Origin of the sequence: Bacteroides faecis MAJ27 (assembly GCF_900106755.1) — a bacterium.
GTDB classification, from domain to species: Bacteria; Bacteroidota; Bacteroidia; order Bacteroidales; family Bacteroidaceae; genus Bacteroides; species Bacteroides faecis.
Map to the genome: position 1 here is coordinate 173,014 of NZ_FNNN01000005.1, position 57,671 is coordinate 230,684.

55 protein-coding genes and 2 pseudogenes (2 of these 57 only partly in view) are annotated in these 57,671 nt (G+C 42.3%); 41 read left to right on the forward strand and 16 right to left on the reverse strand.

Translation table 11 applies throughout. The features are described 5' to 3' along the window. The 5 genes in view from BLW31_RS06310 to BLW31_RS06330 are tightly spaced (at most 15 nt apart) and all read left to right on the forward strand, a layout consistent with a single transcriptional unit that may run on beyond the window. A protein-coding gene (locus tag BLW31_RS06310) for a TolC family protein (RefSeq protein WP_010538407.1) crosses the window boundary here: on the forward strand, nt 1-373 show its end. Its footprint begins 896 nt before the window's first position; only the last 373 of its 1,269 coding nucleotides appear in the window; its start codon lies off the left edge, out of view; the stop codon is at nt 371-373. A gap of 15 nt (nt 374-388) precedes the next feature. Further along, entirely contained in the window at nt 389-1,303 is a 915-nt protein-coding gene (locus BLW31_RS06315; RefSeq protein WP_022301887.1) for an HlyD family secretion protein, read from the forward strand. Continuing rightward, a complete protein-coding gene (locus BLW31_RS06320; protein ID WP_010538405.1) occupies nt 1,282-2,751 on the forward strand; it encodes an ATP-binding cassette domain-containing protein in 1,470 nt (489 codons plus the stop codon). The genes BLW31_RS06315 and BLW31_RS06320 overlap by 22 nt, the downstream gene beginning before the upstream one ends. A 2-nt stretch (nt 2,752-2,753) precedes the next feature. Then, nucleotides 2,754-3,857 (forward strand): ABC transporter permease, encoded by a 1,104-nt coding sequence (locus tag BLW31_RS06325; protein WP_010538404.1) that lies wholly within the window; start codon nt 2,754-2,756, stop codon nt 3,855-3,857. Nucleotides 3,858-3,868: 11 nt separating this feature from the next. Next, a complete protein-coding gene (locus BLW31_RS06330; protein WP_010538403.1) occupies nt 3,869-4,984 on the forward strand; it encodes an ABC transporter permease in 1,116 nt (371 codons plus the stop codon). Between the two features lie 105 nt (nt 4,985-5,089). On the opposite strand, the gene BLW31_RS06335 is transcribed toward BLW31_RS06330, so the two are convergent. From BLW31_RS06335 to BLW31_RS06350, 4 genes are all read right to left on the reverse strand, one after another. Continuing rightward, a complete protein-coding gene (locus BLW31_RS06335) occupies nt 5,090-5,518 on the reverse strand; it encodes an Hsp20/alpha crystallin family protein (protein ID WP_010538402.1) in 429 nt (142 codons plus the stop codon). Between the two features lie 266 nt (nt 5,519-5,784). Next, on the reverse strand, nt 5,785-6,261 hold the full coding sequence (locus tag BLW31_RS06340; protein WP_032837111.1) for an alanyl-tRNA editing protein: 477 nt from the start codon (nt 6,259-6,261) through the stop codon (nt 5,785-5,787). Nucleotides 6,262-6,315: 54 nt separating this feature from the next. Continuing rightward, nucleotides 6,316-6,702, reverse strand: coding sequence for a GxxExxY protein (locus tag BLW31_RS06345; RefSeq protein WP_010538400.1), 387 nt, complete (start codon nt 6,700-6,702; stop codon nt 6,316-6,318). 201 nt (nt 6,703-6,903) lie between these two features. Then, complete coding sequence (locus BLW31_RS06350; RefSeq protein WP_010538399.1) at nt 6,904-7,572, reverse strand: DUF4919 domain-containing protein; 669 nt, start codon at nt 7,570-7,572, stop codon at nt 6,904-6,906. A gap of 314 nt (nt 7,573-7,886) precedes the next feature. Between BLW31_RS06350 and BLW31_RS06360 the strand changes: the two genes are divergently transcribed. Continuing rightward, nucleotides 7,887-8,591, forward strand: a complete 705-nt coding sequence (locus BLW31_RS06360; RefSeq protein ID WP_010538398.1) for an SGNH/GDSL hydrolase family protein — start codon at nt 7,887-7,889, stop codon at nt 8,589-8,591. Between the two features lie 89 nt (nt 8,592-8,680). On the opposite strand, the pseudogene BLW31_RS06365 reads toward BLW31_RS06360, so the two are convergent. Together BLW31_RS06365 and uvrB are read right to left on the reverse strand one after the other, a co-directional pair. Next, nucleotides 8,681-8,875 (reverse strand): annotated as a pseudogene (locus BLW31_RS06365) (5' nucleotidase, NT5C type); the annotation flags it as partial. A gap of 384 nt (nt 8,876-9,259) precedes the next feature. Further along, nucleotides 9,260-11,293, reverse strand: a complete 2,034-nt coding sequence (gene uvrB / locus BLW31_RS06370) for an excinuclease ABC subunit UvrB (RefSeq protein ID WP_010538396.1) — start codon at nt 11,291-11,293, stop codon at nt 9,260-9,262. 135 nt (nt 11,294-11,428) lie between these two features. Between uvrB and BLW31_RS06375 the strand changes: the two genes are divergently transcribed. The 5 genes from BLW31_RS06375 to BLW31_RS06395 all read left to right on the forward strand — a co-directional run bounded on the left by BLW31_RS06375 (nt 11,429) and on the right by BLW31_RS06395 (nt 15,205). Then, nucleotides 11,429-12,727: a phenylacetate--CoA ligase family protein gene (locus BLW31_RS06375; RefSeq protein ID WP_010538395.1), complete on the forward strand. Its 1,299-nt coding sequence runs from the start codon at nt 11,429-11,431 to the stop codon at nt 12,725-12,727. Nucleotides 12,728-12,843: 116 nt separating this feature from the next. After that, nucleotides 12,844-13,269 carry an ACT domain-containing protein gene (locus tag BLW31_RS06380; RefSeq protein WP_010538394.1) on the forward strand — a complete coding sequence of 142 codons (426 nt, stop codon included), beginning with the start codon at nt 12,844-12,846 and terminating at the stop codon, nt 13,267-13,269. Between the two features lie 232 nt (nt 13,270-13,501). Beyond that, nucleotides 13,502-14,305, forward strand: a complete 804-nt coding sequence (locus tag BLW31_RS06385) for an outer membrane protein assembly factor BamD (protein WP_010538393.1) — start codon at nt 13,502-13,504, stop codon at nt 14,303-14,305. A gap of 14 nt (nt 14,306-14,319) precedes the next feature. Then, entirely contained in the window at nt 14,320-14,655 is a 336-nt protein-coding gene (locus tag BLW31_RS06390; RefSeq protein ID WP_004299989.1) for a DNA-directed RNA polymerase subunit omega, read from the forward strand. A gap of 106 nt (nt 14,656-14,761) precedes the next feature. After that, entirely contained in the window at nt 14,762-15,205 is a 444-nt protein-coding gene (locus tag BLW31_RS06395) for a DUF4293 domain-containing protein (protein WP_022301879.1), read from the forward strand. Nucleotides 15,206-15,299: 94 nt separating this feature from the next. Here the strand turns inward: BLW31_RS06395 and BLW31_RS06400 are convergent, their stop codons facing one another. Beyond that, nucleotides 15,300-16,022 (reverse strand): porin family protein, encoded by a 723-nt coding sequence (locus tag BLW31_RS06400; RefSeq protein ID WP_010538391.1) that lies wholly within the window; start codon nt 16,020-16,022, stop codon nt 15,300-15,302. 8 nt (nt 16,023-16,030) lie between these two features. Then, nucleotides 16,031-17,797 (reverse strand): LysM peptidoglycan-binding domain-containing protein, encoded by a 1,767-nt coding sequence (locus BLW31_RS06405; protein ID WP_022301877.1) that lies wholly within the window; start codon nt 17,795-17,797, stop codon nt 16,031-16,033. A gap of 157 nt (nt 17,798-17,954) precedes the next feature. Between BLW31_RS06405 and uvrA the strand changes: the two genes are divergently transcribed. The 3 genes from uvrA to BLW31_RS06420 all read left to right on the forward strand — a co-directional run bounded on the left by uvrA (nt 17,955) and on the right by BLW31_RS06420 (nt 22,957). Next, a complete protein-coding gene (gene uvrA / locus BLW31_RS06410; protein WP_029425595.1) occupies nt 17,955-20,780 on the forward strand; it encodes an excinuclease ABC subunit UvrA in 2,826 nt (941 codons plus the stop codon). A gap of 104 nt (nt 20,781-20,884) precedes the next feature. Next, entirely contained in the window at nt 20,885-21,364 is a 480-nt protein-coding gene (ybaK, locus tag BLW31_RS06415; RefSeq protein ID WP_010538388.1) for a Cys-tRNA(Pro) deacylase, read from the forward strand. Between the two features lie 75 nt (nt 21,365-21,439). Continuing rightward, the gene (locus BLW31_RS06420; protein WP_010538387.1) at nt 21,440-22,957 is read left to right on the forward strand and encodes a peptide MFS transporter; all 1,518 of its coding nucleotides are present in this window, start codon (nt 21,440-21,442) and stop codon (nt 22,955-22,957) included. Between the two features lie 91 nt (nt 22,958-23,048). Here the strand turns inward: BLW31_RS06420 and BLW31_RS06425 are convergent, their stop codons facing one another. Next, on the reverse strand, nt 23,049-23,546 hold the full coding sequence (locus BLW31_RS06425) for a GNAT family N-acetyltransferase (RefSeq protein WP_010538386.1): 498 nt from the start codon (nt 23,544-23,546) through the stop codon (nt 23,049-23,051). 168 nt (nt 23,547-23,714) lie between these two features. Between BLW31_RS06425 and BLW31_RS06430 the strand changes: the two genes are divergently transcribed. The 5 genes from BLW31_RS06430 (at nt 23,715) to BLW31_RS06450 (ending at nt 27,603) form a co-directional block, all read left to right on the forward strand. Next, nucleotides 23,715-24,041 (forward strand): PadR family transcriptional regulator, encoded by a 327-nt coding sequence (locus BLW31_RS06430; protein WP_010538385.1) that lies wholly within the window; start codon nt 23,715-23,717, stop codon nt 24,039-24,041. A 21-nt stretch (nt 24,042-24,062) separates the two neighbouring features. After that, nucleotides 24,063-25,157, forward strand: coding sequence for a PspC domain-containing protein (locus BLW31_RS06435; RefSeq protein ID WP_010538384.1), 1,095 nt, complete (start codon nt 24,063-24,065; stop codon nt 25,155-25,157). A gap of 153 nt (nt 25,158-25,310) precedes the next feature. Next, nucleotides 25,311-26,309, forward strand: a complete 999-nt coding sequence (locus BLW31_RS06440; protein WP_010538383.1) for an MBL fold metallo-hydrolase — start codon at nt 25,311-25,313, stop codon at nt 26,307-26,309. Nucleotides 26,310-26,329: 20 nt separating this feature from the next. Next, nucleotides 26,330-26,839 (forward strand): flavin reductase family protein, encoded by a 510-nt coding sequence (locus tag BLW31_RS06445; protein WP_010538382.1) that lies wholly within the window; start codon nt 26,330-26,332, stop codon nt 26,837-26,839. A 104-nt stretch (nt 26,840-26,943) separates the two neighbouring features. Next, nucleotides 26,944-27,603: a hypothetical protein gene (locus tag BLW31_RS06450; RefSeq protein WP_010538381.1), complete on the forward strand. Its 660-nt coding sequence runs from the start codon at nt 26,944-26,946 to the stop codon at nt 27,601-27,603. Nucleotides 27,604-27,707: 104 nt separating this feature from the next. On the opposite strand, the gene dpp5 is transcribed toward BLW31_RS06450, so the two are convergent. From dpp5 to pyrG, 4 genes are all read right to left on the reverse strand, one after another. Further along, complete coding sequence (dpp5, locus tag BLW31_RS06455; RefSeq protein WP_029425594.1) at nt 27,708-29,807, reverse strand: dipeptidyl-peptidase Dpp5; 2,100 nt, start codon at nt 29,805-29,807, stop codon at nt 27,708-27,710. Between the two features lie 46 nt (nt 29,808-29,853). Next, complete coding sequence (gene bexA, locus BLW31_RS06460; protein WP_010538379.1) at nt 29,854-31,185, reverse strand: multidrug efflux MATE transporter BexA; 1,332 nt, start codon at nt 31,183-31,185, stop codon at nt 29,854-29,856. Between the two features lie 85 nt (nt 31,186-31,270). Then, nucleotides 31,271-33,127, reverse strand: a complete 1,857-nt coding sequence (yidC, locus tag BLW31_RS06465) for a membrane protein insertase YidC (protein ID WP_010538378.1) — start codon at nt 33,125-33,127, stop codon at nt 31,271-31,273. Between the two features lie 62 nt (nt 33,128-33,189). Next, complete coding sequence (pyrG, locus tag BLW31_RS06470; protein ID WP_010538377.1) at nt 33,190-34,803, reverse strand: CTP synthase; 1,614 nt, start codon at nt 34,801-34,803, stop codon at nt 33,190-33,192. Nucleotides 34,804-34,988: 185 nt separating this feature from the next. Here pyrG and BLW31_RS06475 point away from each other — a divergent pair, with 185 nt between their 5' ends. Then, on the forward strand, nt 34,989-36,440 hold the full coding sequence (locus BLW31_RS06475; protein WP_050544932.1) for a DUF3078 domain-containing protein: 1,452 nt from the start codon (nt 34,989-34,991) through the stop codon (nt 36,438-36,440). A 98-nt stretch (nt 36,441-36,538) separates the two neighbouring features. Here the strand turns inward: BLW31_RS06475 and BLW31_RS06480 are convergent, their stop codons facing one another. The 3 genes from BLW31_RS06480 to BLW31_RS06490 all read right to left on the reverse strand — a co-directional run bounded on the left by BLW31_RS06480 (nt 36,539) and on the right by BLW31_RS06490 (nt 38,335). Then, nucleotides 36,539-37,315 carry a DUF4373 domain-containing protein gene (locus tag BLW31_RS06480; RefSeq protein WP_010538375.1) on the reverse strand — a complete coding sequence of 259 codons (777 nt, stop codon included), beginning with the start codon at nt 37,313-37,315 and terminating at the stop codon, nt 36,539-36,541. A 24-nt stretch (nt 37,316-37,339) separates the two neighbouring features. Next, the gene (locus BLW31_RS06485; protein ID WP_010538374.1) at nt 37,340-37,705 is read right to left on the reverse strand and encodes an SH3 beta-barrel fold-containing protein; all 366 of its coding nucleotides are present in this window, start codon (nt 37,703-37,705) and stop codon (nt 37,340-37,342) included. Between the two features lie 228 nt (nt 37,706-37,933). Next, nucleotides 37,934-38,335 carry a DUF4119 family protein gene (locus BLW31_RS06490; protein ID WP_010538373.1) on the reverse strand — a complete coding sequence of 134 codons (402 nt, stop codon included), beginning with the start codon at nt 38,333-38,335 and terminating at the stop codon, nt 37,934-37,936. A 96-nt stretch (nt 38,336-38,431) separates the two neighbouring features. Here BLW31_RS06490 and BLW31_RS06495 point away from each other — a divergent pair, with 96 nt between their 5' ends. From BLW31_RS06495 to BLW31_RS06600, 21 genes and pseudogenes are all read left to right on the forward strand, one after another. After that, a complete protein-coding gene (locus BLW31_RS06495; protein WP_032837109.1) occupies nt 38,432-39,379 on the forward strand; it encodes a tyrosine-type DNA invertase cluster 3b in 948 nt (315 codons plus the stop codon). A 350-nt stretch (nt 39,380-39,729) separates the two neighbouring features. Continuing rightward, entirely contained in the window at nt 39,730-40,308 is a 579-nt protein-coding gene (locus BLW31_RS06500) for a UpxY family transcription antiterminator (RefSeq protein ID WP_010538371.1), read from the forward strand. 7 nt (nt 40,309-40,315) lie between these two features. Next, the gene (locus BLW31_RS06505) at nt 40,316-40,669 is read left to right on the forward strand and encodes a UpxZ family transcription anti-terminator antagonist (RefSeq protein ID WP_008765101.1); all 354 of its coding nucleotides are present in this window, start codon (nt 40,316-40,318) and stop codon (nt 40,667-40,669) included. A 52-nt stretch (nt 40,670-40,721) separates the two neighbouring features. After that, nucleotides 40,722-42,647 (forward strand): polysaccharide biosynthesis protein, encoded by a 1,926-nt coding sequence (locus BLW31_RS06510; protein WP_010538370.1) that lies wholly within the window; start codon nt 40,722-40,724, stop codon nt 42,645-42,647. Between the two features lie 23 nt (nt 42,648-42,670). Then, a complete protein-coding gene (locus tag BLW31_RS06515; protein ID WP_010538369.1) occupies nt 42,671-42,799 on the forward strand; it encodes a UDP-glucose 6-dehydrogenase in 129 nt (42 codons plus the stop codon). An 81-nt stretch (nt 42,800-42,880) separates the two neighbouring features. Next, on the forward strand, nt 42,881-43,156 hold the full coding sequence (locus BLW31_RS06520; RefSeq protein WP_141565422.1) for a hypothetical protein: 276 nt from the start codon (nt 42,881-42,883) through the stop codon (nt 43,154-43,156). A 587-nt stretch (nt 43,157-43,743) separates the two neighbouring features. Further along, the gene (locus tag BLW31_RS06530) at nt 43,744-44,952 is read left to right on the forward strand and encodes a UDP-N-acetylglucosamine 4,6-dehydratase (RefSeq protein ID WP_010538366.1); all 1,209 of its coding nucleotides are present in this window, start codon (nt 43,744-43,746) and stop codon (nt 44,950-44,952) included. Between the two features lie 56 nt (nt 44,953-45,008). After that, a complete protein-coding gene (locus BLW31_RS06535) occupies nt 45,009-46,223 on the forward strand; it encodes a LegC family aminotransferase (protein ID WP_010538365.1) in 1,215 nt (404 codons plus the stop codon). Nucleotides 46,224-46,247: 24 nt separating this feature from the next. Beyond that, nucleotides 46,248-46,657 (forward strand): annotated as a pseudogene (mce, locus tag BLW31_RS06540) (methylmalonyl-CoA epimerase). 15 nt (nt 46,658-46,672) lie between these two features. After that, entirely contained in the window at nt 46,673-47,317 is a 645-nt protein-coding gene (locus tag BLW31_RS06545; RefSeq protein ID WP_157998592.1) for a PglD-related sugar-binding protein, read from the forward strand. Continuing rightward, complete coding sequence (locus BLW31_RS06550) at nt 47,317-48,327, forward strand: N-acetylneuraminate synthase family protein (RefSeq protein ID WP_010538362.1); 1,011 nt, start codon at nt 47,317-47,319, stop codon at nt 48,325-48,327. Before BLW31_RS06545 ends, BLW31_RS06550 begins: the two co-directional genes overlap by 1 nt. A 1-nt stretch (nt 48,328) precedes the next feature. Next, a complete protein-coding gene (neuC, locus tag BLW31_RS06555; RefSeq protein WP_032837077.1) occupies nt 48,329-49,426 on the forward strand; it encodes a UDP-N-acetylglucosamine 2-epimerase in 1,098 nt (365 codons plus the stop codon). A gap of 21 nt (nt 49,427-49,447) precedes the next feature. Continuing rightward, complete coding sequence (locus BLW31_RS06560; protein ID WP_010538360.1) at nt 49,448-50,155, forward strand: acylneuraminate cytidylyltransferase family protein; 708 nt, start codon at nt 49,448-49,450, stop codon at nt 50,153-50,155. A gap of 5 nt (nt 50,156-50,160) precedes the next feature. Continuing rightward, entirely contained in the window at nt 50,161-51,201 is a 1,041-nt protein-coding gene (locus BLW31_RS06565) for a nucleotidyltransferase family protein (RefSeq protein ID WP_010538359.1), read from the forward strand. A gap of 6 nt (nt 51,202-51,207) precedes the next feature. After that, entirely contained in the window at nt 51,208-51,741 is a 534-nt protein-coding gene (locus tag BLW31_RS06570) for an acyltransferase (RefSeq protein WP_010538358.1), read from the forward strand. Continuing rightward, on the forward strand, nt 51,741-52,949 hold the full coding sequence (locus BLW31_RS06575) for a hypothetical protein (protein WP_010538357.1): 1,209 nt from the start codon (nt 51,741-51,743) through the stop codon (nt 52,947-52,949). The genes BLW31_RS06570 and BLW31_RS06575 overlap by 1 nt, the downstream gene beginning before the upstream one ends. After that, entirely contained in the window at nt 52,939-54,057 is a 1,119-nt protein-coding gene (locus tag BLW31_RS06580) for a polysaccharide pyruvyl transferase family protein (RefSeq protein ID WP_010538356.1), read from the forward strand. Before BLW31_RS06575 ends, BLW31_RS06580 begins: the two co-directional genes overlap by 11 nt. Then, complete coding sequence (locus BLW31_RS06585) at nt 54,041-55,225, forward strand: Coenzyme F420 hydrogenase/dehydrogenase, beta subunit C-terminal domain (protein ID WP_010538355.1); 1,185 nt, start codon at nt 54,041-54,043, stop codon at nt 55,223-55,225. The genes BLW31_RS06580 and BLW31_RS06585 overlap by 17 nt, the downstream gene beginning before the upstream one ends. Continuing rightward, nucleotides 55,222-56,745, forward strand: a complete 1,524-nt coding sequence (murJ, locus tag BLW31_RS06590; protein ID WP_010538354.1) for a murein biosynthesis integral membrane protein MurJ — start codon at nt 55,222-55,224, stop codon at nt 56,743-56,745. Before BLW31_RS06585 ends, murJ begins: the two co-directional genes overlap by 4 nt. A gap of 1 nt (nt 56,746) precedes the next feature. Beyond that, nucleotides 56,747-57,556 (forward strand): DUF2334 domain-containing protein, encoded by an 810-nt coding sequence (locus BLW31_RS06595; RefSeq protein ID WP_010538353.1) that lies wholly within the window; start codon nt 56,747-56,749, stop codon nt 57,554-57,556. An 8-nt stretch (nt 57,557-57,564) separates the two neighbouring features. Further along, nucleotides 57,565-57,671 carry the 5' end (the start) of a glycosyltransferase family 4 protein gene (locus BLW31_RS06600; RefSeq protein WP_010538352.1) on the forward strand. The gene runs 1,072 nt beyond the window's last position, so the window shows 107 of its 1,179 coding nt (coding positions 1-107); it begins with the start codon at nt 57,565-57,567; its stop codon lies off the right edge, out of view.

Sequence of the window (57,671 nt, forward strand, 5' to 3'; positions counted from 1 at the left end):
TGCAGGCGTCCGGCTTTCGTGGAATTTCGGGAGTCTGTATACGCTGAAGAACGACCGCCGGGTGATTGAAAATAAACGGAAACAACTGGACAGCAATCGGGATGTGTTTCTTTTTAATACACGACTGGAAATGACACAGCAAGATCAGTCTATCCGTTCGTTGGAAAAGCAGATGCAGGATGATGATGAAATTATCCGGTTGCGTACTAATATTCGTCGGGCTGCGGAAGCCAAAGTTGCAAATGGTACGCTGACGGTGACCGAGATGCTTAGAGAACTGACGAATGAGAGCCTTGCACGTCAGGCGAAAGCAATGCATGAGATTCAACGGCTGATGGGCATTTATCAATTGAAATATACTACTAATCATTAATAAAATCTTTCGGATATGAAACGAATGACAAAAATAGGAATATACGGGATGGCGGTATGGATGTTTGCTGCCTGTGGGAATGGAGTGCCCGACTATGATGCAACGGGAACATTTGAAGCTACGGAAGTGACCGTTTCTGCTGAAGCGTCAGGAAAATTGCTGCGACTGGAAGTAGAGGAAGGAACAAGGCTGAAAGCCGGTGAAGAAGTCGGTTTGGTAGATACCGTCCAATTATATCTGAAGAAGCTGCAACTGGAAGCAAGTATGAAGTCGGTAGAGAGCCAACGTCCCGACCTGGCAAAGCAGATAGCTGCTACCAAACAACAAATAGCTACGGCTCAACGGGAAAAGAAACGGGTGGAGAACCTGCTTGCTGCCGGAGCTGCTAACCAGAAACAGCTGGACGACTGGGATTCGCAGATCGCTTTGCTTCAGCGACAGTTGATTGCACAGGAATCATCATTGCTGAATAGTACGAACAGCCTGACGGAACAAGGAAATTCGGTCGGTATACAAGTGGTACAAGTTGAAGATCAGTTGAACAAATGTCATATCCTGTCGCCTATCGAAGGTACGGTACTGGCTAAATATGCGGAAGCGGGAGAACTGGCATCTGTTGGCAAGCCGCTGTTTAAAGTGGGAGAGATTGACCGGATGTATCTGCGGGCTTATGTCACTTCAGAACAATTGTCTCAGGTGAAGCTGGGAGATGAAGTGACTGTGTACTCCGATTATGGAAATTCGGAACAGAAAGCTTATCCCGGTGTGGTCACCTGGATTTCCGACCGTTCGGAATTTACTCCCAAAACTATCCTGACTAAAAATGAACGTGCCAATCTGGTATATGCGGTAAAGATTGCCGTGAAAAATGACGGTTCGCTGAAGATTGGTATGTATGGAGGTGTGGTATGGAAAAAGGAGAATCCATAGTTGTTGTAAAGGGAGTCAGTAAGAACTACGGGAAAGTAGAGGCATTGAAAGAGGTTTCCTTTGCAGTAGAGCGGGGAGAAATTTTTGGGCTGATCGGTCCCGATGGGGCGGGTAAGAGTACTTTATTCCGTATTCTGACTACTTTATTGCTGGCTGATAAAGGCACGGCGATTGTCAACGGACTGGATGTGGTGACGGATTACAAGTTGATTCGCACGAAAGTAGGGTATATGCCCGGAAGATTCTCGCTTTATCAGGATCTTTCTGTGGAGGAGAATCTGGAGTTTTTTGCGACAGTCTTTCATACGTCGATACAGGAAAACTATGATTTGATTAAAGATATCTATCAGCAGATTGAGCCGTTTAAAAAAAGAAGGGCAGGAGCTTTGTCAGGAGGTATGAAGCAGAAGCTGGCGTTAAGTTGTTCTCTGATTCACAAACCTGATATTTTATTTCTGGATGAGCCGACTACCGGGGTAGATCCCGTGTCGCGAAAAGAATTCTGGCAGATGCTCCGTAATTTAAGGAAGCAGGGGATTACAATTATTGTTTCAACTCCTATTATGGATGAGGCTCGTCAATGTGACCGGATTGCTTTTATTAATCATGGACAGGTGCATGGGATTGATACACCCGAACGGATTCTTCAGAAATTTGCTTCTATTCTTTGTCCGCCACCTTTGGAACGGGAGGAAGCGCAGAATATGGCAGTTCCTGTTATTGAAGTGGATCAGCTGACTAAATGCTTTGGGCATTTTACGGCAGTCGACCATATTTCTTTTCAGGTGAAACGCGGAGAGATTTTCGGTTTTCTTGGAGCCAATGGAGCAGGTAAGACAACTGCAATGCGCATGCTTTGCGGATTGAGCCGTCCGACATCGGGGGTAGGCAAGGTGGCCGGTTATGATATCTTCCGCGAAGCTGAACAGGTAAAAAAGCATATCGGATATATGAGCCAGAAATTCTCTTTGTATGAAGATCTTAAAGTGTGGGAGAATATCCGCCTTTTTGCCGGAATCTATGGAATGAAGGATAAGGAAATTGAAGAAAAGACAGAGGAATTGTTAGAACGCCTCGGCTTTGCAGACGAACGGAATACACTGGTAAAAAGCCTTCCTTTGGGTTGGAAGCAGAAGCTGGCTTTTTCTGTCTCTATCTTTCATGAACCGAAGATTGTGTTCTTGGATGAACCGACCGGAGGAGTGGACCCTGCTACCCGCAGACAATTCTGGGAACTGATTTATCAGGCAGCCGATCGGGGAATAACTGTTTTTGTTACCACACACTACATGGATGAAGCGGAATATTGTAACCGGATATCGATTATGGTAGACGGACAGATCAAGGCGCTGGATACACCGACTCGACTGAAAGAGCAGTTTGGTGTGGAGACGATGGATGATGTGTTTCAACAACTTGCCCGCCATGCGGTGCGTAAAGCAGATTGATTATGAAACAATTTATAGCTTTCGTAAAGAAAGAATTTTATCATATTTTCCGTGACCGGCGTACGATGTTGATTCTGTTGGGAATGCCGGTCGTAGAGATTATCCTGTTTGGGTTTGCTATCAGTACGGAAGTGAAGAATGTCCGGCTGGCTGTTCTTGATCCTTCGAATGATGTGGTGACAAGGAAAATTATAGACCGTCTGGATGCGAGTGAATATTTCACGGTTACTGCCCGCTTTCATTCTCCGCAGGAAATGGAGGCTGCCTTCCGGAAAAATAAGATTGATGTGGCGATTGTATTTGGAGAGCGTTTTGCTGACGGACTTTATAAGGGAGATGCCCGTGTGCAGCTGATAGCAGATGCAACTGATCCTAATATGTCTACTTCGCAAACCAATTACGCTGCCAGTATTGTTTCTTCGGTGGGGCAGGAAATGTTGCCTTCCAACGTTTCTGTTTCCCGTTTGATTCCGGATATCAAATTATTGTATAATCCGCAAATGAAGAGTGCCTATAACTTTGTGCCCGGGGTTATGGGATTGATTTTAATGTTGATTTGCGCGATGATGACTTCTATTTCCATTGTCCGTGAAAAAGAGACCGGTACCATGGAAGTATTGCTGGTATCTCCGGTAAAACCATTATTTATTGTGTTGGCGAAGGCAATTCCTTACTTTGTTTTATCGTTTGTCAATCTGACTACTATTCTGTTGCTTTCAGTCTTTGTGCTGGATGTGCCGGTAGTGGGGAGTTTATTCTGGCTGGTGATGGTATCCTTGCTTTTTATCTTCGTATCGCTGGCTTTGGGCTTGCTGATTTCTTCAGTGACAAGTACACAGGTGGCGGCAATGTTGGCATCCGGTATGATATTGATGATGCCTACCATGGTTTTGTCCGGCATGATTTTTCCGGTAGAAAGCATGCCAATAGTTCTTCAGGTCATATCGGACATTATTCCGGCCCGTTGGTATATACAGGCTGTACGCAAACTGATGATTGAAGGAGTGCCGGTTGTGCTGGTACTTAAAGAGATTGGCATTTTATTGCTGATGGCCATAGTGCTTATTACAATCAGCATCAAGAAATTTAAATATCGATTGGAATAAAGGAATTTATTATGATAAAATTTCTGATAGAAAAAGAGTTTAAACAGTTGCTACGCAATTCGTTCTTGCCGAGATTGATTCTTGTCTTTCCCTGTATGATCATGTTGCTGATGCCTTGGGCCGTGAATATGGAAATAAAGAATATCCAGCTGAATATCGTTGATAACGACCATTCGGTTATTTCTCAGCGGTTGGTGAATAAGATTGCGGCTTCTACTTATTTCCGTCTGACGGAAGTTCCGGCATCTTATGCGGATGGATTGCGGAATATTGAATTGGGAACGGCGGATATTGTGATGGAGATACCCCGTCATTTGGAAAAGGATTGGATGAACAAAGGGGAAGCTCATATCTTGATTGCCGCCAATTCGGTAAATGGAACGAAAGGAGGGTTGGGCAGTTCTTATCTGGCTACTATTATCAATAATTACGCAACCGAATTACGTGCGGAACGTCCTGATGCCGTTTCAGCTTCGGGTAGTGCCCCTTCTATTTGTATCGATACGCAGGGATTATTTAATCCGAATCTGAATTATAAGCTTTATATGATTCCTGCACTGATGGGAATGTTGCTGACTCTGATATGCGGTTTTTTACCTGCTTTGAATGTCGTTAGTGAGAAAGAAGTTGGAACCATCGAACAGATTAATGTGACCCCTGTACCGAAGTTTACTTTTATTCTGGCCAAACTTCTACCTTACTGGATCACAGGCTTTATCGTATTGACTTTGTGCTTTTTATTATCTTGGTTGCTTTATGGAATAACTCCTGTAGGACACTTTATTGTGATTTATTTTTTGGCGATTCTGTTTGTGTTTGTTATGTCCGGTTTCGGGCTTGTCATATCCAATTATTCGGCAACTATGCAGCAATCCATGTTTGTGATGTTCTTTTTTATGTTGATTCTGATGTTGATGAGCGGACTATTTACACCGGTGAGCAGCATGCCTGAGTGGGCGCAGGTGATCACTTATTTTAATCCGTTGAAGTACTTTATGGAAGCAATGCGTATGGTATATCTTAAGGGAAGCAGCTTACTGGAATTGCTGCCTGAAATAGGAGTCTTGTTTCTTTTTGCCCTGGTTTTCAATAGCTGGGCAGTGTTCAGCTACCGGAAAAATCAATAGTCGGGTAATGGGACTATATAAAAAACAGCTCTTTTCCTTTATGATCGGAAAGAGCTGTTTTTTTATTATCTCTTCACCCGCTTGAGGTGAATTGCGGTTACTGTGTTATTTTACTTCGATTTGCTTTTCGGCTTTCTTCACTTCTTCTTCAGAAATCTTAGGAAGTTGAACATTCAATACTCCGTTTTCTACTGCGGCAGATATTTTTTCTTTATCTACATTATCCGGTAGAATCATAGTCTGCTGGAACTTGGAATAAGAGAATTCGCGACGTAGATAGCGACCTTCTTTCTTCTCTTCTTTGTTTTCAGTCTTCTTCTCCATGGTGATAACGAGGTTATTTTCTTCATCAATGCGAACATTGAAGTCCTCTTTTGTCATCCCCGGAGCAGCCAGTTCAACTTTGTATTCTTTTTCTGTTTCAAAAACATTGATTGCAGGTGCGGTAGCATTTGCTTTTACCATCCAATCGTTATCAAAGAAATCGTTAAAAATACTTGGTAACCAGTTTTGAGTTCTTCTAACAGGCATCATAATCTTAGTCTCCTATCTTTTAGTTAAACATTCGGTTTATTCAATTTTGAACTTCGGGTCGTCGCTTTCTGCAGAGAGGAATTTTCGACTCTTGCCGTCCGTTTTCGAACCGTCGTTCGCTGTTATAAGTGCAAACCTTATGCCAAAAGATATTTGAGGCTGTAAGTGTCTATTTGTCATCTTGATAATGTCAATTTATCTTGTTTGATGACAAAATGTAGCCTGTGTTTGTTTATTTTATATAATATAGATATTAATTTGATATTCTATTTCTTCTCAAGAAGCTTGAATCTCAACCTTAATACTTGTCTTTCTTCATCATAATCATGACTGATGATTTTGAAAGTTCCTATTTCTGAAGTATTGGATACATGTAGTCCGATACAGGCACAGGCGTCGTAATCTCCGATACGTATAATACGAAGGGTTTCACTGGCATCAGCGGGAAGTTTGCTCAGGTCTACGATGTCTTTTGCTTCTTCATGAGTCATGAATTCTACAGTAACGGGCAGATTTTGGTCGATAGCTGCATTTACTTTATCTTCGATCATTTGTATTTCCGCCTCCGTGGGACATACAGAAAGAATATAGTCGCATTTACTCTTTTTCCTTTCTATATGGGCATTTCTTGAGCGGAGGCAACCAAAGGTTTTTACCATAGTGGCATTTAATAAATGCTCTGCTGTATGCATAGGCGCGATTGACACATCCTGAAATTTGGGGGCTGCTTGATTTATTTCCATAATAGACAAATTTTTATTGCTTTTAGACATAAGAACAAAAGAACATATTTTTTCTTATGCGTTATTTTTATGTTTATATTCTCTGAATTTTCTTTTTATTTCGATACGTTCACCACCAAAGTTTATTAATAAGCCGTGGTCTGTATTGGTAGCGGTTAAGTAATTTACTAATTGGGTTTCGTGTATAGGAAGAAGATGCTGTACCGCTTTAAGTTCAATGATTATTTCTCCTTCTACGATTATGTCTGCTCTGAATTCTCCTACAATTTCATTTTTGTAATATACATTTATAGGAGTTTCTGTATCTGCATGAATACCCTTTTCTTTTAATTCTATCATCAATGCTTTCTGATAAACATTTTCAAGAAAACCTGCTGCAAGGTGTGTTCTTACATTATAAGCACACTGGATAATAGCTTTTATCAAACTTTCTATTTCCATGTTTCTTTTTTGTTCTTATGTTCTTTTGTCTAAAAAATAAGATAATGTGTCTCATCTGTATGCATGGGAGGATATTCCTGTTTGTTGTGGTCGTTGAGTTGAATTTCTGATTCCATTATTTAATTAGTTATTTCAAGTTTATTATAAGTTATTATTTTTGTATTTTAGTTTGGGAGAGATCCCCAAAAGCAAACCTACTTTTCATTTCCCGAATAATTTACTCGTATAATCAAGGGAACGGCTAATGTCGAAGTACATTTGATTGCCTTCATAATGCTGGCATTTATCAAACTCTATCAGATCGCATTTATTGACTAGCGATTGACTTTTCATGTTTTCCATTCTGAATAACATGTTCAGTAGCTGGTATTCATCATTAACGCAGATAACCTTGAATGCTGTCTCTTCACTTGTGCCGTCTCCTGTAAGGGAAATCATAGTAAGAAGGGCTGCGTATCGCTTCGAATAATGCTTTATTTCCTGGATATCTTTTTCAAGTAAACCTGCTAATCCGTACATGTTGTATAATAATTGAAGAGATACAGGATTCTTTTTCAGCAGTTCTTTACCGGTATTATAAGCGTCTTCATATTTTTGCTCTTTAATCAGTTTCCGGAGATCCTGAAAGTTATCCATACTTCCTTTATAGGCAGGAGTAAAGGAGTATCCGTAATATATCATGGCATAATCCTGGCGGGTGAGTAGGCTATCATTTTCCTCAAAACGTTGCATGAGTTTCTGAAATTCCGTACTATGGTCGGTTACATATTCCTTGATGGCAGAATAATCTACGTTCAATATCTCTTGTGCGGAACAGTACATCTGAAGACTAAGTATACTTATAAAGAAGAGAGTTATGAGTTTTTTCATGGCAGTATTTTTTAGGATATTATGATTTACAAAAATACCATTCTTTTTCAGGATTCCAAATGTATAGGCATAAAAAAAGGAGCAACGCCTTGCTCCAACCTTTGTTAACCTTAAATCTAATACTATGAAAAACACAGTGCAAAGATACGGACTTCTGTGAAATCTGCAAATAATCCAAAGAAAAATCCATGTTATATAACATAGATTAAGAAAATTACTTCTTCACTTAACGGATATTCGGTATTTAATCGTTCATATAAAGAGTTTTTTTATCTTTGCATGCAATTTGAATTACTAATCTTTATTATAAGTATATGGAAAAGAAAAAATTGGGTCAATGGATGTTATTGGCTGTTGTTTGTTTGAGTTTCTCGGTAGGAGAGATCTATGCACAGAAACATGAGTTCGCTGACTTTAAACGTTATGCGAAAGAGAATGCAACACTTGCGCAACCTGTGAAGAAAGAAAAAAGAGTTGTTTTTATGGGCAATTCCATTACGGAAGGATGGGTGAGGACGCATCCTGACTTTTTCAAAACGAATGGATATATTGGCCGTGGTATCAGCGGACAGACTTCCTATCAGTTTTTACTTCGTTTTCGGGAAGATGTGATAAATCTTGCTCCGGCATTGGTTGTCATTAATGCGGGAACAAATGACGTGGCTGAAAATACAGGTCCGTATAATGAAGATTATACATTCGGAAATATTGCATCTATGGCAGAGTTAGCGAAAGCAAATAAAATAAAGGTGATTCTGACTTCAGTGCTGCCGGCTGCTGAATTTCCATGGAGACGGGAGATCAAGGATGCTCCTCAAAAGATTCAGTCACTGAATGCCCGTATAGAAGCTTATGCCAAGGCTAACAAAATTCCGTTTGTGAACTATTATCAGCCGATGGTAGTTGGCGAGAACAAGGCTTTGAATCCTCAATATACAAAAGATGGAGTACATCCGACAGGTGAGGGATATGAAGTCATGGAAACATTGATCAAACAAGCTATTGAAAAGGCACTTTAGTGAATGAATTAGTCAATAGAATATATAAAAAATGCCTCTTGAAAAGAAATCAAGAGGCATTTTTTCTTGCTCTTAGGTTGTGGAAAAGACTAGAAAAGTGTCATAATCTCATTCCAACTATTTACTCGTTTATAATCTGTTATAAAAATATTATGCGGTTGGGTGAAAATATATTTTTCACCATCAAAAATTCTGAGATTTTTGGGATGATCGTCAATCATTATATCTCCTTTGATACTGTCTTTGCGTCCGCAAAATATCATTTGCTCCCATGTGATGAAAGGGAAATGTTTGTTGAGCCATTCTTGTTTTTCTGTTAGACTTTGCGGATATTCGGTGGCTGAAGACTATACTATAGCTTCTTTGGGGGGATATCGATTATTTGGTTACTGAAGATTCCAAAGTAGAGTCTATTATGGAACATTGGCCAAGGCATTCGTATATTATTTTATAGAATTGAAAAAGCTTAGATAACGTATGGACATAAAAAAAGGAGCAACGCCTTGCTCCAACCTTTGTTAACCTTAAATCTAATACTATGAAAAACACAGTGCAAAGATACGGACTTCTGTGATATTAGCAAATTATTCATCCTTAATAGGTGTTTTTATAACACTAATTAGCAAAAGTGCGGGTTTGTTATAGATTTATTGATATTTATGAGCCGTTTATCCCCATTTTTCTTTCATCAAATCTTCCAGTTTTAATAATTCGTTCCGATATTGGGCGGCTTCGATAAATTCCAGCTTTTTGGCAGCTTCCTGCATTAATTTACGGGTACGTTCTATGCTCTTCTCCATTTGTGCTTTACTCATGTATTGTACAACAGGGTCGGCTGCAATATTAGGAGAGGAAGGTTCCACGTAAGCATGTTTTTCCTTCAACATTTCATCGGCTTCCGAGCCGGCATTGCCAAATACAGACAAGTTTCTGGCCTTCTTGATCTGCTGTGGAGTGATACCGTTTGCTTCATTGTAAGCCAGCTGTTTCTCACGTCGACGATTTGTTTCATCGATCGTAAGCCGCATGCTGTCCGTTATTTTATCAGCATACATAATCACTTTTCCGTTTACGTTACGGGCGGCACGTCCTGCTGTCTGGGTCAATGACCGATGGGACCGGAGGAATCCTTCCTTATCGGCATCAAGGATAGCGACAAGAGATACTTCCGGCAAGTCAAGTCCTTCACGGAGCAGATTGACGCCAATAAGTACATCGTAAACACCTTGTCGCAGGTCATCCATGATCTTCACACGTTCTAACGTATCTACATCGCTGTGAATATAGTTGCATCTTACATTATTATTGAGAAGATATTCGGTCAACTCTTCCGCCATACGTTTAGTAAGTGTTGTGACAAGTACCCGTTCTTCTTTTTCGATGCGGAGCTGAATCTCTTCCATCAGGTCGTCAATCTGGTTGAGGCTCGGTCGCACTTCGATGACAGGATCAAGCAGGCCGGTAGGACGGATAACCTGTTCTACAACGATTCCTTCCGATTGTATCAGTTCATATTCCGCCGGTGTGGCACTGACATAAATCACTTGCTTTGTCATCTCTTCAAACTCTTCAAACTTCAGAGGACGATTGTCCATGGCAGCAGGCAATCGGAAGCCGTATTCTACCAGATTGATTTTACGGGCACGGTCGCCTCCGTACATTGCGCGGACCTGCGGTATGCTTACATGGCTTTCGTCAATAACCAGTAAAAAGTCGTCCGGGAAGAAGTCGAGAAGACAATAAGGACGTGTGCCGGCAGCACGGCCATCGAAATAACGGGAATAGTTCTCGATACCGGAACAATGTCCTAATTCCCGGATCATTTCCATGTCGTAGGTCACCCGTTCGTACAGTCGTTTGGCTTCATATTCTTTACCGATAGATTCGAAGAATGCTACTTGCTTGGTTAAATCATCTTCTATCTCATGAATAGCGCGAAGAGTAGCCTCTTTGGTGGTCATGAATAGGTTGGCGGGATAAATCTTATAAGCTTCGAAAGGGGCGGTAGTCATGCCGGTAATCGGGTCCACTTCTTCTATGCCATCAATTTCATCCCCCCAGAAAGTGACGCGAAGCAAGGTGTCCGAATAAGCGAGATAAATATCTACCGTATCTCCTTTTACGCGGAAGTTGCCTCGATTCAGTTCAATATCGTTACGGACATACAGGCTATCTACAAGACGACGCAGGAAAACATTGCGGTCGAGCATCCGGCCCCGTTCAATTTCAATTACATTTTTATAGAAATCCGACGGGTTTCCCATACCATAGATACAGGAAACAGAGGATACGACTACTACATCTTTCCGACCGGATAACAGAGAAGAGGTAGCAGCAAGACGCAGTTTGTCAATCTCGTCATTAATGGCAAGATCCTTTTCTATATAAGTGTCTGAATTCGGCAGATAGGCTTCCGGCTGGTAATAGTCATAATATGAAACGTAGTATTCTACGGCGTTATTAGGGAAGAATCCCTTGAACTCACTGTATAGCTGCGCTGCCAGTGTTTTATTATGGCTCAATATCAACGTAGGTTTGTTGATGTTGGCGATCACATTGGCGATGGTGAATGTTTTTCCCGACCCGGTAACTCCCAATAATGTCTGTGCAGGAACTCCCTGAAGTACCCCTTCAGTGAGCTGAGCGATGGCTTCCGGTTGGTCCCCGGTAGGTTTGTAAGCTGATGTTAGTTCAAAATTCATAGTTAAATCCTAAAAAGTGGAGCAATATTCGGCAAAATAATTGAGATTACAAATCATTTTTCCAAATAAATCCTTTACTTTGCAACATATTAATATCATGAAACAGATTCATACAACTAATAATACCAAGAGAACATGATTTGGAATGAGACCATTGAGTGTATGGACCGCGAAAGTCTTCGCAAGATTCAAAGCATACGACTCAAGAAAATTGTGGATTACGTTTATCACAACACGCCTTTCTATCGGAAGAAAATGCAGGAAATGGGTATAACCCCGGATGATATCAATTCGATTGACGATATCGTGAAACTGCCGTTTACTACGAAACATGATTTAAGAGATAATTATCCTTTTGGACTTTGTGCTGTACCGATGAGCCAGATTGTGCGCATTCACGCTTCTTCCGGTACTACCGGAAAGCCGACAGTAGTGGGATACACCCGCAAAGACCTGTCATCATGGGCGGAATGTATATCACGTGCTTTTACTGCTTATGGAGCAGGCCGTTCAGATATATTTCAGGTTTCTTATGGATATGGACTTTTTACCGGTGGGTTAGGAGCACATGCCGGAGCTGAGAATATTGGAGCGTCTGTGATTCCGATGTCCAGTGGTAATACAGAGAAACAGATCACATTAATGCATGATTTTGGATCAACTGTTCTTTGCTGTACTCCTTCGTATGCGCTTTATCTGGCGGATGCCATTAAAGATTCCGGTTATCCGCGTGAAGAGTTCCAGCTGAAAGTGGGAGCTTTCGGTGCAGAGCCCTGGACAGAGAATATGCGTCATGAAATCGAAGATAAGCTCGGTATCAAAGCATATGATATCTACGGATTGAGTGAAATAGCCGGGCCGGGTGTCGGTTATGAGTGTGAATGCCAGCATGGCACGCACTTGAATGAAGATCATTATTTCCCGGAAATTATAGATCCGAATACATTGTTGCCGATAGAACCCGGGCAGACGGGTGAACTGGTGTTTACTCATCTGACAAAGGAAGGAATGCCATTGCTCCGTTACCGTACGCGTGATTTGACAGCGTTGCATTATGATAAATGTTCCTGCGGGCGTACATTGGTTCGTATGGATCGTATTTTGGGACGTAGTGACGATATGCTGATTATCCGTGGTGTGAATGTATTCCCGACTCAGATAGAGTCTGTTATACTTGAGATGGAAGAGTTCGAACCACATTATTTGTTAATAGTGGACCGTGAAAACAATACCGATACCATGGAACTTCAGGTAGAAGTGCGTCCGAATTTCTATTCGGATGAGATAAACCGCATGCTGGCGTTGAAGAAGAAGCTGGCAGGTCGTCTGCAAAGTGTGCTTGGTCTGGGAGTGAATGTAAAGCTGGTAGAGCCGCGTAGCATTGAACGTAGCGTGGGCAAAGCAAAACGAGTGATTGACAACAGAAAAATTTGAAATAGATATTAAGTAATAGGTATTAAGTATTATCGTAGCTGTAAATGGAATCCGCATGGCTGATATTTAATACATATTACCTAATACCTGTATTTAAAACTTAAAACTTTACGATAATGGTAGCAAAACAACTCTCTATCTTTTTGGAAAACAAGTCCGGCCGTTTGACGGAAGTGACTGAAGTGCTGGCAAAAGAGAATATCAATCTTTCTGCCTTGTGCATCGCCGAAAATGCTGATTTTGGCATTTTGCGTGGAATTGTATCCGATCCGGATAAAGCATATAAAGCATTGAAAGATAATCATTTTGCTGTGAATATAACAGATGTAGTTGGTATTAGCTGTCCGAATGTGCCGGGAGCTTTGGCAAAAGTGCTGGGATTCTTGTCGGCAGAGGGCGTCTTTATCGAATACATGTATTCATTTGCCAATAATAATGTGGCAAATGTTGTGATTCGTCCCAGCAATATGGATAAGTGTATTGAAGTACTGAAAGAAAAGAAAGTCGATCTGTTGGCTGCGAGCGAATTGTATAAGCTGTAACCGGGTGACTGACAATACAAGCGGACGGTGAACGAGGAACAGTAGGGCTGATGTATGAGCATGGCACTACTTGTTTGTCGTTCACCGTTTATTATTGACTGTTGGCAGCTTCCCGTTCGACGTCATTTTTTCTCTTTTCGTCGATGTTTAACGCCTTTTATGTATTAAAAAACATAGATTAATTGGTTAATTCCCCGCGAATAAGTAACTTTGCGCAATATTTTTTAAAAGGATGAAGAAAAATATCATTATAACTTTGCTCGCAGCAGCCTCTCTGACATCGTGTGGAGAGTACAACAAATTGCTGAAAAGTACCGATTGCGAATACAAGTACGAGGCCGCCAAAAACTATTTTGCAAAAGGGCAGTATAACCGCTCAGCTACCTTGCTGAACGAATTGATTACAATCCTTAAAGGAACCGATAAGGCGGAGGAGTCTCTGTATATGTTGGGTATGAGTTACTATAATCAGAAAGATTATCAGACAGCTGCCCAGACATTTATCACCTATTTCAACACTTATCCTCGTGGGACTTTCACTGAACTGGCACGTTTCCATGCAGGTAAATCCCTGTTCCTGGATACTCCGGAACCACGTTTGGATCAATCAAGCACTTATCAGGCTATCCAGCAACTGCAGATGTTCATGGAGTATTTCCCGAACAGTACCAAGAAGCAGGAAGCGCAAGATATGATTTTTGCTTTGCAGGATAAACTGGTGTTGAAAGAACTCTATTCAGCGAAGTTGTATTATAATCTGGGCAACTATCTGGGAAATAACTATGAGTCATGTGTAATTACAGCCCAGAATGCACTCAAAGATTATCCCTATACAGATTATCGCGAAGAACTTTCTATCTTGATTCTGCGTGCCAGACATGAAATGGCCATTTATAGTGTAGAAGATAAGAAGATGGATCGTTACCGTGAAACGGTAGATGAATATTATGCTTTTAAGAATGAATTTCCAGAAAGCAAATACCTGAAAGAGGCCGAAAAAATATTCAATGAATCACAGAAAGTAATTAAAGACTAAATTAAAATAGATTTATGGACTACAAAAAAACGAATGCTCCTGCTACGACAGTAACCCGTGATATGATGGAACTCTGTGCTGACACAGGGAATGTTTATGAAACTGTTGCCATTATTGGTAAGCGTGCTAATCAGATTAGTGTGGAAATTAAAAACGATCTTTCTAAGAAATTAGCAGAGTTTGCTTCTTACAATGATAATCTGGAAGAAGTATTCGAAAATAGAGAGCAGATTGAAATTTCTCGTTATTATGAGAAACTTCCGAAACCTGACTTGATTGCTACACAGGAATACATCGAAGGGAAAATTTATTATAGAAATCCGGCTAAGGAGAAAGAAAAACTTCAGTAATTTATTTTCTAACGAAAGAATTGATAGTCAAGTAGTAAGCGGGAAGTATTTTCCTATTCCTTATTGCTTGGCTATTATTGTTTAACTTAACTACTATAGAATATTTATGATTCAACGGATTCAAAGTTTGTACTTATTGATTGTTACAGCGTTGCTGATCGCAGCAATGTGTTTGCCAATGGGATATTTTATCGACACTACGGGAGAACATCCTTTTAAAGCTCTGGGAATAGATGTGAATGGAACTTTCCAGTCTACTTGGGGGATATTTGGTATTCTGATGCTGAGTGCCCTGGTAGCTTTTGCGACTATTTTTCTGTATAAGAACCGCATGTTACAGATTCGCATGTCGATCTTCAATAGTTTGTTGCTGGTAGGTTATTATATTGCCTTTATTGCTTTCTATTTTGCATTGAAGAGCGACGCTAATTTGTTCCGTATTGGTTGGGCACTTTGTTTGCCACTGGTATCCATTGTTCTGAACGTGCTGGCTATTCGTGCTATCGGACGTGATGAAGTGATGGTGAAGGCTGCAGACAGACTTCGGTAAGAGTATGAAGGAAGCTCCCGGCATAGGGAGTGGCTTTATAGAAATAAAAAAACAGGCGCGAACTTCGCGCCTGTTTTTTTATTTCTACTATCTTTTACTTTTTCAGATCGAATAGATAAGTGAATTTCACCGTGATTGTGCCATGAGCTGCACGAGAGAAATAGTCTTTTTTCGTTGTACTGTAAAAGTCGGACAATGCAAAATAATAACGTCCTTCGAGCAGGAAGCTGCCGGCTTTCTTGGTTCTGAATTCTATTCCACCACCACCGGCTATACCGTAATCGAATTTGTTTTGGATTTTATCACCGTAAACAGCTTTTTGCGTGTCTGTCAGTTTATTCATATCTATATTCTCCATACTTTCAGATTCGCTGATCAAGAGTCCGATCTGCGGACCGGCGTTGACAAAGAATTGCAATCCTCTTTCTTTTCCGAATGCCAGATGCGCCAGGAAAGGGATATCGATATAAGTCATTTTCCGTGTGTATGAGCGGGTAGGATCTTCCACTGTCTGTCCGTTTGCATCCATAATTTCGAATAGCTCATCCCAGCCACGTTGTGAGATGTTTAACTCCACTTGCGCGCCACAGATCATCGCAAAATATTTTTCGGAAATATAACGTGCTGTCAACCCTCCGGTGATACCCATTAATGAGTTTTGCTTGATTTTAGGAGTAAATGAAGCACTGTTTAAGTTGACACCCCCATTAAACCCGACAGAAAAATTCTGGCGTGGTTCGCCAATCTGTGCGGTGGCCGGAAGTGCAAGTCCCATTATCAGGGAAGCAGCGATCAGAACAGATTTTATCTTTATCATTTTTTGTATTATTCGAAGTCAAGTTTTACTAATTCAAAATTCTTCGTGAAATGGATGAAGAATACTTTCTTGTTGATGAATCCTCCCCAGTTGTTGACGCGTTCAAATTTGAATCCTGTCTGTATGGGAGTCAGATTCATTTTTGGCAAGTTGTTTTCCAGCTCCGAGCCATAGCGTGACAATCCTTTCAGAAAGAAGAAACCTGTATCAAAACCGAGCATTCCGTAGCTGGGATATTTGCTGACTAAATCTTTACTATACCATTTGTGGTAATTGTTGATGAACTGTATAGCAGCCGGAAACAATGTATTGGTGTAGAATGATGAATAGAAATAGGTATCCAGTTCAAAGAAACTTTCCAGATGATCCCGGGTGTACGTTTGCCATTCAGGATAACCGAACAGGCGGATATTCTGCTCCGGAGTGTCTCTGACCAATAGAATCAGCTGAGGAAGAATCTTGATCAGCATAACATTATTGCCTGAAGCCGGGATGAAAACATTTTCCTTGTCAGTGCGAAGAGCTTCCTTCAGCATATCTTTGGTAGCGTTTTCATTGACGGTTTTCATCGATATTCCCTTGTTTTTCAGCTCTTGTTTCATGCCACTTATAAACTCAGCCTTTTCTTTGTCTGCGCTGGTTGGCTCAATGAAAATGACGTTTGCATTCGGAAATTGGCGGGTAAAGTGTTCGTATACTTCTGAATACAAATAGGATTGTGGAGTATTAATCTGATAGATGGCGGGATTATTAAACACCTCTTCACCTTTCGAAGAGAAAGGGATGACTAACCGTATATCATTCTTTTTTGCAAAAGTAGATAAAGGTTTGATTTGCTGCTGGTGCATCGGGCCGAAAATGACATTCATACTCTTCATCTCATTCTTAGCCAGAATAGAATTTAATGTAGAAACATCTTTCCCACAGTCATATACATATAAATCAATGGAAGTGCCTGTACGTTTCAGGCTGTCTACTGCCATCAGGAAACCTTCATAATATTCCACCATCCGTTTGTCTTCCTGGAAAGGCAATAGCAAAGCGGCTTTGATAGTGGAAATTTCCTGAGGAGTTTCTTTACTCTTGCGGAAAAGTTCGTTGTTGCTGGGTGGAATAGCGTACGGGTCCTCTTTGGGAGTTGTCGGCTGCATCGTTATTGCGCCAGGATAGGGGATGCAAAGATATTGTCCTTTTTTCATTCCGTTTTTCAGTTCGGGATTGGCGGCAAGCAGTTCTTGCTCGCTGATTCCGTATTCGCGGCTTACGCTGAATACAGTTTCTTTGCGTTTCACCTTATGCATATCTTTGCATCTGGATTGTACAGGACCTTGGATAGCAGGTTTATCAACCGGTGTTTGTGCCGTTGCTGTTTCCGGTTCTTGCTCCAATGGGATGAGAATCACCTGACCGATACGGAAGTTTTCAGCGCTTAATCCCGGATTTGCTTCACAAATGGCTTTCGCAGATACATTATAGATTGTAGTCAGTTTATATAAAGTTTCTCCGGATTGAATCGTATGAAATGTTTCTCCTTTCTGGCTTTCTTTTCCTTTAGGGATTTTTATGGCCTGTCCGGCATAAATTTTCTCATCACATCCGGGATTCAAACGTATGATGTCGTTTGTTGTGACATTATACATCTTGGCGATTGAGTATAAACTCTGTCCTTTTTCGATGGTATGCAAGAAGTAAGATTGGTTCTCTTGTGCATAACTAATAGCGTATGAGGCGCTTATAAAAAACAAACATAAGAATATTCGGCTTATCGGTTTCATCAATTTATAACTATTGGTTCTTGAAATCAAGGAACAAAGGTACGAATAATGCCCTATATCTTCATAAGATTTGAGTTAAGAAAATAATATTGTGCTTTTTTAGGAGCATATTTCGGGCGGAAACATTAATTTTGTACCATTTATGAAGGATATGAATATGCAAGAAACAGAATATATTAATGTGTATGGTGCTCGTGTGCACAACTTGAAAGATATTGATGCTGAAATTCCCCGTAACAGTTTGACAGTGATTACCGGATTGAGTGGTAGTGGTAAATCTTCTTTGGCTTTCGATACGATATTTGCCGAGGGACAACGCCGTTATATCGAGACTTTTTCAGCCTATGCCCGCAACTTCCTGGGGAATCTGGAACGTCCGGATGTCGATAAAATAACCGGTTTGAGTCCGGTTATTTCCATTGAACAAAAGACGACGAATAAAAATCCCCGTTCCACTGTAGGAACAACAACGGAGATATACGATTATCTTCGTCTGCTTTATGCCCGTGCAGGTATTGCCTATTCGTACTTGTCGGGTGAGGAGATGGTGAAATATACGGAGGAACAGATTCTGGATCTGATTCTGAAAGATTATAAAGGAAAGAAGATATACTTGCTCGCACCATTGGTCCGTTCGCGTAAAGGACATTACAAAGAACTTTTCGAACAGGTACGCAAGAAAGGATATCTCTATGTACGGGTAGATGGCGAACTGCGTGAAGTGACACATGGTATGAAGCTCGACCGTTACAAAAATCATGATATTGAGGTTGTAATAGATAAGCTGATTGTAGCTGATAAAGATGATAAACGACTGAAACAGAGCGTGGCAACTGCGATGCGTCAAGGTGATGGTTTATTGATGATTCTCGATGCACAAACAGAAAATATCCGCCATTACAGCAAGCGCCTGATGTGTCCGGTCACAGGATTGTCTTATCGGGAACCGGCTCCTCACAACTTCTCGTTCAACTCTCCGCAGGGAGCATGTCCGAAGTGTAAAGGATTGGGAGCCGTTAATCAGATCGATGTCGATAAGGTGATTCCCGACCGTGAACTTTCCATCTATGAAGGAGCCATAGCGCCTTTGGGAAAATACAAGAATGCGATGATTTTCTGGCAGATTGGTGCTTTGCTGGAGAAGTATGAGGCTACTTTAAAAACTCCGATGAAGGAATTGTCAGACGATGCGGTTGAAGAAATCCTGTATGGTTCTGACGATCGGATTAAGATCAAAAGTTCGTTGATAGGGACTTCTTCCGATTACTTTGTGACCTACGAGGGAGTCGTAAAATATATCCAGATGCTTCAGGAAAAAGATGCATCTGCTACAGCGCAGAAGTGGGCGGAACAGTTTGCACGGACCACTGTTTGTCCGGAATGTAAAGGTGCCCGGTTGAATAAAGAAGCATTACACTTCCGTATTCACGACAAGAACATCAATGAGCTGGCAAATATGGACATTAATGAGCTATATGACTGGCTGATGAATGTGGACCAGTTCCTGTCTGACAAACAGAAGAAAATCGCTGCCGAGATTCTGAAAGAGATTCGTACGCGTTTGAGATTCCTGCTGGATGTAGGGCTGGATTATCTGGCGCTGAATCGTAGTTCAGTCAGTCTGTCCGGTGGTGAAAGCCAGCGTATTCGTCTCGCTACACAGATTGGTTCCCAATTGGTGAATGTACTTTATATTCTGGATGAACCCAGTATCGGATTGCACCAGCGTGACAATCTGCGACTGATCCGTTCGTTGAAGGAGCTCCGTGATATGGGGAACTCTGTTATAGTAGTTGAACATGATAAAGATATGATGCTGGCTGCCGACTATGTGATTGATATGGGACCGAAAGCGGGACGTCTGGGCGGAGAAGTCGTTTTCTCCGGAACTCCGTCGGAAATGCTTAAAACCGAAACGATGACTTCGCAATATCTGAACGGAAAGATGAAAATAGAAATTCCGGTCAAGCGGAGAAAAGGGAATGGGAAGTCTATCTGGCTGAAAGGAGCGAAAGGAAATAATCTGAAGAATGTAGATGTTGAATTTCCGTTAGGTAAGTTGATTTGTGTGACAGGAGTATCCGGAAGCGGTAAGTCGACTTTGATTAATGAGACTTTGCAGCCGATTCTTTCACAGAAATTCTATCGTTCCTTGCAGGACCCCTTGGAATACGAGTCTATTGAAGGACTGGAAAATATAGATAAGGTAGTCGATGTGGATCAGTCTCCGATAGGACGTACTCCTCGCTCCAATCCGGCTACCTATACGGGTGTATTTTCAGATATCCGTAATTTGTTTGTAAGTCTTCCGGAAGCCAAGATCCGCGGTTATAAACCCGGTCGTTTCTCTTTCAATGTATCGGGCGGTCGTTGTGAAGCCTGTACGGGTAACGGATACAAGACGATTGAAATGAACTTCTTGCCGGATGTGTATGTACCTTGTGAAGTTTGCCATGGCAAACGCTATAATCGTGAAACGCTGGAAGTACGTTTCAAAGGAAAGTCCATTGCTGATGTGCTTGATATGACTATCAACCGTGCTGTCGAATTTTTTGAGAATGTTCCGCAGATTCTGAATAAGATAAAAGTCTTGCAGGATGTCGGTTTGGGCTATATTAAATTAGGACAGTCATCTACCACCCTTTCCGGTGGAGAGAGCCAGCGTGTGAAACTAGCGACAGAATTGTCCAAACGAGATACCGGTAAAACACTTTACATTCTTGACGAACCGACTACCGGCCTCCATTTCGAAGATATCCGTGTGTTGATGGGGGTACTTAATAAATTGGTGGATAAGGGCAATACCGTTATTGTAATCGAACATAACTTGGACGTTATCAAGATGGCGGATTATATCATAGACATGGGGCCTGAAGGTGGTAAGGGCGGGGGAGTACTCCTTAGCTACGGAACACCGGAAGAGGTTGCGAAGAGCCAGAAAGGTTATACTCCGAAGTTTCTTCGCGAGGAGTTAGGACTTTGATATTGAAGTATGAGTGCCGGCTTATGGGCTTTTGTCCGATAAGTCGGCATTTATCATATTCTTTAGTATATATTGCATACAAGATTAATAAAAGAAACAACAAAATGAAGATCAATAAGACGAATGCGGCGCGTTTGCTGGATAAAGCTAAAATAGCTTATGAATTGATTCCTTATGAGGTGGACGAAAATGATCTGAGTGCTATTCATGTAGCAGCCAATTTAGGCGAAAATATAGAGCAGGTATTTAAGACACTTGTTCTTCACGGTGACAAAAGCGGCTATTTTGTTTGCGTCATCCCGGGTGAACACGAAGTTGATTTGAAACTGGCGGCAAAGGCTTCCGGCAATAAAAAGTGCGATCTCATACCCGTGAAGGAACTTCTTCCGCTGACGGGATATATCCGGGGAGGTTGTTCGCCCATTGGAATGAAGAAGCATTTTCCTACTTATATTCATGACACTTGCCTGCATTTTCCGTATATTTATGTAAGTGCCGGTGTACGGGGGCTTCAGATAAAGCTTGCACCGGATGATTTAATCCGTGAATCGAGGGCAGAAATTTGCCGTTTATTTGAGGAATAAATCCAAAAAAGTATATATTTGCAGAATATATGTCATTAGAAAAATTATCAATCATTAATTAATAAATTTATATCTATGTTTGACAAACACCCTAAAGGACTGATAGCAGCCGCTTTAGCCAATCTAGGTGAACGCTTCGGCTTCTATACAATGATGGCAATCCTCGTGCTTTTCCTGCAAGCTAAGTTTGGAATGAATGGAAAAGAAGCAGGATTTATTTATTCAACTTTTTATTTCTCCATTTACATTCTTGCTTTGGTCGGAGGTATTATTGCCGATAAGACACGAAACTACAAAGGAACTATTTTCACGGGAATCGTGCTGATGGCAGTGGGGTACCTGTTGCTGGCTATTCCATCTAAGACTCCGGTAGACAATCAGACCTTTTATCTGGTGATCACCTGTGCCAGTTTGTTTGTGATTGCATTTGGTAACGGATTATTTAAAGGAAATCTGCAGGCTCTGGTAGGGCAGATGTATGATAATCCCCAATATGCAAGTATGCGTGATTCCGGTTTCTCCTTATTCTATATGTTCATTAATATCGGTGCCATTTTTGCTCCGTTTGCAGCGGTAGGTGTACGTAACTGGTGGTTATCTACTTTCGGTTACAATTATGATGCCGATCTTCCTGCATTATGTCATGGTCATTTGGCTGGTACGCTGTCACCCGAAGCTACCGAAACATATCATACATTGGTAGAGAAAGCCTCCAGTGTTCCGGTACAGGATTATACAGCATTTTCATCTGATTATTTGAATGTCTTTACCACAGGTTTCCATTATGCGTTTGGAGTGGCTATCATCGCGATGGTCATTTCTTTGACGATCTATTTGCTGAATAAGAGAAACTTCCCGGATCCCAGCAAGAAGGCAGCTGCTTCTTCCTCCTCTTCGTCTGCTACTGTAGAAATGAGTATTCAGGAAGTAAAACAACGTATGTACGCTCTCTTTGCAGTATTCGGAGTCGTTATCTTCTTCTGGTTCTCTTTCCACCAGAACGGTTTGACATTGACTTACTTTGCAAAAGAATACACTGACCTCAATTTGTTTGGCATGCCTATTTCTGCAGAGTTGTTCCAATCACTGAATCCATTCTTCGTTGTCTTCCTGACTCCTGTGATCATGGCAATCTTTGCCAGTCAGCGCAGACGTGGAAAAGAACCTTCTACTCCTAAAAAGATTGCGATTGGTATGGGTATTGCGGCATTAGCCTTTATCGTAATGGCTGTCGGCTCTTATTTTGCCAATCTACCTTTGCACAAGGATATTATTGCTGTAGGTACTTCACCGGTGAAAGTGACTCCGTTCCTGTTGATGCTGACTTATCTGATTCTGACGGTAGCTGAGTTGTACATTTCCCCGTTGGGAATTTCGTTTGTGTCTAAAGTGGCTCCTCCGAAATACCAGGGTATCATGCAGGGAGGATGGCTAGGTGCAACTGCGCTTGGTAATCAGCTGCTGGTGATCGGTGCTATCCTATACGAATCAATTCCTATCTGGATGACATGGACTGTATTTGTTGTAGCTTGTACTATTTCAATGTTTACAATGATTTTCATGCTGAAATGGCTGGAACGCGTAGCGAAATAAGCTTGCGTCAGTAATACATAAAACGAATGCCCCGGAACGGATATTGTCATTCAATCCATGTTCCGGGGCATTTTGTATATAGCTTTATTTTTCAGATATCCAGTCCCATGATATAGTCATTCATGTAATATCCGTTGCCAATCGGAAAATCTCCTTCCCGCAACTTTCTCATTCCCATCCGTTCATAAAACAGTAAAGCTTTATTGTCACGGTTCACATTCAGCTCCATTAAGCAAGGTTCCGGATGTACTTCCTTTATATATTTGATAGCTTCTCTGAATAAAAAGCTGCCGCAGTGCGCGCCTTGAAAATAGGGGAGAACATAAATTTTCTGAAGATGGAATACATTTTCTTCCTGTTGTTGTACAGAGACGTAGCCGCAGGGCTCGCACTCTTCATACGCGATAAAATAAACATGGCCTTCTTCTTCCATTTGTTTCCGGATATTTTCGGGAGAGTACATCCAGTCCATCATATAATCCAGTTGTTCGGGAGATAAGATCTCTTTATAAGTAGCGGGAAATACTTCACCCGCCATTTGGTTGATCAGTCCGCAATCATCTGTGGTTGCTTTTCGAATAGTAAACATATGTATTTTCTTTTTTGTGGTTTTTTTGAGTTGCAAATATAGCGATTATTTCTTTTTATAATAAGGTGGTAACTTCTTAATGGTTTAATTATTATTAAATTATAGTACTTTGCAATGCAAGGTACTAAAGTAATGCATATATTTGTTCTGTCAAAAAGAAAAAGAACAATGAATGTAGACAATGTAAAATCTCAGATGAGAAAAGGCATGTTAGAGTATTGTATCATGCTTTTACTTCACAAAGAGCCGGCCTATGCTTCTGACATTATTCAGAAGTTGAAAGAGGCGCAGCTGATTGTGGTGGAGGGTACCTTATATCCATTGCTGACACGTTTGAAGAATGACGATTTGTTGAGTTATGAATGGGTAGAATCCACGCAAGGTCCACCTCGTAAGTACTATAAGCTTACAGAAAAAGGAGAAGCCTTTTTAGGCGAGCTAGAGCTGTCCTGGAAGGAGCTGAATGAAACAGTGAATCATATTGCTAGTAGATAATTCGATAAAGAAGAAATAATAATGAAAAAAACATTGACTGTAAATTTAGGAGGAACTGTCTATCATATAGATGATGATGCCTACCGTCTGTTGGACAACTATCTGGCCAACCTGAAACATTATTTTCGCAAACAGGAGGGAGCGGAAGAGATTGTGAATGATATCGAGATTCGTATTGCCGAGTTGTTTGCCGAGAAAGTGTCTGCAGGGAAGCAAGTCATTACCCTTGCCGATGTAGAGGAAATCATAGCCCGGGTAGGCAAGCCGGAGGACTTTGGTGTATCTGACGACGAATCTGAACCTCGTAAAAAGGAGCAGGCTGCTTCTGCCGGTCAGGGATATACACGGACTGCCACTACCCGTCGCTTGTTCCGTGATCCGGATAATAAACTGCTGGGAGGTGTGGCTTCGGGGCTGGCCGCTTATTTTGACTGGGATATAACGCTGGTACGCATCTTGATGATTGTCCTGTTGTTCGTTCCTTATTGTCCGATGATTATTCTTTATATTATAGGATGGATTATCATTCCCGAAGCACGTACGGCAGCCGAAAAACTGAGCATGCGTGGGGAAGCGGTGACCATTGAGAATATAGGTAAAACGGTGACAGACGGTTTTGAACGGGTTGCCGACGGAGTGAATAACTTTGTGAACTCAGATAAGCCACGCACCTTTCTACAGAAAGTAGGCGATGTATTTGTGACGATAGCTGCCATTATTCTCAAGATATTCCTGATTGCCCTTATCATTATTTGCTGCCCGATATTGTTCGTGCTAGCGGTGTTGATAGTGGCGTTGGTGTTTGTGGTGATTGCTGCACTCATTGGCGGAGGAGCTATACTTTATGAGATGCTTCCGGCTATCGACTGGACTCCTATAGCCACCGTATCTCCTATAATGACATTGCTGGGTACCATCTCAGGAATTGCCTTGATAGCTATTCCGTTAGGAGCCTTCCTGTATACCATTTTTCGTCAGTTGTTCCATTGGTCACCGATGGGAACCGGTCTGAAATGGTCTCTGTTTATCCTGTGGGTACTGGGGCTTGTCATCGTAATTATTAATTTGTCAGCTCTCGGATGGCAGTTGCCGTTGTATGGCCTGCACTGCTTTTAATGTAAGATTGTTCTATTAAAAAAGAATAATATTTATTCTTTTTCTGAGAAATGTACCCCGATAGTGTGTCCGGGGTACATTTTTTGTTTGTCTTTCTTTCTAAATCGAGATTTTTAATTAAGTTTGTAATAGCTTATTCAATAGATAAAGAAAATGGGTGAACATATATGTTTCAGGCGAAACGAACGTTTGGCTACCGTCAATCCTTATTGGAGAGGAAATCCGATGGTGCGCGGACGTTTTTTTAACAGGCAACACCGTTTCCGCCCCGGTATGGGAAGTGTGCTGAAATGGCGTCTGTCTCCCAATCCTCAGCGGAAAGAAAAGAAGACAGTGAAGTGGGACCCCAAAGTCTGCTATCTTCGTTCGCTGGATGCTGTGGTGGGAGATTCTTTAATATGGTTGGGGCATAATTCCTTTTTTCTTCAGCTGGCAGGTAAAAGAATCATGTTCGATCCGGTTTTCGGGAGCATCCCTTTTGTGAAGAGACAAAGTGAATTTCCTGCCAATCCCGACATTTTTACAGGAATTGATTACCTGCTCATTAGTCATGATCATTTTGACCATCTGGATAAACAGAGCATAACCCGTCTGCTGAATAACAATCCGCAAATGAAACTGTTTTGTGGGTTGGGAACCGGAGAATTGATACAAAGTTGGTTTCCGGAAATGAAGGTGATTGAGGCCGGCTGGTATCAGCAACTGGAAGATGAAGAACTGAAAATAACGTTTTTGCCGGCACAGCACTGGAGCAAACGTTCCGTGCGTGACGGAGGGCAGCGGTTGTGGGGCGCTTTCATGTTGCAGGGACATGGTGTCTCTCTTTATTATAGTGGAGATACAGGATATTCTAGCCATTTCCGGGAAATCCCGGAACTGTTCGGAGCTCCGGATTATGCTTTGCTGGGTATCGGCGCGTATAAACCCCGCTGGTTCATGCGTCCCAATCATATCTCTCCTTATGAATCACTGACTGCCTCCGAAGAGATGCGGGCAGGAATTACCATTCCGATGCATTATGGTACATTTGATTTATCAGACGAACCTTTGCATGATCCGCCTAAAGTATTTGCAGCAGAAGCAAAAAAAAGAAAGATCCGTGTGGAAATCCCTTATCTGGGAGAAATCGTAAAACTGAGTAAAAGAAAGTAATTATAAAACGAACTAAAGAGATGAAGAAGTTAGAAGTAAAAGACCTGAAAGAAAATTTCTTTGAGGCGATTGGTAAAGAATGGATGTTGGTTACTGCCGGTACAAAAGAGAAATTCAATACAATGACAGCCAGTTGGGGTGGTATTGGGTGGCTTTGGAATAAGCCTGTTGCTTTTGTTTTTATTCGTCCCGAACGATATACATACGAGTTTATAGAGAAAAGTGATTATCTGACGCTTTCCTTTTTGGGAGAAGCCAACAAAAAGGTCCATGCAATTTGTGGCTCAAAATCCGGTCGTGATATGGACAAAGTGAAAGCAACCGGACTGAAACCTGTATTTACAGAACAGGGCAATGTGTTTTTTGAACAAGCCCGCCTGATTTTGGAATGCAAAAAACTTTATGCGGACAATATTAAACCGGATTGCTTCCTCGATAAGGAATCTATAGAAAAATGGTATGGCGGTGCTCATGGAGGTTTCCATAAGATGTATATAGTAGAAATTGAAAATATTTGGGAGGGAGATTAATTCTCCCTTTTTTTATTTTTTATCGGTAAAACTTTGACAAGTGATATAAATATTATACATTTGCCCTAAACTAAACTATTGTAACACAACTAAAACTAAGCGTTATGAAAACAAAAATGTTCTTTCTTGCAGGTATCTGCGCTGCACTCGCAGCTTGTAGTAGTGATTCGGATGAAGTGTCTTCTTCTCCATCCAATGCTCCGGCGATATTAGAGGTCGTTTCCTATAAGTTTGTGCAGGAGGAAACGGATGTGGTAGAGTGGATAGAAGGAGAGGTGCAAGTACTACAACATGTTGAGAATAATAAGAGCACACCTCTTCCAATGGAGTATAAATCGGAAGAAAGGTATAAGGATTATTCTTTATTTGTATTAACGGATGGCGTATTGCCAAATAAAGTTGAAAACTTGGAGGATTTAAAGATTAGTGTACCTATCGTAGATACCAAAGGAAAACTTTTTTATAGTGGTGGAGTAGAAACTCCATTGATTTTTGGACGTCAACAAGCTGTAGAAAATGGAGACCGTTCCGTTGAACGTATCAGCTATACAGTTCCACCCTATTCTATTTATGAAATAACGAGGCATGACTGCGGATATAAATGTACATTAACTTTTTATATAACTCTAAGAGATTTAAATACTGATAAAAAATATCCATTGAAAGGTAAATGGACAGGGATACAGTTTAATAGTTTACGTAAGACTTTGTCTGATGTTACTGATAAGTCGTCTGTAAATTATGTAAATTATGAGATAGAATAATTTCAGATAATAGTTACAATAAGAATGTCCTATATGCTGACTAATGAAAGCTGCATATAGGACATTTTATTTAATGATCATTTTTAGAATGATCTTTGTTTAAACTATTGCTTGTTTGATTTCAGCCATTTATCCAGCCACTCAAAGAAAGTGCGTTGCCACAAGACACCATTCTGCGGTTTCAGTACCCAATGGTTCTCGTCCGGATAAATCAGTAACTCGGCAGGTACACCACGTATTACAGCGGCATCAAATGCAGCCATAGCCTGATTAGCCAGAATACGGAAATCTTTCTCTCCATGAATACAGAGAATCGGAGTATCCCATTTATCTACGAATAGGTGAGGGGAGTTGGCGAAAGTGCGCTGTGCTACCGGATTTTGTTTTTCCCAGTATGCGCCACCCATATCCCAGTTGGCAAACCATTTTTCTTCTGTTTCCAGATATTGCATTTCCATATTGAAGATTCCGTCGTGAGCGATAAAGGCTTTGAAGCGTTTGTCATGATGACCGGCTAACCAATATACGGAGAATCCTCCGAAACTAGCGCCAACACATCCCAGACGGTCTTTATCTACATACGATTCTTTAGCCATCTCATCGATAGCAGTGAAGTAGTCTTTCATACACTGACCGCCATAATCACCGCTAATCTGTTCATTCCATTCCACTCCGAATCCCGGCAGTCCGCGACGGTTCGGGGCTACAATGATATAGTCGTTGGCAGCCATAATCTGGAAATTCCAACGATAAGACCAGAACTGGCTTACCGGACTCTGAGGGCCACCTTCGCAGAACAATAGTGTCGGATATTTCTTATTCGGATCGAACTGGGGAGGATAGATTACCCATGTCAGCATATCCTTGCCATCCGTCGTTTTCATCCAGCGACCTTCTACCTTGCCCATTTCCAACTGATCATAGATCTGCTTATTCTCCTGCGTCAATTGAGTAGCAGAACCATCCAGTGCTACGGCATAGATTTCGTCGCCCATGCTCATAGAATGACGTTTGGCAATTAGTTTGTCGCCAAAGAGCGCTACCCCTTCGTAATCATACATTCCCGAAGTGATCGCTTTCACAGAGTCATTTGTCAGGTCAAGAGAGTAAATCTGAGTTTCTCCATGCCACACACCTGTAAAATAGATTGTCTTGGCATCATTTCCCCAGATAAACGCATCTACATTAGACTCAAATGCCTTGCTGACAAAACGTTTCTCACCGGTTTCCAGATTCATGATAAACAAGCGGTTCAGATCAGCTTCGTAACCGTCACGCTCCATGCTTTGCCATGCAATATACTTGCCATCCGGAGAATATTGCGGGTTGGTGTCATATCCCTTGTTTTCTTCGGTGATATTATCCGTTTTCTTTGTATTCAGATCATACACATAAATATCCGAATTGGTAGAAATCGCATATTCCAGCCCCGTTTTTTTACGACAGGTATAAGCCACTTTGTCCGAAGTCACATTCCATGCCAGTTGTTCAATACCGCCCCAAGGCTTCATCGGACTTTCGTATGGTTCTCCTTCCAGTATATCTACGATATTGGAAATACCGTTGCCGTCAAAATCGGCCACAAAAGGATGTGGTGCAGTGGTCACCCACTCATCCCAGTGTTTATACATCAGATCGGTGATGATAATACCGGTAGCTTTCGGCAGATCCGGATGCTTGTCGGCAGTACTTTCTTTGGTTTTCACTTGCGATATAAACAGTAGTTTCTTGCCGTCCGGTGAGATTGAATAACCTTCAATGTCTCCGTCGTAGTTGGTCAGTTGTTTGCGACCGCTACCGTCCGGGTTCATTTCATACAGCTGGCTGCTTCCGTTGTCGTTGCTCAGGAAAGCCAGCTTCGTTCCTCCTTTGATCCAGGTCACTTCATTTTCCTGATAAGGAGTGCGGGTGATCTGCCGGTTGTCGCTGCCGTCCGCGTTCATGACGAATACTTCGCGATTACTCTTGTTTTCCGGTACACTGTAGTATGCTACCGTATACGCAATTTTCTTTCCGTCGGGCGATACCGCCAATCCTCCGATACGTCCCATTGCCCAAAGAGCTTCAGGCGTCATGCGCTTCCCTTCGATCTTAATATCGGATTTTTCGATAAGCACCTGATCCGTTTTGCCTGCGTCTTTTGTTCCGCCGCAGGCAGCTAACAACATTGCTGCCGACATCATAAATAGATTTGCTTGTCTCATATTTTATAAAATGTTTATTTTCTTGCGAAGATAATGAAAAAAGAATTTAAATCTTCTTTTTCTGCCAGTTTCCTTTCTTCATATACCAGTAGCAGAAGAGAAGGATAAAAATACCATATACATGTTCCGTTGTCCAGGCGAATGCGATATCCATTTTCAAGTAAAGAATAAAGTATGTGGCGTAAGCTACATAAATTGCCAGTACACAGAGTTCCATGGCCAGTGCCGTGCGGGTATTTCCTGTTCCCGATACTGACTGGAAATAAACGTTGGCCGGCACCAATAACAGATAGGCTGAACAAAGCACCCATAGCGAAGGTATGGAGGCTGCCCTTAAATCGGGCATGTCCGTGTAAATGCGCAAAATCAGGTCCGGGAACAAGCAGAAGAACACCAATATAGGCAGTACGAACACATATCCGATGCGGATATGCTGGTTGATCGTTCCCCGTACACAGTCTTTCTCTCCCGCACCAATCAGGTTGCTGACCAGTGAACCGCACGTAGCGGCAAAAGCCATGGCCACCATGAATGGAATTCCCGATACATTCCGGATGATGTTGGCGATAGCCAGCGAACGCTCTCCCAAATGCTCTACAAACAGGAAGAACATAAACCAAGTGGACAGAGATACGAAATTCTGAATCATTGTCCATACGGAAACGTTGAGAATCCGCTTGAGAGTCCGGCTCTGGAATTTAGGCAGAATATTCAGCGCATACTTCTTGCAGTCGATCCGTTTCCATGTATAAATGATAAAGAAGATGGCGGAAACTAATTCGGCCAGTGAAGAACCGATAGCTGCACCGGCGATACCCAACTGCGGGAAACCGAATTTACCGAAAATCAGGATGTAGTTGAATACCACATTCGACAATACCATTACGACGGAGTTCAGCGTCAGTGTCTTAGTCTGTGTCGTGCCGACAAAGAAAGCACGGAACATCACTCCGACAAAGGAGAAGAAGAACCCGTAAACCCGCCAGTGGATATAGCTTTCGGCTGCATCATAAATGTGGTGGGACGAAATGATATTTTTCAGGATAAGCGGTGAAAAGACAATCGAAAGTGTAAATAAGACTGCGGCAATAGCCAGAAGAAAATAGACGCCCTGATAGAAAATCGGCCCGATTTCCTTGTAGTTCCCTTCCCCGTTACGACGGGCAATCAGGATTTGTGCTCCGATACTGAATCCGAAGGCCATCATGAAGATAGCCAGATAATATACACCTGCGATGGCAGATGCCCCTAATTCTATTTCCCCGACGCGTCCGAGGAATGCGGTATCCGTCATACCGATCATTTGCTCCATGATCAGACTGATCAGAATAGGGTAGGCGATCGTCCAGATTTGTTTATAAGTATATTTTGTCTTCATATTAAGTTTGTTTTTTAGAGAAAGAAAGCCGGACAAACCCCATTCGGTTGCCCGGCTTTCTCAGAATATATTTTCCGATAATTTCTTATCGTTTATTCTGTTTTTGCTGCTGTAATAATTCCTGTTGCTTTTGCATAGCTTCCAGTCGTGCAGCAAATCCGGTCTTTTTCATTTGTTTCGGGTCTTTCTTCTTAGCTTCCAGAATAGCCAGCAATTTTGTTTCGTCCGTAGTCTTACGCAACAAAATCATGGTTCCTACACTAATCAGTGTTGACACGAAATAGTAATAGTTCAATCCCGACGGATAATCGTTCAGTACGAACAAGAACATGATCGGCATCAGATACATCATCCATTTCATCGCCGCCATTTGCGGTTGCGCTCCTGTATCCTGCATTGTCATCGTATATTTGGTGTTCAGGATGTTGGTTACCGTCATCAGCAGGCAGAACAAGCTGAGATGGTTGCCCAGGAACGGAATATGGAACGGGAACGTGATGAACGCGTCGTAAGTAGACAAGTCATCCGCCCACAAGAAACTCTGCTGACGCAATTCGATAGCGCTCGGTACAAACATGAACAATGCCATCAAAATCGGAAACTGCAACAACATCGGCAGACAGCCGCCCATCGGGCTTACACCGTACTGGCTGTAAAGGCTCATCACCTCCTGTTGTTTCTTCATCGCATCTTCCTGCTTCGGATATTTCTTGTTGATCTCGTCGATTTTCGGTTTCAGTACACGCATCTTGGCAGAAGACATGTATGTTTTCCAGGTAGCAGGGTAAACCAGCACCTTCACCATAATCGTCAGAATCAACAGTACGATACCCATGCTCAAGCCCCAGCCTGACAGCCAGTCGAATACGTTGATCGTGATAAACTGGTTGATCCAGCGAATCAGCGGCCAGCCCAGATAGACCAGTCTGTTCAGTTCCCATTTCTCTGCACGTCCTTTGTCCAGTGCCTTCAGTGTCTTATAGTGGTTCGGGCCAAAGTAGAAATACATTTCCGTCGGTTGTTTGCCGCTCGGATCAAAGAAAGTACTCATTTCGGCAGAGTAATCTTTGATGTATCCGCTTCCTTGCTGTTCCATTCTTGACTTCACGGAAACCTTGTTGAAATCCTGATCTGCGATGAATACAGAAGAGAAGAATTGGTTTTTGAATGCAATCCAGTCGATCGCTGTATTACCCAGCTCCTTTTCGTCATCCTTGGCTGCCGACAGGTTATCTACATTGTCACCTTTTACTTTATAAGTCAGCTCTGAAAGGCGGTTTTCGTAAGTGAATCCCTTTTCGAGCTGGCGTGCGCGCTGTGTCCAGTCAATGTCTACATATTCCGTACTGGCCAGTTTGCCTTCCATACCTGTAGCTTTGATTTCAAAGTTCATCAGGTAGCTGTTGGGTTTCAGCGTATAGATAAAATCTATGTAGCTGGCATTGTCCGCAGCCAGGCGCATGGTGACGCTGCTGTCTGTCTTGTTGACAGCCTCGAAGTAATAATCCTTCGTCTGGATGGCTCCTTGCTTGTTGTAGAAGTTGAAACTCATGGTAGCGTCATCGCCGTCGAACAGTACGACAGGAGTTGTCTTGTCCTGTCCTTTGTATTCTTTCAGCATTGCCGAATAAACCCGTCCGCCTTTCGTAGTGAAAGTTATTTCCGCTACGTCGTTCTGGATGCTGACTTTAGAGTCGGTTCCATGCATCGCGTTGAAGAACAGGGCAGAGGAATCTGCTGCAACCGCTGCGCTTTTGTTTTCGTTGGCGAGTGCGGCTTCTGTTTTTGCTTTCAGCGCTTCCTGCTGCTGTTGCACCACGGCAATAGAATCGTAGTATTTCTTCTGTGCAGCTATCTGTTCCTCGCTCGGACGGCTCAGAAAACTGAATCCTACCAATAATATACCTATTAAAACGAGACCTGTAATGGTGTTTTTATCCATTCCTATTAATTATGAATTATAAATTTTTGAATAATAAATTGTCAATTGTCAACTGTCAATTATCAATTCTTCTCGTTCTCGATGGCTGCCTTCACGAAAGCCACAAACAACGGGTGCGGGTTCAATACCGTACTGCTGTATTCCGGATGGAATTGTGTACCGATAAACCATTTCAATGCCGGGATTTCCACGATTTCTACCAGATCCGATTCGGGGTTGATACCCACGCATTTCATGCCGGCAGCTTCGTATCGGGCCTTATAGTCATTGTTGAACTCATAGCGGTGGCGGTGACGTTCCTGGATATGTTCTTCGCCATAAGCCTGAAATGCTTTCGAGCCTTTCTGAAGTACACATTCGTAAGCGCCCAGACGCATTGTACCACCCATATTCGTAATCGCTTTCTGTTCTTCCATGATGTCGATCACGTTGTGCGGAGTCTTTTCATCCATTTCACGCGAGTCGGCGTCGGCATATCCCAGCACGTTGCGGGCAAATTCGATAGCGATACATTGCATACCCAGACAGATACCGAAGGTCGGAATATCATGTGTACGTGTGTATTTGATGGCAACAAACTTGCCGTCGATACCACGTTGACCGAATCCCGGGCCAATCATTACGCCTGCCATGCCTTTCAGTGCTTCGGCTACGTTTTCATCTGTCAGCTTTTCACTGTTTACAAAGTGAACTTCCACTTTGCGGTCGTTGTAAGTACCTGCTTGTGACAATGCTTCGCGAATAGACTTGTAAGCATCCTGCAAGTCATATTTTCCTACCAGTGCGATATTAATAGGTTCTTTCGTTTCAGCAGCATGACGGCGTTCCAGGAATTTACGCCACGGACCGAGTCCCGGAGTTTCTCCTACCGGCAGCCCCATCTTTTCGAGAATCGTGCTGTCCAGTCCCTGTGCCTGCATCAGAAGAGGTACTTCATAGATCGTTTCTGCGTCGATAGACTGTACGACAGCCTTATCGTCCACATTGCAGAATTGAGCCACTTTCTTGCGAAGTCCATCGCTCAGCGGGTGTTCGGCACGGAGCACCAATACGTCCGGCTGGATACCTACGCTCTGGAGTTCCTTGACAGAGTGCTGTGTCGGTTTCGTTTTCAGCTCTCCGGCAGCGGCAAGATAAGGAACATAGGTCAAGTGTACACATAAAGCGTTTTTGCCCAATTCCCATTTCAACTGGCGGATACTTTCGAGATAGGGGAGTGATTCGATATCACCTACCGTACCACCGATTTCGGTAATTACAAAATCGAATTTGTATTTGTTACCGAGCAATTTCACGTTCCGTTTGATTTCGTCCGTGATATGAGGAATCACCTGAATAGTCTTACCCAGATAATCTCCGCGGCGTTCTTTGTCAATAACACTTTTGTAGATACGTCCCGTAGTGATGTTATTGGCCTTCGTTGTCTGTATACCCAGGAAACGTTCGTAATGTCCCAAGTCGAGATCGGCTTCATGTCCGTCTACGGTAACATAGCATTCTCCATGCTCATACGGGTTCAATGTTCCCGGGTCGATGTTGATGTACGGGTCAAACTTTTGGATGGTTACATTATAACCTCTTGCTTGCAGCAATTTACCGATGGACGATGAGATGATCCCTTTTCCTAAAGAAGAGGCAACACCACCGGTGACGAAAATATACTTTGTTTCTCCCACAGCTATAACTGTTTTAATTGTTTTTACTTTAGTAGTTTCTTACGAACTTAAAAAGCGCAAAATTATAAAAAAAAGAGGAAGAATGCAGACTTTCCCCTCTACAATTTTATTAAAAAATGCAATTTTGAAGGAATACTATGTTTTCTAAACAAAATAATGTAGATTTGCACCAAATTAGGAATATTATGAGAAGAGAGTTATTATCATTCGTAGTTTTTACTTCAACTTTATCTTTATCGCTTTCAGCACAGACCACCACCCAACCTTCTACAGTAGTGGCTGAAGCGAAGATTGTGAAGGCAGACACACTTTCGTCAGAACTTCAGAAGTATTTAATGCTTAAATTGAATATGTCCGGCGAAATTCCTAAACTGGATACCGTATCTATCTTATATAATAAGTATATCGGCCAGTTGGACTATCTGAATGACCCGTCTGTACCGCCGCGTTACATTCCGTCCGATCCCAATTATTTTCGTCTGTTTACTCCACTGGCCTATTATTATGCTCCGATGGCGCAGTATTCGAAAGTGGACTGGAAACCGGTGCGATTTGATTCTCTGCCTGATCAACTGTCCAGGTTGACAGCGGAACTTCTTCCATATGATACTTTGGCATACACAAGGTCTGCACGTGCCAATGAGTCGGTCAATAAAGCATTGATGGATCTTTATCTCAATCATCCGGAACTGGTTGTCACTACTGAAAACCGGATCATGAGCCGTGACGTCTTCCGCCGTGACGTGAAACCGAAGATTTCTCCGAAGGCAACTGTCATCCATCTTTTCCAGCCGGAAGAAATGAGCAACAATGTGGGGAAGGCAAGTATGAAGATCAATCGCCCCAACTGGTGGGTTACCGGAGGTAACGGTTCTTTGCAGATCAGCCAGAACCACCTTTCGGACAACTGGTACAAAGGAGGTGAAAGCAACTTCGCCGGTCTGGCTACCTTGCAGCTTTATGCCAATTACAATGATAATGAGAAAGTCCTTTTCGAAAATCAGTTGGAGGCAAAATTGGGCATGACGTCTACTCCGTCGGATAAATTTCATGATTATCTGATCAATACCGACCAGTTCCGTCTTTACAATAAGTTAGGATTGCGGGCGTTGAAAAACTGGTATTATACTATTTCTTCTGAGTTTAAGACCCAGTTCTGTCACGGCTACAAAGCCAACAGCGAAGAACTTGTTTCCGCATTCCTGTCTCCGGCAGATTTGGCAGTCAGTATCGGTATGGACTACAAACTGAATAAGAAGAAATTCAATCTTTCAGTTTTTATCGGTCCACTGACCTATAACTTGCGATACATTGATAACGCGGAAGTAAACGAAACCAAATTCGGTCTGGAGAAAGGCAAATGCTCTAAAAATGACTTTGGTTCTCAGTTGCAGTCAACGTTCAACTGGAAAATCATTTCGGCTATTTCACTGGACTCCCGTCTGAACTATCTGACCAACTACGAATGGGTACGTGTAGAGTGGGAGAACACGTTCAACTTTGTTTTGAACCGTTATCTTTCTACTAAACTTTACATACATGCCCGTTTCGACGACAGCTCAAAACCAACCGTTGAAAATGGCAGTTTCTTTCAGTTGAAGGAATTACTGAGTTTCGGTATCAACTATAATTGGTAATATTCTATTCAGGCACGGATTACGCGGATTTCACGGTTTTAAGAATTAAGTAACTGAAAACCGTGTTAATCTGCGTAATCCGTGCCTGATTTTTATCCCTATGTCCTCAACGTCGAAATGATATACCTTCCCGGATTATCAATCTTCCCCCATTTGGTGGTAGACAATGTGATCCATATCTGTGTTCCCTTCTTTCCGTAATCCGACAGTTTGAGAATAGCTGTAACTTCCTTCTTGTTTGTCACTCCATGCTGTGCCAGGCTGTCCAAAAGTCCTTTCACGTTGTGTGTGCTTTTGTTATAAGCATAACCGGGGATTTCAATCGAAGGCGGAGCCGTATTGTCTTCTTCTTCCCCTGCTTTACTCTGCTCTCCTTTACTTTGTCCGGAAATGTCTGCAATTTCGGGTGAAATGTTTTCATTTTCCGGTTTCAATTCACTTTGTGCCGACACATTGTCTGCATTACTTTCCTTTTCTTGTTTTCTGGTGTCATTGATCAGCAAGTAAGGCAAATCCTCTAATTTTCTTTTTCTGCGGCAGGTGGCATCTATCCAGATGCGCTGGATTTTGACAGAAGTCAATATCTGAAACTTTTCATAGCTTTCTTTGTCAAAGAATCCTTTGTCAAGCAAAATCTGAATAATTCCGTCCATCTCTTTTCCACTGAGTTCTCCTCCCAGTTTACGGGCAAAGATCAAAGATTGTTCCTCACCCCATGGAATATAATATCCTTCTTTGAATATTTTGCATAGAAGTTTGCATACGGCTCCGTCCACTCTGATACCATATTTGGCTTCAGCCAGTTCAATTGCATCTCTGTCGAAAAAGTTTACGGTAAGCGGGAAATAGTCTACGCTAAGATACGTTGTACTCATGTCGTCTAATGGTTTGTTTTAAGTTTATACAATAGGTTTCCAATCCAGAAAATTCTCAATCTGAAAGGTTCTCCATCCTTTCTCTTCCATGCACCAGAAAATGAAAGTACTGTGTACCTGTGTCATGTCATAAGAGTGGTGAAAGTCTCGGTTGTAAGAAATGAGAGTTCCTGTAACCAGTTGAAAGTTGCCGTTCTGTCTGTAATACGCAATGATAGCATGTCCATATTGCATATGATCTGCCAGCGACTTCACTTTTTCGGCTATTCGTTCTGCAATTGTTTCCGAATAACCTTTCTCTGATACGATACGTCTTTTCCATACTTCTGTCAATCGATCTTTTTGTTCTTTCGTTTCTTTTGTGGCTGCTAGCCGTTTTTCTTTAGTCATTTCATTCTAATTTTGATTACTATTAAGTGTTATTATGTTTGAAGAAAAGGCGGACTATCTGTGAGATGCTTACACTATCGTATGATGATGCTTACACCATCCTGTATCTATAGTGACACTATCTTGTCATTATAGTGACACTATAATTTCTATCGGATAGTTCGTTCTTTTCTTCGTTTTAAAAACGGGGGCAAAATTATGAGTTGTTTTTTTTCGCTCCAATTATTCTTACTGTTTTTTGCTGTAATACTTAGACTTATAATGTTTTTTCTCTTCTTTTTCGCGATTTGCGATTTCTCTTGTCTTTTTGCTTAAACCATGTATTTCACTGAGTATACTGCTGTATTTCATTAATCTATACCCGTGATGCGTATTTACGTAAAATATTCTCCAGCCGGCAATGTAACTGGCCAGACCTGTTAAAGATTTTACAGAGAAACGAAACTCCTCATCTTCGTAAAAAGAGCGAAGGCAGGCTATAAAAAAGAATTTTTTCTCACCTGTAATTCCTTTTCTTCTTCTCACTTCATTGATGTCGATGATTTCGTCATCATCCTGATAATCAGTTTCAATGTTTTTCTTTTGTTGCGTGCCCACCGCATTTTTCAGGCTTTTCTTAGTTGTTGTCATAACGCTTAAATTAAATAAAATTAAGAAATAAAGGCGTTGAGATGGTAATTCCAAATTTTCGCCCTATAATTGTATATAAAATAACTAGTGATGCAAATGAATAAAAATGGATTTAGCCGATGTGGGGAACTATACATTGGCCTTTTACGAAAAGAAGGTCGTTTTTCTACGGCACATGTCTATCAAAATGCTCTTTTCTCTTTCAATAAGTTTTGTGGTAATACCAGCGTATCTTTCAGGCAAGTCACTCGTGACCGGCTGCGTCGTTACGGAGAGCATCTTTATGATTCTGGCTTGAAGCCGAATACGGTGTCTACTTATATGCGTATGCTTCGCAGCATCTATAATCGTGGAGTAGAGTCGGGTAGTGCGCCCTATATTCATGGTTTGTTTCGTGATGTATATACGGGAGTGGATATCCGCCAAAAGAAAGCTCTTCCGATGAGTGAACTCCGCCGGCTTCTTTACGAAGATCCCAAGTCGGAGTCTTTGCGGCGTACACAGTCTATTGCTGCTCTGATGTTTCAATTCTGTGGAATGTCTTTTGCCGATCTGGCCCATTTGGAGAAGTCAGCCTTGGACTGTAATGTACTGCGATATAATCGCATCAAAACCAGAACTCCGATGAGTGTGGAAGTTTTGGATACCGCTAAGGAGGTTATGAATCAGCTCCGTAATTCCCAGCCGTCGCGTCCGGGTTGTCCTGACTACCTTTTCGGTATTCTCTCCGGCAATAAGAAACGTAAGGATGAACGTGCTTATCGTGAGTATCAATCTGCACTACGTCGGTTTAATAATCATTTGAAGAGTTTGGCAAGAGCTTTGCGGTTGGCTTCACCGGTAACTTCTTACACGATCCGCCATTCTTGGGCAACTACTGCAAAATATCGTGGAGTTCCAATTGAAATGATCAGCGAATCTTTAGGGCATAAGTCTATAAAGACGACGCAAATTTATCTGAAAGGTTTTGAGTTGAAAGAGCGTACGGAGGTGAATCGGATGAATTTACATTACGTAAAGACTTGTCCTTTGGGACGCTTGTAAATAGTCAAAGTGCTGATAATCATAGGTTATACTTGTGCGTTACTTCTTAGGTAACGGATTAAAATTTGACGCAAAGATAGACAAAAATACATGTATTAAACAAATAAAAACCTACTTTTTTTCGATTTAACCCTGAAATTAGAAAAAAATGTATCTAAACATGAAAAAGGCTTATTTTCATGCTTAGGAACTTATATGCCCAATTTTCCTAAGAATCTCAGCTTTCTCTAAAGCTGAGATACTCTCACACCTCCATTTGCCGATGTTTTCCGACTTTTTTCTCCCGAACTGTATTGAAGTATACTTTTCCGTTACCTAAGAAGTAACGGAAAAATATGGGGTAATAAAAGATGATTTTAACAAAAGAAAAATCAATTAATGCTGGGCCTATTCATGGGACAGGGGAAGGCGTAGCACACTCAAAACGCTGGTATGTTGCATTAGTTCGTATGCATCATGAAAAGAAGGTTTCGGAGTATTTGAACAAGGTTGGGATTGAAAATTTTGTGCCTGTTCAGAAAGAAATACATCAATGGAGTGACCGCCGTAAATTAGTTGAATCCGTACTGCTTCCAATGATGGTGTTTGTGCACGCTGATCCGAGGGAACGTATGGAAGTCCTGAATTTTACAACAGTGAGCCGCTATATGGTGATGCGCGGTGAGAGCAGTCCTGCTGTTATTCCTGACGACCAGATGGCCCGTTTCCGCTTCATGCTTGATTATTCGGATGAAACAATCTGTATGAATAGCTCTCCTTTGGCACGTGGTGAGAAAGTTCAAGTAATTAAAGGACCTCTGCAGGGGCTTGTGGGTGAGCTTGTCAATGTAGATGGTAAAAGTAAGATTGCTGTTCGACTGAACATGCTTGGTTGCGCCTGTGTAGACATGCCGATTGGCTATGTTGAGCCTATAGGTGAAAAAAACTAAGTGGGTAATGACGACTTCCTGTTTACAAGAAAAAATCGATAAACTTCAAAATACTGTTCATGCTCTGCTCCATAAAAGTAATTATATGGCGGGTGTGTATGTTGATGATCTTGCACGACTGAACAACGAAATCCATGAACAGATCAATGATCTGTATCCTTGTCACGGTAAGACTGCTGAGCAGGAAGCTGCTTTGTGTCTGTCTCTTCTGATGGGATATAGTGTGTCTATGTATGCCAATTCAGAGGATGAGGCAAAGAAGAAAACTGTTCTGAGGCGTTCGCAAATGATTCTGAAAAACCAATTGCCTTCACCATTGAAAATTCAGTTACACACAATCTACGATAAACTATTGTCATAGTAAATCTACTTTTTTGGAAAAAGACTTTATAATTTATTGGGGTATTTAAATTATGAAACACGCATTTGACCGTTTTGTTCAATATTTGCAGAAAAATTATTTTAGTTATTGGATTGTATTAGGAATTGATACGTTCATAGCTTTGATTTGTACCTGGGTGTCATTTATCGGCATTCATTATATAACGGAGACTTCTAAAGAAATCACTTCTCTCTTCCATATTTTAGCGATTTCGGTGATCTCCAGTGTCTTAGGTTCCTTTTTATTCCATACCTACCGTAATACGATCCGTTTTTCCCAGTTGAAGGAATTATGGAGACTTGCCGGAAGTGCATTGATAAAAGCTGTCTGTATCGCAATGGCTATCTGGCTTTTCCTGCCTCAGACGGGACTGCATAATAGTCAGAAAATAGTCTTTGTACTGTTTGATGGTATGCTGACTTTTATTGCCATGGTAGGCTTCCGTATTCAGTTGATTCTGGTATATGAGCTCCTGTTGAATCTGCTGAATAAGAAGAATATGCATATTCTGATCTATGGTATTGATGATAAGAGTGTGGCATTGAAAGTCCGGCTAATGAACAGCTCCCACTATAAAGTGGTAGGCTTCTGTATCTACGGAACAGGCGATTCCATCCGGCGTGTGGCTGATCTTCCCGTTTATTCATTTAAAGATGAAGAGTGCTTTAACAAGCTTATTCATAAGAAATGTATCGGCGGTATCCTGTTTGCCCGTTATGAAAATACCCGTGAAGAGGAAGACCGTCTGCTTCAATATTGTAAAAGGAGTGGATTGAAAACGTTGATTGCTCCGAGTATCAGTGAGGCTGATGAAAACGGAAGTTTCCACCAATGGGTACGCCCTATCAAAATTGAAGACTTGCTGGGTCGCTCAGAAATTCATATCAATATGGAGGAGGTGATGACTGAGTTTTGTGGCAAGGTTGTGTTGGTGACCGGAGCTGCCGGTAGTATTGGCAGCGAACTTTGTCGGCAGCTGGCTCAAATGAACATCAAGAAGCTGATCATGTTTGATTCTGCCGAGTCACCTTTGCATAATGTCCGCTTAGAATTTGAGAAGAATTATCCCGGTCTTGATTTTGTTCCTGTCATTGGAGATGTCCGCGTGAAAGAACGTCTCCGTATGGTCTTCGAAACTTATCAGCCTCAGATAATCTTTCATGCCGCTGCTTATAAGCATGTTCCATTAATGGAAGAGAATCCCTGTGAAGCTGTATTGGTTAATGTTGTTGGTTCTCGTCAGGTTGCTGATATGGCAGTTGAATACGGAGCCGAGAAGATGATCATGGTTTCTACCGATAAGGCGGTGAATCCGACCAATGTAATGGGGTGTTCGAAACGTCTGGCAGAGATCTATGTACAGAGTCTAGGCTGTGCTATCCGTGAGGGCAAAGTGAAAGGTCATACCAAATTTATCACTACCCGCTTTGGTAACGTCTTGGGTAGTAATGGTTCTGTAATTCCCCGTTTTAAGGAACAGATTGAGAATGGTGGTCCTGTCACAGTGACTCACCCTGATATCATTCGTTTCTTTATGACTATTCCCGAAGCTTGTCGTCTAGTAATGGAAGCTGCCACTATGGGTGAAGGCAATGAGATTTTTGTCTTTGAGATGGGAAAGGCTGTGAAAATTGTAGATTTGGCCACTCGTATGATCGAATTGGCCGGTTATCGTCCTGGTGAAGATATTGAGATAGAGTTTACGGGATTGCGTCCGGGTGAGAAGCTTTATGAAGAAGTCCTGAGTGATAAAGAGAACACAATCCCTACTGAGAATAAGAAGATAATGATAGCGAAGGTACGTCATTATGAATATACTGATATCCTTGATACTTATGGAGAGTTCGAGAATTTATCCCGTACGGTAAAGATCATGGACACAGTGAAACTAATGAAGAGAGTGGTACCAGAGTTTAAATCAAAGAACTCACCGAGGTTTGAAGTCTTGGATAGATAATTATAACACTAAATAAATTAACAATGGATACAAAAGATTTGAAGATTGCTGTTGCAGGTACCGGATATGTTGGTCTTAGTATAGCAACGCTTTTGGCGCAGCATCACTGGGTGACGGCAGTCGATGTGCCCTGGTTCCACACGTATGAATAAAAATAGAAGGGTGACCACTCATCAGATCATTCTGAATTCCATATTCTTCTCAATACGACTATGACAATAACAGCATTAGATTTGCGCAAGGGGCATCCACAGTTTGTAGTATCATTGACTAATCGTGGCTACGTTAGGATTAGTCAACAGGATATTCCTACTCGTTTGGATCTTGCAGGTACATGGATAGACCAACCATATATTAGTCAGTATCACTCAGGATGGGCGCTAACTACATTCTTTGAACCAACTTTTGAGGTTCGTGACCGCTGTGGACTCTCTACCTCTACACGCAAGATGATCCAAAAGATATGGCCGGTGAAGTTGCCAAAGATGGACCTAAAGATGCTCGCATGACTCGTGTTCTGCTTTGAGAACAATTCTGAACGTGATATTTCTGGGCACAGGACTCTATTGGAATCTGCATCCCAGGTTTTTATTGTCATTATTACGACAAGAACTTTTGGTCTCAAAAGATAGAATACACTAATGATGAGATGGCTCTGCGTTTCCTTGAAGAGCATTTAGTTATGAGACCTATGGAGTCTCGCAAAACGGGTTGCTCCGTTGTCGAAGGAAAAGACATTACACCAGATAGGGTAAAAGCTCTTGCAAAAGCAGCAAGTGATTGTTGGGATACTATTATCGCTCATGATCTTGATAAGTTCGCAACATCTTATATGGCTAGTTTCAATGCACAGATAGCTATGTTCCCCTGGTATGGTAACTTCTACTTATGTTGGTCATCCAAAACTTGATAATAGCTATATCCAACAAACTGTCGATACATATAGCTCGTTGGAGAATGTTCTTGCTTGGAAGATTCCTGGAGCAGGAAGTGGTGGTTATCTCGCGATTGTTGTCAAGGATGCACAATAGTTCATCAACGAGCATCACGAAGCATTTGATATACATTTCGCAGACAATAATAACACATTAATTATATGTTCAATTTACAGAAATTCATCGCTGATTCAGTGACTTATCGTCCAGTCAGCATGTTTGCTACAGATATTGAGGCAAACAAGGAGACTCTTATCGCTGAGATAAAAGATAAGAAAGTGTGCGTAATTGGAGGTGCCGGTTCAATCGGTTCTAGTTTTATCAAGGCAGTTCTCCGTTTCGAACCCGCTTCAGTTGTTGTTATTGATCTCAATGAGAATGGTTTGGCTGAACTCGTTCGTGACGTACGTTCAACCGAAGGTCTTTACGTACCCGATGAGTTTCGTTGTTACACCCTCAACTTTGCAGATCCTATTTTCGAGCGCATTTTCCGTGAGGAAAAAGGCTTCGATATCGTTGCCAACTTCTCTGCTCACAAGCATGTACGTTCAGAGAAAGACAAGTACTCTGTTCAGGCACTCATTGAAAATAACGACATCAAGGCTAAGAAACTGATGGATCTTCTTTGTGTATATCCGCCTAAGCATTTCTTCTGTGTTTCCACCGATAAGGCTGCAAATCCTGTGAACATAATGGGCGCTAGCAAGCGCATCATGGAAGACCTCGTGATGGCATATAACTTCCACTTCAAGGTCACTACCGCACGCTTTGCCAATGTTGCTTTCTCCAACGGCTCACTTCCTGACGGTTGGATCCATCGCTTCCAGAAGAAGCAACCTTTGGCAGCACCTTCAGATGTAAAACGCTACTTTGTCAGTCCTGAGGAGTCAGGTCAGATTTGTATGCTCGCTTGTATCCTCGGTAATAGTGGCGAGGTATTCTTTCCAAAGTTGGGCGAAGACCAGATGCTCACTTTTTCAGCTATCTGCGATGACTTTGTGAAGGCAGAAGGCTTCACCAAGGTAGAGTGCAAGAATGATCTTGAGGCTAAGCAGTATGCAGCTCAGATGTCGTATGAATCTGACACTTATCCTGTTGTTTACTTCAAGAGCGATACTACCGGTGAAAAGGCATACGAGGAGTTCTATGTACTTGGTGAGAAGGTTGATATGGAACGCTTCATGAGTCTCGGTGTAGTTTGCGAAAGTACCCGTCGACCAATGAATGAGGTGAACGCTTTCTTTGGCGAACTCGAGGGCATTTTCCAGAACGAAGACTTCACCAAGACAGACGTTGTAGAATCCATTAAAAAGTTTATCCCTAACTTCGAGCATGAGGAGAAGGGAAAGAATCTTGATCAGAAAATGTAATTCACGGATAATTCGTGGGTATTTTACGATAATTTGTGCTTTAAAGAAACAAGACCATGGCAGATTTTAAATCCACTATAGACTTTATCAAGTCCGTTTATGGCAACAAGGAGTTCACTCCTCTTGCTGTTCCTGTATTCGCAGGCAATGAAAAAGCATATCTCAACGAGTGCATTGACACCACCTTCGTTTCGTCGGTAGGTAAGTTCGTCGATCGCTTTGAGGAAGATATGGCTAAATATACAGGCGCAAAGCGTGCCGTAGTGTGCGTGAGTGGAACCAACGCCCTCCACATGTCGCTCCTGCTCGCAGGTGTGAAGAAGAACGATGAGGTGCTCACTCAGGCTCTCACCTTCATCGCCACCTGTAACGCCCTTTCATACATTGGTGCACATCCTGTGTTCCTTGATGTTGATAAGAGCACTATGGGCCTTTCGCCTGATGCTATGAAGGAGTGGTTGCAGGCAAATGCAGAGATTCGTAAGAACACTCGCATCGCAGAACTCCCAGAGTCACAGGACTTCGCTTTCCGTGAGGACGAGCTCGCTTGCTACAACAAGTACACCGGTTGTCGCATCAAGGCTTGCGTACCTATGCACACCTTCGGTCATGTTGTTCGTATCGAGGAGATTGCAGCTCTTTGTAAGGAGTGGCACATCGAACTCGTTGAGGATGCTGCTGAGTCTATAGGCTCAACCTACAAGGGGCAGCACACCGGTACCTTTGGACGTATTGGAGCAATTTCTTTCAACGGCAACAAGACCATCACCACCGGTGGGGGCGGTATGATGCTTTTCATGGACGAAGAGCTCGGGGGCTACGCAAAACACATCACCACTCAGGCCAAGATTCCTCATCGTTGGGAGTTCCGTCACGACCACATCGGTTTCAACTACCGTATGCCTAACATCAATGCAGCCCTTGGTTGCGCTCAGTTGGAGAACCTCGACAAATATGTAGCTAGCAAGCGCAAGGTAGCTACTGAATACATCGAGCACTTTAAGAACGTAGATGGCATCGACTTCTTCGCAGAACCTGAGAATACCTTCTCTAACTACTGGCTATCAGCCGTGGTGCTCAAGGATAAGGAGTTTCAGCTCGACTTCCTACAGCAGACCAACGACAATGGTGTCATGACCCGTCCTATCTGGGAGCTCATGAACCGTTTACCTATGTTCGAGAACTGCCAGAACGATGGTCTCAAGAATACCATCTACTTCGCTGATCGTGTAGTAAATATCCCTTCTAGCGTACGTCTTGAAGATCTCTAAACCAACATAGTACATCCCACCACTATGAAAATTGACAAGATTGAGCATATTGGTATTGCCGTAAGGAGCATCGAGGAGTCGCTGGCTTTCTACGAAGGTGTTTTGGGCTTCAAGTGCTACAATCTTGAAGAGGTAGTCGACCAGTAGGTGCGTACCGCATTTCTGAAGGTTGGCGATGTGAAGATAGAACAGCTCGAACCCACATATCCGAAGACTGCACGATAGCAAAGTTCTTGGACACCAAGGGCCCGGGGGGCACTTCATATCGCATACGCCATTGAAAAAGGAGTGGCCAAGGCTTTGTAACAATGCGAAGAATTTGGCATTTGTCTAATCGATAAAAGTCCCCGTAAGGGGGTGCCGAAGGCCTGCAGATTGCTTTCTTACATCCAAAAAGTTCTGGTGGTGTATTAACTGAATTGTGTGAATCATAAATTCTTATAATGAATATGGAAAAGCTTGTTTTAGTAGGTGGTGGTCCATTTGCAAAGTGCACCATCAATTACATAGAAGACGAAGAGAAGTACGAGATCGTAGGTTATACTGACCTTGAAGACAATGGCGACATCCTTGGCTACAAGTATCTCGGCAAGGACGAGGAAGTGCTGTCTAAGCTCTTTGCAGAAGGTGTAAAATATGCCGTAGTAGGAGCAGGCAATCACCTCAACGACTGCACTATCAAAGAGAAGATCACTAACAAAGTTAAGTCTTACGGTTTCATCCTTCCTGTTATCAATGGCAAGTACTCTGTGGTTCAGAGAGGTGCTATCGTTGAGGAAGGTGTTATTCTACGCAATGGTGCCATCATTCAGGCAGGTGCTGTGGTAAAGGCACATGCTATGATTGGTGATCGTGTGCTCGTTTGTCACGATACTGTAGTTGACGAGTACGTACACATCGTAGCCGGTTCCAGCATCGGACGTGACTGCTACATCGGCAAAGGTACACTCATCGGCAATAGCAGTACCGTCCTCAATGGCGTACAAATTACTAACAACGTGCTCATTGGCGCAAAGAGTCTTGTAAACAGAAATTGTACAGAGGCAGGGCGCACTTATTTCGGTAGTCCTGCTAAATTAGTAGAAAAGAAATAATGGATAAGGTGTATTTGATTGGTGAGGTAGGTCCTAACCACAATGGTAGTGTAGAAACTGCACTTACTATGATTGAAAAAATGGCAGAAGCCGGTGTCGATTGCGTTAAGTTTCAGATGACTGACCCCTATCTGCTCTATAGTGATGATTCTTTCAAGGCTTCTTATCAGAAGAAGAATGACAAAGCAAAGGGTGCTCGCGAAATGTCCCTGAGTTACCAGCTCAAGCGTGAGGCACACATCCCTCTATTCGAGAAGTGTAAAGAGTGTGGAGTGGATTATGTATGTTCGGCATTCGACCTCGAAAGTCTGCTTTATCTCGATGAGCATTTCGATATGCCTTATTACAAGATTGCATCGGGTGAAATTTTCTCTCTCGATATGATTGACTACATCAGTGAGCGGAATAAGCCTATCATTCTCTCTACTGGTATGGCTACATACGAGGAGGTTGAGAAGGCACTTGCATTGCTCAATCGTCACTCGCAGAAGGACATTACCGTCCTGCATTGCATCTCCAACTATCCTGCCGAGTACGAGGAAGTCAACCTTCGCAATATGCTCACTCTTGGGGAGAAGTTCGGTTGCAAGGTCGGTTTCTCAGATCATACCGTAGGCAACGAGTGTGCTATTGCAGCTGCAGCCATGGGTGCTACTATGATTGAGAAGCACGTCACCCTTGATAAGAATGCCAATGGACCCGATCACAAGGCATCTATCGACATCCCTGAGCTCACCTCTCTGATATCGGCTGTTCGTCACGTTGAGATGGCTTTGGGCAGCTTCGAACGTCAGTTCAGCGAGAGCCAGCGTGAGATCAGCCGTGTGGCGCGCAAGAGCCTTATCACCAAGCACCCGATGAAGACTGGTGACATCATTACCAAGGAGGATTTATGCTTCAAGCGTCCCGGTATCGGATTCTTGCCTATCGAGCAGGATCAGGTTATCGGTCATCGCCTATTGGTAGATATTGAGGCAGATCGTGTTATTCGCAAGGAATTCATTGACTAAGATGAAAATAGGATTTTTAACAGGAGCGCGCTCTGAATATGGTGTTATGCGTCAGCTCATCCAGCGCGTCTCTGAGGACTCTTTCTTTACTTTGGTTATCTATGCCACAGGTATGCACTTTCAGCAGAAGTATGGTCTAACCATCAACGAACTGAAAGCTGATAACTTTGGGCTCATCGTAGAGATGCCTTGCTATACCGAGGAGCAGCGAGATAAGAAAGATGATTTCGTAGCACTCATTGATGTTATCTCTGCAGGTCTCATATCTAATCGTCCTGACATTCTCTATCTCATTGGCGACCGTCTAGAGGCATACGCAGGTGCTTTGGCTGCTCATTTCTTGCGCATACCTGTAGCACACTTTGCCGGAGGTCAGATTACTAAGGGGGCTGTTGACAATATCTACCGCTACAACATTTCCAATTTCTCATCTGTTCACTTCGTTACCAATAAGTATGCGTATGAGCGACTTCAGCAGATGCCTATCATAGAGAACGACACCATTCATCTCGTAGGCTCATCGGCTGTGGATAATATCGTCAACTACCTCAAGACCCCACGCGACTTGACTGACCTCGATCCTCGTCTCGAAAGGGACTCGTTTGCTTTGATGACTTACCACTCTCAGACCGTAGGCTCGTTCGATATTCCCGCTGCTATGGAACTTTCTATCCGCACGATCATCGAGAAGGACAAGCGCGTATTGATCACTTATCCAAACAATGACGATGGTTCAGAGGTTATCCTCGATGTTATCAACCGATGGAGCAGTAACGAGAATGTCATTGTCATTCCTAATTTGGGAGTAAAGAACTATCATGCTGCCATCGACAATTGTCTCTTCGTTATCGGTAACTCTAGCAGTGGCGTGATTGAGGTGCCTTATTTCGACAAGTTCACCGTCAATGTAGGCCAGCGCCAGAGTGGACGCAATGCTCCCAAGTCGGTTATCAATACAGAATCCGACATCGAACTTCTGCAATCTACTATCTGTGATATTATTGATGGCAAGCTATCGGTTCCCGAGCAAGAATACATCTATGGGCGAGGCCAAAGCATTGCCGAGATTATTCGCGTCCTCAAATCCATCAAATTCTAAATTATTCCGAAGTATTGGTGTATGGAAATCAATATAAATGAGGTACTGTTTGTCATACCAGCAAGAGGGGGTAGTAAGCGTTTACCTAAGAAGAACATCAAACCTCTTGCAGGCAAACCACTTATTTGTTATAGTCTGGATATTGCTCGTCAGCTGACTGATGATGGTAACATCTGCATATCTACCGATAGCGATGACATCATCTCTGTAGTGAGTGATTGTGGCTATCATGTCCCTTTTAAGCGTCCCGATGAACTGGCATCCGATACAGCTACTACCAACGATGTATTGGTTCATGCTGTCAATTATTACAAGCAACTGGGTAAGGACTACAAGTATCTGGTGCTTCTTCAGGTCACCTCACCTCTTCGTCGTAAGGAGGACATCACCAATGCCCTCTCCTTGATTGATGATACGTGCGATATGGTAGTGTCTGTCCGCAAGTCTCATGCAGCATCCGTTATGTGCCATGAGAATGAGAATGGTTTCCTTACACCTACACTCAAGAAGAACTATGGTCGTTGTCAGGACTTCAAGGGTGAATACTTTGAGTTCAATGGCTCCATTTATGCCATGAAGGTTACATCGCTACTCGAAAAAGGTATGGGTGCTTTTAAACGCAAGAAGTATGTCATGCCCGACCTCCTTTCCACTGATATTGATACCGAGGAGGATTTCATTGAGGCAGAAGCCAAACTTTACTATCTACAACTTACAAAACAACTCTAAGGAATATGACTTTTGAATCCCATTGCATAAACTGCAGCCTTACCATCAAGGATGCTCTTATTGCTCTCAACAATCTGAGGAATGCAACACTTACCCTCTTCGTATTAAACGACAACGCACAAATCATTGGAACGCTCACCGATGGCGATATCCGTCGCGCTTTGGTCAACGGTTATGGTCTTGACTGTACGCTCGACAAGGTGATGCATCGTGACTACAAGTTCATCTGTCAAAAGGAGTTTACTGTAGCAAACTTGCGCTCATTCCGCGATCGTCGCATCATGTTCATCCCAATTCTCGATGGCGAGAATCATGTGGTGGATGTGGTCAATCTCCAGAAGTTTAAGTCGAAACTTCCCATCGATGCCGTCCTGATGGCAGGTGGCAAGGGAGAGCGCCTTCGTCCGCTTACTGAGAAGACACCAAAGCCTCTTCTCGAAGTAGGAGGTAAGTGCATCATTGACCATAATGTTGATCGCCTCATTTCCTATGGAGTGGAGCACGTCAATGTAACTGTCAACTACCTTGGTGAACAGATAGAGGAACATTTCGATACTCCTCGCGATGGCGTACAGGTTCGCACTTTCCGTGAACCAAAGTTCTTGGGTACTATCGGTAGCATCAAGTTTGTAGATATCTTCTACAACGATACCATCCTTGTGATGAACTCCGACCTCTTCACCAACATAGACTATGAGGATTTCTTCTTGCATTTCCAAATACATGATGCAGAGATGTCGGTAGCAGCAGTTCCTTACAACATCAGCATCGAACTCGGTATCCTCGATCTCGATGGCCACAACATTAAGGGACTTATCGAGAAACCCAAGTATAACTACTATGCCAATGCAGGCATCTACTTGATCAAAAAACGCGCTCTTGCTGAGATTCCAGAAGATACTTTCTTCCATGCCACTCACCTTGTAGAGAAGCTCATTGCCCAGGGTAAGAAAGTCATCCGCTATCCTCTCAATGGCACATGGATAGACATTGGCACGTACCAGGAGTATGAGAGAGCAAAGGAATTAGTGAAACATTTGAAGTAATGAGCAATGGAAAATAGGATATTCAAGAAATTAATTCACTCTTCCTATATGCAAGGATTGAGGCAGTATTGGTGGAATCTGTTTGTTAATGGATTTCTGATGTCTTATCTTGTTCCAGTTGGCTTTCGTCGCTTCATACTCAACTTCATGGGTGCGAAGATCAAGGGAGCATTACATGGACATAGTGCCATACTGACAACCAAACTACAATTGGCAGAAAGTAGTTTCATCAACCGCAATTGTTTTATTGACAATAATGCGATGATAACCATCGGAAGGAACTGTTCTATCGGATATAAAGTAACACTCATAACTACCAATCATTCAATGGAATGCTGTGATAAACGGGGAGGTGAAAACCAGCCCTCACCGATTGATATTCATGATGGCTGTTGGATAGGAGCCAATAGTACTATACTTCCTGGGAGTATCATCGAAAAAGGATGCGTGATTGCTGCTGGAAGTGTGGTGAAAGGAACATGTAAGACGAATAGATTATACGCTGGAGTGCCAGCAAAGGAAATAAGACAATTAGACTAATGTTTGGATTATTATCAAAAAATAAGGAGGGTATCTTCAATGTCGGGTTATTAGAAATGGCAATTGCGCTATATCCTATCATTGCAGGATATGGCTATGGTTCTTTTAAATTGGCTTTTGGCTTTCTTTTGATTATTGATGTTTGTTTGATTGGACGTATGAGGCAATCAAACGTGTCGTTCAGACAGTTATACCAATACTTAGCCTTTGTTGTATTGCACAATACAGTGTGGCTGTTTTTGCTACAGTCGGTACCTAGTTATTTTGTGAATTCATGCATAGCCGATGTTATTTATCTTGTTTCAATAGTACTGATAGTCCCACACTTGGACTTTGTTAAGCTCAAGAATTCTATCTACATAGTGGCTGTCGTTTGTATAGTTGGTATGATTTACCATGTGCTGATGATACAGACTGGTCATTCCATTCAGCCTATTAAGTTGCCGTTTATGCCTGAAATGGGATCACAGTCTCGACTTTATGCCTATTTGGATCGTCCTACCTCTTTCTTTTGGGAACCTCAGTCATATGCTTCTTTCATGTTGGTGCCTCTTTTCTTCCTGCTTAGGGAGAGACAAATGCTTTTTGCTTTCCTTGTGGCTGCTTCTATGCTTGTTTCCACCTCTACTACAGGTATCTTGATGGCAATGTTCATGCTTGCTTTCTTCCTACTGACGCAAAAGCAGAAGATATGGTATCGGGTTCTTGGTGTGGCGGCAATCATAGGTCTGGTGTATTTCTTCTTATATTCATCATTCACATCATCAGGACTAGAAAAATTAGAGAATACTAATCTGGAAGAAAATAATAGAACCATCAATGGTCTTTTGATTGCTCAAGATATGAATTTCTTTGATCTCATTTTTGGAGTACCATTTGCCAACTTGCAGGATGCTTACGAAGCCGGGTACATTACTCGAAATATTATTGTAATGGCTGATGGTATCGTGTTTGTTTCCGCTTTTTGGGTGTGCTTGTGTTGTCAAGGTTTGATAGGATTGTTCTTCTTCATGAATGTCTATTGGGGAATATTTAAGCAGAATAAGGCAGTATCACCATACTTGATTTGTATAATAATCAGCCTTTTCTCCAATCCGGATATTTTGGGTGCATCATACGTTTTTCAGCTTATGATAATGTATGTTTTCATATCCTACAATCAGAAGCACGACGAACAATTAGAATACAGTAACAGTTATGAAAATTAATATCCTTACATTTCAGTTTGCTAAAAACTATGGTGCAATTTTGCAGGCGCACGCATTATCTTCATATATAAAGAATGATCTCCATGAAGAGTGTGAGATTATTCAGTATTGGCCAGAGAGAAGTGACGCCTCATGGAATATGTATTATCGAGGATTTGAACCGAAAGTAATTCTACGCAATATCTTTGTTTTTTTCAATATCAAATTTAAGCGAGAATTTAGGGCAAAGAATCAGGTCATGCAGAAAGCTATATCAGAACTTCTGCCTCTTACTAAAGAAAGATATACTCGTGAATCAATCCTAAAGCACCCCCCTACTGCCAATGCCTACATTTGCGGAAGTGATCAAGTTTGGAACTTTGTCAAGTGCTTTGACGATCCTACATACTTCTTCGATTTTACAAAGTCAATGAAGAACGTCAAGCGAATTGGTTATGCACCAAGCATTGCCGACCCATGGCCAAAGTCAAGGTGGGAGGAATTCAAGGGGTATCTTTCTCATATGGATATCATCTCTGTTCGTGAAAAGAGCGATGTGCCAGTGGTTGAGAAACTCTCAGGCAAGCCGGTTACGCACGTCGTAGATCCTGTATTTCTGAAGACAAGAGAGTATTGGGACAACCTCTCGCAGGACATGAACATCAAGGAACACTATATCTTCTGCTATTTCCTAGGTACAAATGATTTGGCTGTTAATCTGGTTAACAAGGTGAAGCAACTTACCGGCTTCAAGATTGTCCACTTGAATCTGAACGCTCGCGATCGTTTTAATTCGGATTACAACCTGCGTGCTGTCTCTCCTCAGCAGTTTATCGGTCTCATCAAGAATGCTTCATACGTTTGTACCAACTCATTCCATTGCTCTGCATTCTCTATCATCTTCCGCAAGAACTACTTTGTAGCTCCCAAGGGTTTTGCCAATGCCCGTATGGAGAGCCTGCAGGAGATGTTCGGTCTGAACAATCGCATGTTTACGCAAGAGCTGATTGATGGCATGACCATTGAACAGATGACTGTAGATTATTCTAAGGCTGACGAAAAGTTCGCTCCATTTAAGGAGAAGTCTTTACAATACCTCAACAACGCACTTTATGGAGAACCAAATTAAACTGGTGGAGAAAGCACATTGCACAGGTTGTCGAGCTTGTTCCAATGCTTGCCCCACATCGAGCATTAAGTTTGAGTTGAACGGGTTGCACTATTACCCTACGATAGATGAGGACACCTGCATCCGTTGCGGCAAGTGCATGGGTGTATGCTCGCCTCTTCAATGGGGGATAAAGCATCCTTCCGGTATAGAAGCAAAGTCCAAGTATTACTGTGCCTGGAATAAAGATGCAGCAGAACGATATGCTGCCACTTCGGGAGGCGTTGGTGGTGCTATGGCTGAACTGGCGTTGAAAAACGGGTGGTATGTGTGTGGAGCTGCTTTCGATAAGGATTGGCATCTATCTCACATCGTATCAAACGATAAATCCATTATAGAGCAGATTAGGGGCTCTAAATATCTACAGAGTAATACGGATGGGGTATATGCAAAGATTAAAGTACTCTTGGACGAAGGTGAGAAGGTGCTGTTTATCGGTACTCCTTGCCAGACCGATGCTTTGAACAATTGCGTTCCTGTGAGGCTGCGAGAGAATCTGCTTCTTTGCGAGATTATCTGCCATGGTATCAATTCACCCAAGGTTTGGGAAGATTACAGACATCACTTGGAGAACTACCACAAGTCTCCAATAGCCATCTATAATTTCCGCTCCAAGAGTTATGGATGGGGTAAGCTGCGAGTAGCCTATACATTGGCAAATGGCAAGGAGGTGGATGTTCCTGCTTACCAAAACATATTCCACCATTGGTTTGGACAGCACTTCATGCTTCGCGAGTCTTGCCTCAGGTGTCAGTACAGAACCGTCAATCGCTATTCGGACATCATCATTGGCGATTTCTGGGGAATTGAAACCATTGAGCCGTCACTAGATGTAAAGGCTGGCGCTTCGGTTGTCATCACCAATACTCCTACAGGTGAGTCGTTCTTTGTCGAATGTCAGATGACAAAGAAGGAAATAGAATCTTCTTCAGCCTTGAAGGTCATAAAGGGTTTTGTTGACAAGACCAGCGAAGAGCATAAGATGAAGGAAATAGATAGGATGCATAAGTTTGAAGAGGATTATGCTTCCCATTCGTTTGATGCGATGTACAAACAGCTATATCCAAGGATCACTCCTATGCAAAAGTTGCTGAACTCTGTATTATACTACCTGCACTTAAAGAAATGAATAAAGAGAATATTGCAAAATCCGCGATAGGTGTTACCATCGTGATGATTATTGGCTATTTCCTTTCGTTTGGAAAGGAAGCGCTCGTTGCATACTACTTTGGTGTATCTCCTGAAGTGGATGCCTATACCATTGCTATTCAGGTTCCTGTTGTTCTCTTCTCGTTTGTAGCTGTGGCTATTCAGTCGGTTATAGTTCCGTTGTATTCAGATATACTCTATAATCAGAGTCGCGAAAAGACCAATCTGTTTGCCAGCAATCTCATCATTATTGTCTCGCTATTTGTCTTGCTGCTCTTTGTTTTGGGTGAGGTATTCGCGAGCGGATTGATTTATTTGTTTGCTCCTGGTTTCGATTCTGAGGTTCATGAACTTGCAGTAACCCTCCTGAGGATAACGCTTCCTACAGTGTTTTTCTCGCTGATTGTGAAGGTCTATACCGCAATCCTGAATGTCAACAAAAAATATGTTTTCCCCGAATTGGGATTATTGCTGCTAAACATCGGATTGATTATCACAATCGTTGTCCTTCAAGCCCAGTACGGCATTGTGGCTGCTTGTTTAGGTCAGATTGTGGGCACGTTGGTTCAGTTTGGATTTTTAGCTCTATTAATCAGAAAGTACTTCTCATTCACTTTCTATTTCAACCCTAAAGAAGAGAAAATGAAGCAGGCATTGAAGATGTCATTGCCTGTGTTCTGGAGTATCAGTGTGGCAGAACTGAACGCCATGATCAACCGAATGGTTGCCTCATTCCTGTTTGTGGGCTCCATTGCTGCACTCAGTTATGCGCAGAAACTGAATACTATCTTCATCTCCTTCTTTACATCGGCTATTGCAACCATCGTATATCCTCTGTATGCAGAATCAGCTGCAAAAGGTGATACAAAACAGTTCAATAGTCGAATCAACCTGACAATGTCGGCATACGCATTCTTCCTTGTGCCGGCGATGGCATTCCTGTTATGTTTCAAGCGTGAGGTTGTTACATTGGCATTTGCACGAGGAGCCTTTGATACTTCTGCCATCGATTTGACTCAGCAACTCTTAGGTTTCTATGTGCTCGGATTGCTATTCCTTTCGTTGCGGGGTACAGTTACGAATGTGTTCTATTCGCTGAAAGACAGTACCACGCCGGCCAAGAACGCAACTGTCGGTGTTCTTATCAATCTTGTGTTGAACCTTACGCTACCGTTTGTTATGGGAATCAATGGTCTTGCTCTGGCTACAGCACTCTCGGCCATCTACATTACGACTATGTTGCTCATCTTGCTGTTGAAGAAATATCAGGAATTTAATCTCACTGGGTTCTTCAAGAACTTTAAGGGTATTGTTGTAGCTTCTGTCGTAACTGCTGTTGCAATGGTAGTATGTAAATACTTCATGGAAGATAGTTCTGTTATCCTGCGGTTCTGCATAGGATGTTTGTGCTGCATGGTTTGCTACCTGACGTGTATAGTTATCATGCGAGTTCCTATATTCATAATGTTTACAGATATGATTAAGAAAAAGAAAAAATAATATGGTAAAACTGATAATAAGAGACGATGATTGTAACTTCTTCACTCGTCCTGAAGATTTAGAGCATGTATATCGTTCCATTTCAGATTTTCCTGTCACCTTTGCAGTTGTTCCTGAAGTGACGGATGTGTATGGTGGATGTCCTGATACAATGAACAATACCATTCCTCGTTCTGTAGGCGAGAACAAAGAGTTGGTAACCTACCTCAAGCAGAAACTGGAAGAGGGTAAGTGCGACATCACTTTGCATGGAGTATATCATGGATATAAGTTTGATAAGGATGGCAAGAAGATTCCGGAAATGATTTGGCGAAACAATGAGCCTGATCTTTGTGAGAATCTTGGTCGATGCAAGAAGTATTTGGAAGAGACGTTTGATTATCCTATCAACTGCTTTGTGGCTCCAAGTAATCAGATTTTGAAAGAGGGTGTTAAAGCGGTTTATTCTAACGGCATGAACTACTCTGGTATTATCGCGTCATCGTTCAATAGGGAGTTCTCATTGAAGAGTCTTGTGAATTATATTAAGCGCTGGAGCATCAGACTCTTCCTTGGTTTCCCTTATCCTGGAGTGATGAATTATGGTACACACTTGGAAGTGAATGCCACCAATCGTACATCCTACGATTTCTTGAAGAAGCTGTTCCATTATTGCGACAAGCATGATATGCCACTGGCTATCAATGTGCATTATTGGCACATGCGTGATAACGAGGAGTACTATAAGGGTTTCTTTGATTTTATTAACTATGCTCTTGCTCATGGTGCAGTACCTACTCGCATGAGTGATTGTTTTAATAAGTATAAATAATTTACAGGATGAAAATACTATCTTTCGGACATATCCCGTCCGCTGTAGGAGGTCGGCAGAGTAGCGGTCTCGCTAATGTCATCTATCAGTTGGCTTATCATGTGGCAAAGCAGGA

What these genes read in the sequence shown, in the direction of transcription:
- BLW31_RS06315 (WP_022301887.1), top strand. Translation starts at nt 389, where the DNA reads ATGAAACGAATGACAAAAATAGGAATATACGGGATGGCGGTATGGATG.
- BLW31_RS06320 (WP_010538405.1), top strand. Translation starts at nt 1,282, where the DNA reads ATGGAAAAAGGAGAATCCATAGTTGTTGTAAAGGGAGTCAGTAAGAAC.
- BLW31_RS06325 (WP_010538404.1), top strand. Translation starts at nt 2,754, where the DNA reads ATGAAACAATTTATAGCTTTCGTAAAGAAAGAATTTTATCATATTTTC.
- BLW31_RS06330 (WP_010538403.1), top strand. Translation starts at nt 3,869, where the DNA reads ATGATAAAATTTCTGATAGAAAAAGAGTTTAAACAGTTGCTACGCAAT.
- BLW31_RS06335 (WP_010538402.1), bottom strand. Translation starts at nt 5,518, where the DNA reads ATGATGCCTGTTAGAAGAACTCAAAACTGGTTACCAAGTATTTTTAAC.
- BLW31_RS06340 (WP_032837111.1), bottom strand. Translation starts at nt 6,261, where the DNA reads ATGGAAATAAATCAAGCAGCCCCCAAATTTCAGGATGTGTCAATCGCG.
- BLW31_RS06345 (WP_010538400.1), bottom strand. Translation starts at nt 6,702, where the DNA reads ATGGAAATAGAAAGTTTGATAAAAGCTATTATCCAGTGTGCTTATAAT.
- BLW31_RS06350 (WP_010538399.1), bottom strand. Translation starts at nt 7,572, where the DNA reads ATGAAAAAACTCATAACTCTCTTCTTTATAAGTATACTTAGTCTTCAG.
- BLW31_RS06360 (WP_010538398.1), top strand. Translation starts at nt 7,887, where the DNA reads ATGGAAAAGAAAAAATTGGGTCAATGGATGTTATTGGCTGTTGTTTGT.
- uvrB (WP_010538396.1), bottom strand. Translation starts at nt 11,293, where the DNA reads ATGAATTTTGAACTAACATCAGCTTACAAACCTACCGGGGACCAACCG.
- BLW31_RS06375 (WP_010538395.1), top strand. Translation starts at nt 11,429, where the DNA reads ATGATTTGGAATGAGACCATTGAGTGTATGGACCGCGAAAGTCTTCGC.
- BLW31_RS06380 (WP_010538394.1), top strand. Translation starts at nt 12,844, where the DNA reads ATGGTAGCAAAACAACTCTCTATCTTTTTGGAAAACAAGTCCGGCCGT.
- BLW31_RS06385 (WP_010538393.1), top strand. Translation starts at nt 13,502, where the DNA reads ATGAAGAAAAATATCATTATAACTTTGCTCGCAGCAGCCTCTCTGACA.
- BLW31_RS06390 (WP_004299989.1), top strand. Translation starts at nt 14,320, where the DNA reads ATGGACTACAAAAAAACGAATGCTCCTGCTACGACAGTAACCCGTGAT.
- BLW31_RS06395 (WP_022301879.1), top strand. Translation starts at nt 14,762, where the DNA reads ATGATTCAACGGATTCAAAGTTTGTACTTATTGATTGTTACAGCGTTG.
- BLW31_RS06400 (WP_010538391.1), bottom strand. Translation starts at nt 16,022, where the DNA reads ATGATAAAGATAAAATCTGTTCTGATCGCTGCTTCCCTGATAATGGGA.
- BLW31_RS06405 (WP_022301877.1), bottom strand. Translation starts at nt 17,797, where the DNA reads ATGAAACCGATAAGCCGAATATTCTTATGTTTGTTTTTTATAAGCGCC.
- uvrA (WP_029425595.1), top strand. Translation starts at nt 17,955, where the DNA reads ATGCAAGAAACAGAATATATTAATGTGTATGGTGCTCGTGTGCACAAC.
- ybaK (WP_010538388.1), top strand. Translation starts at nt 20,885, where the DNA reads ATGAAGATCAATAAGACGAATGCGGCGCGTTTGCTGGATAAAGCTAAA.
- BLW31_RS06420 (WP_010538387.1), top strand. Translation starts at nt 21,440, where the DNA reads ATGTTTGACAAACACCCTAAAGGACTGATAGCAGCCGCTTTAGCCAAT.
- BLW31_RS06425 (WP_010538386.1), bottom strand. Translation starts at nt 23,546, where the DNA reads ATGTTTACTATTCGAAAAGCAACCACAGATGATTGCGGACTGATCAAC.
- BLW31_RS06430 (WP_010538385.1), top strand. Translation starts at nt 23,715, where the DNA reads ATGAATGTAGACAATGTAAAATCTCAGATGAGAAAAGGCATGTTAGAG.
- BLW31_RS06435 (WP_010538384.1), top strand. Translation starts at nt 24,063, where the DNA reads ATGAAAAAAACATTGACTGTAAATTTAGGAGGAACTGTCTATCATATA.
- BLW31_RS06440 (WP_010538383.1), top strand. Translation starts at nt 25,311, where the DNA reads ATGGGTGAACATATATGTTTCAGGCGAAACGAACGTTTGGCTACCGTC.
- BLW31_RS06445 (WP_010538382.1), top strand. Translation starts at nt 26,330, where the DNA reads ATGAAGAAGTTAGAAGTAAAAGACCTGAAAGAAAATTTCTTTGAGGCG.
- BLW31_RS06450 (WP_010538381.1), top strand. Translation starts at nt 26,944, where the DNA reads ATGAAAACAAAAATGTTCTTTCTTGCAGGTATCTGCGCTGCACTCGCA.
- dpp5 (WP_029425594.1), bottom strand. Translation starts at nt 29,807, where the DNA reads ATGAGACAAGCAAATCTATTTATGATGTCGGCAGCAATGTTGTTAGCT.
- bexA (WP_010538379.1), bottom strand. Translation starts at nt 31,185, where the DNA reads ATGAAGACAAAATATACTTATAAACAAATCTGGACGATCGCCTACCCT.
- yidC (WP_010538378.1), bottom strand. Translation starts at nt 33,127, where the DNA reads ATGGATAAAAACACCATTACAGGTCTCGTTTTAATAGGTATATTATTG.
- BLW31_RS06475 (WP_050544932.1), top strand. Translation starts at nt 34,989, where the DNA reads ATGAGAAGAGAGTTATTATCATTCGTAGTTTTTACTTCAACTTTATCT.
- BLW31_RS06480 (WP_010538375.1), bottom strand. Translation starts at nt 37,315, where the DNA reads ATGAGTACAACGTATCTTAGCGTAGACTATTTCCCGCTTACCGTAAAC.
- BLW31_RS06485 (WP_010538374.1), bottom strand. Translation starts at nt 37,705, where the DNA reads ATGACTAAAGAAAAACGGCTAGCAGCCACAAAAGAAACGAAAGAACAA.
- BLW31_RS06490 (WP_010538373.1), bottom strand. Translation starts at nt 38,335, where the DNA reads ATGACAACAACTAAGAAAAGCCTGAAAAATGCGGTGGGCACGCAACAA.
- BLW31_RS06495 (WP_032837109.1), top strand. Translation starts at nt 38,432, where the DNA reads ATGAATAAAAATGGATTTAGCCGATGTGGGGAACTATACATTGGCCTT.
- BLW31_RS06500 (WP_010538371.1), top strand. Translation starts at nt 39,730, where the DNA reads ATGATTTTAACAAAAGAAAAATCAATTAATGCTGGGCCTATTCATGGG.
- BLW31_RS06505 (WP_008765101.1), top strand. Translation starts at nt 40,316, where the DNA reads ATGACGACTTCCTGTTTACAAGAAAAAATCGATAAACTTCAAAATACT.
- BLW31_RS06510 (WP_010538370.1), top strand. Translation starts at nt 40,722, where the DNA reads ATGAAACACGCATTTGACCGTTTTGTTCAATATTTGCAGAAAAATTAT.
- BLW31_RS06515 (WP_010538369.1), top strand. Translation starts at nt 42,671, where the DNA reads ATGGATACAAAAGATTTGAAGATTGCTGTTGCAGGTACCGGATATGTT.
- BLW31_RS06530 (WP_010538366.1), top strand. Translation starts at nt 43,744, where the DNA reads ATGTTCAATTTACAGAAATTCATCGCTGATTCAGTGACTTATCGTCCA.
- BLW31_RS06535 (WP_010538365.1), top strand. Translation starts at nt 45,009, where the DNA reads ATGGCAGATTTTAAATCCACTATAGACTTTATCAAGTCCGTTTATGGC.
- BLW31_RS06545 (WP_157998592.1), top strand. Translation starts at nt 46,673, where the DNA reads ATGGAAAAGCTTGTTTTAGTAGGTGGTGGTCCATTTGCAAAGTGCACC.
- BLW31_RS06550 (WP_010538362.1), top strand. Translation starts at nt 47,317, where the DNA reads ATGGATAAGGTGTATTTGATTGGTGAGGTAGGTCCTAACCACAATGGT.
- neuC (WP_032837077.1), top strand. Translation starts at nt 48,329, where the DNA reads ATGAAAATAGGATTTTTAACAGGAGCGCGCTCTGAATATGGTGTTATG.
- BLW31_RS06560 (WP_010538360.1), top strand. Translation starts at nt 49,448, where the DNA reads ATGGAAATCAATATAAATGAGGTACTGTTTGTCATACCAGCAAGAGGG.
- BLW31_RS06565 (WP_010538359.1), top strand. Translation starts at nt 50,161, where the DNA reads ATGACTTTTGAATCCCATTGCATAAACTGCAGCCTTACCATCAAGGAT.
- BLW31_RS06570 (WP_010538358.1), top strand. Translation starts at nt 51,208, where the DNA reads ATGGAAAATAGGATATTCAAGAAATTAATTCACTCTTCCTATATGCAA.
- BLW31_RS06575 (WP_010538357.1), top strand. Translation starts at nt 51,741, where the DNA reads ATGTTTGGATTATTATCAAAAAATAAGGAGGGTATCTTCAATGTCGGG.
- BLW31_RS06580 (WP_010538356.1), top strand. Translation starts at nt 52,939, where the DNA reads ATGAAAATTAATATCCTTACATTTCAGTTTGCTAAAAACTATGGTGCA.
- BLW31_RS06585 (WP_010538355.1), top strand. Translation starts at nt 54,041, where the DNA reads ATGGAGAACCAAATTAAACTGGTGGAGAAAGCACATTGCACAGGTTGT.
- murJ (WP_010538354.1), top strand. Translation starts at nt 55,222, where the DNA reads ATGAATAAAGAGAATATTGCAAAATCCGCGATAGGTGTTACCATCGTG.
- BLW31_RS06595 (WP_010538353.1), top strand. Translation starts at nt 56,747, where the DNA reads ATGGTAAAACTGATAATAAGAGACGATGATTGTAACTTCTTCACTCGT.